This window comes from Paraburkholderia sp. GAS41, from assembly GCF_050436545.1.
Classification (GTDB): Bacteria; Pseudomonadota; Gammaproteobacteria; order Burkholderiales; family Burkholderiaceae; genus Paraburkholderia.
On record NZ_JBNDMK010000036.1, the window covers coordinates 1 to 44,095 of the forward strand.

A 44,095-nucleotide genomic window follows, 5' to 3' on the forward strand; every position below is an offset into this window, starting at 1 on the left:
CCATTCGAGGTCTTCGCCGCGACCCTTGCTTCAGCAAGTCAACCTCAAGGCTCTAAACATTAAACCCGCTGTTGCGCTTCACCCTTGAAACCGCCATGCGTTCACATCGTCGGCCTGTATAAAAACTTTGAGCGGATAGTTCAGGTTACGCGTTGATGTGCGTCACGTATCATTGACTGACGGCAATTTGAGGCACCGCAGCGGCACGCATAGCGAGCCCGGATATCCTCGGTGATCTCGCCGTCGACCTCAAGTCCGTAATCGATAGACAATTCGTCGCCCGCATCAATAGCGACAAGTGTGTGGATGAAGACGCGATTACCCGTCTCGATTGCCTCGCAATTGGGTGTACATGCATGTTTCAGGAAGCGGGCGCTGTTCCCGCCGCGGCTGCCGTCGATTACGCGTCCGTCGGAAAGACCGAACACGAATGTATGGCCGGCTTCGGAGCGTTGCCGCGCAGCGGCGCGTCGCCAACTGGTTACTTCACCCTTGTATTCGAAAAGTCGCTCGCCTGCGGCAATGGGCTGCAGGGCAAACACGCCCGTTCCGTGGACCGGGGAACGTCGTGCTGTGATCCGTCGTAGCTGCATGGTGTGATGTCCTGCGTGACTTCTGTTGACGGTCGTCATTTGTATAAGACACGAAGCATATCGCTGCGAGCATGTGTCCTCAACGGGTTCTTTCACCGATCTACGCAACGGTCAGACTCGCGCGCTTACCTGCGCAGCTTCGCCAAACCCCTGTCGACAAAAAGGAATGGGCCTGAGGATGAATGCCGCTGTTCGTTCCCAGACGGCGTCGCGGTGTCACCCGCCTCGCATGGACATGGACTGCACCGACCGGGCCACCAGCGCACAACGCGATCAGAGACAGAACGGCATTGGTAGCGGCTGCCATTGCAGTCAATGCGACGTAAAGTCCGGTGAGCATCGACAAAACGAGTGAAGGTTTTCGGGAAGATCCCCGAGAGGCGCAAGGAAGATACGTCCGACACAATCGCCTGACTGATTGAATGTTACATCGAGACTTGCACCCCAAAGTGGAGTCCTATCTTCGGAGCGGTGAAAATCGGTAACAGGCTGTGCAAGATGGCTGCTGGCGGGGATAAGTTCGCACGCGAGCGCCATAAGCGCAGTCATCGCAAAGCCGATGCGGTGAGTTGAGAAAACTCCGTTGAATTTGGCTGGACCTTGCTGGTGTGGTGCTCAGCGGTCAGCCACCGATAGCTCATCGACGGGTTGATTGTCTGGGGACTCCACCGCGCCATCAATATCGCGAATCTCATCTTGTTGATATAATTTTGTCATTTGCTACAGCGATGGTTGCCGTCGCAAGAACGAAGCGTTTCCGTCGACGAATCACGGTCTCGTTAGGCGACAAGTGCCTTCAGGACGTCGTCAAGAGGAATCTGGCCGTTACGGTGCTCAACGCGGACACCACCCTCAAAGGCAATCCAGCCCTCGTTAAAGCCGTCGATCATGCGGATACGGGGCATGGGAAATTCCATTCCTTGAGACCAGAGGGCGTCCGCACTGACGAAGCGTCACTGTCGAACGTTCATTTCAATTGATGAACGTGGCCAGTTCGACGACGGTACGCTCGCATGATTCCCGAGGCCGACATTTGCGGCACAGAACTGCTAAGTAATCTACGTGGACGTCTCTCACAACAGACGTGCTCTCATGCATACCGTGGCTCTCAACGTAGGTGAGGTGCCTCTCTTCGATAACCACAGGCCCACGACACTTTGCACAGAGTTCAATGGGCTGGATCCCGGGGTGGCGTATTGGCACGCCCTTCGCCAGCATCACCAGGTGATGCCGGGTGTCTACGCCGGTTGTCTCGCGAACGGACCCGGAAGTGCTTCGGTGTTCAGGGAGGCGGAAAATCGAGTACAGAAGCAAGAGATAGCCGCTAAACGCCTCGTGATAACTTCCGCGGCGACTATGCTGCCACGACATTGAAGGTCAGCCAAGGTCCAGCGCCGATCCCGAAAATCGCGTCGCATTCAGAGAATGAATAGGCGGTTTGGCTGGCCAAAACAACTAAATTACGTAAATACCTGTCAGCGATCTTGCCATTAAAGGTGGCGGACCTTGGTTCGCCTGTCAGGCATCTTTTCCGAAGTTTCACTGAGGGACGTGATGAAATCGAGGAACGTTCGTACCTTCGCAGGAACGTGATGACGGGAGGGGTACAGTGCGTAAAGTGGAAACCGATCGTCAGGCCAGTCAGGGAATAGTTCCACGAGTCTACCGTCCGTGAGCAGTTGTTCGACCCCGAGTTCCATCACCTGCGCGATGGCGTGCCCAGCCACGCACAAGCTGTGCATCGTGCCGACATCGTTGACGGTGAGTCGTCCAGCCACTTCAACGACAAGTTGCTTGCGGCCGCGGAAGAATTCCCAATCGAATGGCCGCCCTGTTTCGGGATCGCGGAATCTTATGCACCGATGAGCGTCGCTTTCCAGGTCAAGGGGTTGTTGAGGGTGTCCCTTGCGCTTTAGGTAGGCTGGTGCTGCGACCGTCAGGATGCGTGTATCGAGTAGTTTTCGCGCCACAAGACTTGAAGATCGAGGCTCACCAAATCTGACTGCCACATCAAATCCGTCGGCGATCATGTCTCCGAGTTGATCTCTCGTAACTAATTCCAGCCGGAGCTCCGGATACTGATCCATAAACGATCCCAGCTTTGGAGCGAGGAGCAGCCGGGAAAAGAACGGATCGACATTCACCCTTAGCCGGCCGCGTACGGCTGTCGCTCCTTCAGCGGCGGATGTTGCGGCCTCTTCAAGTGCTGCAAGCAATGGCATCACCTGTTCAAAGAGGCGCCGGCCTTCATCCGTTAGCGTGACTGAGCGCGTCGTCTGATCCAGGAGGCGTACCCCGAGGCGCGCTTCGAGTCGCGCTATGCAGCGGCTGACGCCCGATTGGGACATGTCGAGCATGTCACCGGCACCGGCGAAACTACCGGTGTCGACTATCGCGGACAACACGCCCATACCGTTCAGAATCCGTTCGTCGAAGCCCGCCATCAATGCCTCCCCTGCATATATCTGATGACAATGATGTTATCGCGAAATGATGCCGCGGCACACAGAATTGCGCCATTGAATGTTGCGAGTCAGGGGATGCCGACGTTCTCGGTCGCCGGATTTACAGGGCAGGTAGTTGGAGTCGTTGCGCGCCTTTTGCTCGCAGCCGGGTTGAACGTGCGTGAAATCGTTCGCTATCCTATCAAAAGACAAAATCTGGGAGGATCAAGGTTGCGATCTGGTAGTAGCCGAAATGAGCGACCCGGTTGCCTTGGCGCGTTGCGTTTGAGGGGGCAGACGCTGTCTTTCTTCTGCTGCCGCCGAATCTCGATCGGCGTCCGGATTTGCAGAGGAGAAGGCCAGAACCGTTGCATTGAGCAAAGCCCTCACTGTATCGGTGCCTAAATGTGTTGTTTTCTTATCCACGATCGGCGCCCAGGTAAAACAGCCCAATCTGCTGCAGCAATCGGTAATAGCAGAACGGGCTTTCGGTGCGCTAACTATGTCGGTTACCTTATGCCATCGCTGTGATTGACTTTTCGATAACCGTATTTCTAAGGATTCGTTAAGCGAGGTGTGAATGCGCGTTGGAAGCGACAAACGCCTGCGTCCAGGTTTGACAGCCAGCGATCGGTCAAGTGCGTTTTTGACCGACCGCGCACCAGACTTCGCGTAACCCTGGTTCAGCCTGGAAATTTTTGTCAACTTGATCGCTCGAGCTTTACGCACCAACGCGAGGAGCGGTGTTAGCGACGCTACTTCTGTGCGGCGGCTGCTTCGAGGATGAGGTCGGCAACGTCAGCCGGATGCGAGATCAGCGATACATGGCTCGACCTGATTTCTATCGTGTGCGCATGCATGCGGTTCGCCATGAAGCGCTCCAGATCTGAGTTGATGGTACGGTCTTCGGTCGACACGGCGTACCAGGTCGGTTTGTCGTGCCACGCAGCAACCGTGGTCTTCGCCATGGTGATCTGCTTGCCGATGGGCTGCTGAACCGCGTAATACGTTTCTGCTTCTTCCTTCGGCAGATCGCCTGCGAAATCGTTGACGAAGGCTTGCTCGGAGAGTTTGCCGTAGCCGTCTGACGACCATTGCAGTCCGGCCGACGCGGGTGCAGGCGGGAATTTCTTCGTCAGTGCGGGATAGTCCTCACCGGCATCCGGAGCACGGGCGGCAATGTAGACAAGACCCGCAACCTTCGGGTCGTCACCAGCCTGGCTGATCACCATTCCACCGTACGAGTGCGCGACCAGCAGCGTCGGTCCGTCCTGTTGCGCGAGCGCGCGCTTGACGGCGTCCACGTCCGCGTCCAGCGAGGTGGTCGGATTCTGTACTGCGGTGACGTGATAGCCCTTTGCCTGCAATAGCGGGATCACTTTTGCCCAGCTCGAACCGTCTGCAAACAACCCATGAACCAGCACGATGTTCTTGACGGGGCCGACGGGTGCAATGCTGTCTTGCGCGTTCGACGTCGAAGCGCTTAGCAACGCAGCGCACGCAAGACCAGTCATGACAAACGAATTCAACTTCATGAAACTTCTCCGAGAGAGGCAAAAAGACAGGATTTGCCGATTTCATTGACTCGCTGTTGCGAGTCGACAGGTAAGCCGTACGTACCTGGTCGATCATCCAGTCAACGCGCTAGTCAGCACGCAAATGGTGGATTCTGGTGTACGAAAGGGCAAACACTCCTTCGGAGAAAACATTCCCACTGCAGCAAATTTTTTTGGGTGCAACCTCGACGCGGTAGCCACGATGATGGTGTACTAGAGTGTTCCGTTCTGTTGCCACTTAAGGTTTGCAGAACTCCTGGCGATGTGACGCTGCTGTGCGATTGTGTGAGCAGAGCCAATCAGGTGGGGAGCAGTATGATGACGCAACCTGGTCCTGGTCTGGATCGGTCAACGAAGCGCACGCGCAAGCGGGAATTTCTCGATGAGATGCGATTCGTTGTGCCACGGTTGAAGCTGATTGAGCTGATCGCGCCGTACTATCCCTCGGGCAAAACTGGCCGGCCGCCGTTCCCGGTTGCAACGATGCTGCGGATTCATTTCATGCATGTATGACCCGCCGCGTTCTTGCAAGCTTCTTTGCAGATCCACCTCGCGGTTCAGTGGCACAGTCTTTAGGCCGGAGAATCTGACGGTATTTCGTCCACCATTCGACCGCTTGCCATCTTCAGCTCAATGAGTAGATCCTTCGCCGCGACACGATCGCCTGACTGAACGTGTACCGCTGCGATCACGCAATCGCGTTCGGCCGCAATGTTCGTCTCCATCTTCATTGCCTCCATTGCGACCAGCATGCTGCCGGCCGCTACGCGCTGGCCCGGCTGAACACTGACGCTCACGATTGAGCCCGGCATGGGTGCACCGATGTGGAGCGGGTTTTCCGGGTCGGCGAACGCACGACCCTTTTTCACGTCCCCTGTCTCTCCGGTGCTGCGCCGCTCCACGATCGTTGTGCGCGACTGCCCGTTCAGATCGAAGTGCACCCTAACCATACCATCGCCGACATCGCCTTGCTGTCCCTGTAGCGAGACCAGCAGCGTCTTGCCCGGGTCCATTTCGACGGCGACTTCTTCCTGAGGCCGGATACCGTAAAAGAAGGCTTGCGTAGGCAGCACGGAGGTATCGCTATACGCACGCATATGCGCGTAGTAGTCGACTGTCTGCTGCGGATACATCAGATACGAAGCGAGCTGCCTGTCGTTCAGCGGGTGTTCGCAGGCGGTCTCACCTTGCTTGCGCACCGCCTCCAGATCGACGGCCGGAAGCTGATCGCCGGGGCGGTAAGGCGCGGGTGGTTCGGTGCGCAGGATTTTGCGAGAAAGGTCGGCCGGAAATCCATCGGGCGGAAATCCGAGCTCGCCCTTGAACAGCGACACGACCGATTCCGGAAACACGACGTCCTTCGACGGATCGCACACGTCTTCCGCGCGTAGATCGTTCGCTACCATCATAAGCGCCATGTCGCCCACCACCTTCGAAGTGGGTGTGACCTTGACGATATCGCCGAACATCTGGTTCACCTGGGCATACGCTCGCGACACTTCGGTCCAGCGATGCCCGATGCCGAGCGAGCGGGCCTGTTCGCGCAGATTTGTGTACTGGCCGCCTGGCATCTCGTGCCGATAGACGTCTGCCGTACCGGCCCGGATTTCCGACTCAAATGGCGCATAGTGGCGACGCACACCCTCCCAGTACATCGATGCTTCATGCAGCCGCTCAAGGCTGAGGCCCGGATCGCGTTCGCTGCCAGCCAGCGCGGCCGCAATGCTCGAGAGGTTCGGTTGCGACGTGAGGCCGCTCATGGCATCGAGCGCGCCGTCCACTGCATCGCATCCCGCATGGATTGCGGCGAGCGCCGAAGCCGCTGAAATACCGCTGGTATCGTGTGTATGGAAATGAACCGGAAGGCCGGTCTCCTCCTTGAGCGCCGTCACCAGCGCGGCAGCTGCCTGCGGGCGGCAGATGCCCGCCATGTCCTTGATGCCAAGGATATGCACGCCAGCCAGCTTGAGTTCGCGCCCGATGCCCACGTAGTATTTCAGGTCGTACTTTGAACGCCTCGCATCAAGCAGATCTCCCGTGTAGCAGATTGCGCCTTCGCACACCGCGCCGCTCTCGCCCACCGCGTCGATGGCCACACGCATGTTGCGCACCCAGTTGAGCGAATCAAATATACGGAATACGTCCACACCCGCGCTGGTGGCCTGTTGCACAAAGAAGCGCACGACATTGTCTGCGTAGTTCGTGTAACCCACCGCGTTTGAGCCGCGTAGCAGCATCTGGAAGAGAATGTTGGGCACGCGCTCTCGCAGCTGCGCGAGGCGCTGCCAGGGGTCTTCCTTAAGGAAGCGCAGCGCGACATCGAATGTCGCGCCGCCCCAGCATTCCATCGAAAACAGTTGCGAAAGCTCCCGCGCGTAGAACGGCGCGATCGGCAGCATGTCGGCAGTCCGCATACGCGTGGCGAACAGCGACTGGTGCGCGTCGCGCATCGTCGTGTCGGTCAGCAACACCTGCTTCTGCTGCAGCATCCACTGCGCGAATCCATCCGGGCCGAGTTCCTGGAGACGGTGGCGCGTACCAGTCGGTAAGGGCGCGGACGTATCTGTCACCGGCAGCAATGGTCTCGACATCGGCAAAGCCGGGAGCGTACGGCCGTTCATTTCCGGGTGACCGTTGACGCTTGTTTCGCCAAGATAACGCAGTAGCTTTGTCGCGCGATCGCGACGTTTGGTGAACGCCAGTAGCTCAGGCGTGCTGTCGATGAAGCGTGTTGTCACTGCGCCGCATCCGAAGGCCGGGTGGTTGATGACGTTTTCGAGAAATTGCAGATTCGATGCGACACCGCGAATGCGGAATTCGCGCAGCGCGCGATCCATTCGCCGGATCGACTCGACGGCGGTGGGTGCCCACGTGGTGACCTTCACGAGCAGGGAATCGTAATATGGCGTGATCTCCGCGCCGCCATATGCGGTTCCCGCGTCTAGCCGCACCCCGAAGCCAGACGCGCTGCGGAACGCCGTGAGCCTTCCATAGTCGGGCAGGAAGCCATTGTCGGGATCCTCAGTCGTGATTCGGCATTGCAGTGCGTGCCCATTTAACGGAATGTCGGCCTGCGCCGGCACTCCCGTCGCGCGCTCCGTCACGCCTCCGCGCTCATCGACGGCATCTTCGATGAGGCCAATCCGGCCGCCTTCTGTGATCCGGATTTGCGCCTTGACGATGTCCACACCGGTGATCATCTCGGTCACCGTATGTTCGACCTGAATACGCGGATTCACCTCGATGAAATAAAACTGGCCGGAGTCCGAATCCATAAGGAATTCCACCGTGCCCGCATGGGTATAGCCTACCGCGCGCATCAGGCGCAATGCCGATTCGCAGAGTTCGGCACGACCCTCATGATCCAGATACGGCGCTGGCGCCCGCTCGACGACTTTCTGGTTGCGCCGCTGCACGGTGCAGTCGCGTTCGTGCAGATGCACGAGATTGCCGTGCGCGTCGCCAAGCACCTGTACCTCGACATGACGCGCATTGCGTACAAGCTTCTCGACATAGACTTCGTCATCGCCGAATGCCGCAAGCGCTTCGCGCCGCGCTGCGACAAGCGCCGTCTGGAGATCTGCCTCGCTTTCCAGCACGCGCATGCCTCGGCCACCACCGCCCCAGCTTGCCTTAAGCATCAAAGGGTAGCCAATGGCCGCTGCGAGGCTCTTGCATGCATCGATTTCGTGCGGCAGCGGACCGGTGGCCGGCATGACCGGCACACCAGCGGCGACCGCGGCATTACGCGCGGCCACCTTGTTGCCGAGCATGCGCATCACCTCGGGCGAAGGACCGATCCAGCGCATACCGGCGTCCATTACCGCTTGCGCGAATTCCGGATTCTCGGAGAGAAAGCCATAACCTGGATGGATCGCGTCGACGTTCGCCTGACGTGCGATGCGCAGCACGTCTTCGATGTCGAGGTACGCCGCGAGGGGTTTCTTGTCCTCACCGACCAGATAGCTCTCGTCGGCCTTGAAACGATGCAATGCGAGCCGGTCTTCTTTCGAATAGATGGCCACTGTGCGAATGTCCATCTCTGCTGCCGCGCGCATTACGCGGATCGCAATTTCAGAACGGTTGGCGATCAGTACGGATTGGATAGGTGCTTTGGTCATGATTTGCTGGGAACTTGCGCGAAGTGAGGGGCTTCACGCTATCGCGTGACCGGAACTGAAGACCACCGGCAAAAAAATTTCGAGAACGATGGCCGGCCTCGCAAAAATCCGGGCATAAGATACAAACCTCTATTGCCTGCGCTGATTGACCGATTCGCGACACACGCTGCGACCTCAAACTTTGAAACTGTCGTGATCTAGTATCCTAAATATCAGGCCATTTCGCTTGCAACCATGACTATCAGCGGGTGATCTTCCGTAGACCACGCGGTCACAGCGGCTTTCGCTCCATGAAAGATCTGCAATTCTCTGATATTAAAGAGATTGTCCGCGGGAACCACCAAAAAATACAAAGAAGCTTCACGTACTAAGTCCAGCCTGCTCGGCTACCGGATGGTTAGCCCGGCTCGCCGTCATGGCAGGCGTCGCACCGCCAGGCGACAGCCGGTTGAACCTCGTTCAGACGACTTTCGCGATCGGATCTGTCCCGGCCATTCTATGAGGATGCTCGATTACAGGCTTATCGCAGCATCCTATTGCGTATCCGGGAATCCAACTCTGTCATCAGTAAAGGTCTGAAGACGTCGTGGCATTCACATCGCAACGATCTGTCACGTGTTCCTTCCGCACAACATCAATTTAATTTTTACGCCCTCTTTATTTTCGACGGCATACGATCGCACCGTTCGTTTTCGAGAGCGTTCACGAGACGGGTCTTGAAAGCCGTGCTGTAGTTAGCATGCGAAATTTGCAACAGTGAAGTACGCGTGTCGCAATAATCAGCAACGACATCGCGTGTCCTCGCCAATCGGGGGGCCCTGGCGCGTGAACGCGCTGCCTGTTTGCTCACTGAACTGATTGCCACTCGACACGCTCGCCAGAAGTGTCGGTTCCTAAACACACAAAGCCGATTGCACCATCACCTCTAAATCATGGAGCCAACAAAGCATGAAAAAGTCTTTAGTCGTAGTCGCGCTTTCCGGCGCCTTTGCCATTTCGGCGCACGCGCAGAGTAGCGTAACGCTCTACGGTCTCATTGATACTGGCCTGGTCTACACGAACAACCAGTTGGGCCATAGCAACTGGCAGGAAGTCACGAGCTCGACCCAGAACACGGTCTTTGGTCTCAAGGGCTCGGAAGATCTTGGCGGTGGCCTGCACGCGGTCTTCAAGCTGGAACAGGGATTCCTTCTGAATAGCGGGGCAGAGGCGTTCTCAGGAGACGCCTTCGGCTCCCAGGCTTGGGTTGGTTTGCAGAGCGATCCATACGGGACCTTGTCGTTCGGTCGCCAGTTCGACGTGATGAACGACCTTGTTGGACCGCTTACGGCAGGGTCGAACACGTGGGGCGGCAACATGGCCGCGCATCCGTTCGAAAACGACAACCTTGCTGCGGATTCGGTCGTTGTCAACAATACGGTCAAGTACGCGAGCCCGACTTACCACGGTGTCACCTTCGAAACGATGTATGCCTTCAGCAACAAGGCAGGCAGCTTCGCGAACAACCGCTCCTATGGCTTCGCCACTTCGTATGCGGCAGGGCCTGTCAATCTTGCGGCCGGATACCTGCAATTCAGCAACGCGGGAAGCGGAGGCGGTGCCGTTACAACGGGCGATACTAGCGCGAACTTCCTTGCAGAGCGTCAACGTATCTGGTCGCTTGGTGGTAACTATACGTTTGGACCGGCCACGGTTGGCCTCGTCTGGAGCCACACGCAGCTTGACAACGCTTCGGGAGTCTTCTCCTTCGGAACCGGTACGTACCTTGGCGCAAATGATTCTTCTGCCGGAACCCTGAATGGCTCGCTCCGCATGGACAACTTCGAGGCGAACGTAAAATACGCGCTCACCCCTGCATTGAGCGTATCGGGTGCGTACACGTACACCCATGGCGCCTATAACGGTTCGTCGCCGGGATGGAATACGGCGATGCTCCAAACGGACTATTCGATCAGCAAGCGCACTGACTTCTATCTTGAAGGCGTATATCAGAACGTACACGGTGCACCCGCAGACTCCGTGCTCTCGCATGCCATGATTAACACGCTCTCGCCGTCGTCGTCGAACTCGCAGGTGGCGGTTACCATCGGGATGCGTCACGCATTCTGATCAACCTCGGGTGAGGTGGCTGGCAATGACGACGTTCGCATGCAACTTGTCAGGCCTGCGTCGTAGCTCGCGCGCTTGCGGGTGGCTAATCGGTGTATCCGACCACCACCCGCATCCAGGAATACCGACGGATACATCCAGTGCAGTGTCATCTTGCAATGGGAAGAAAGAAAGGCCCCGCGGTTACCTACCGAAGCGCGGCAAGGTAGCGATCGATCTGAGCCAACAAGGTGGAATGATGTTATTCCGTTAAAGCGCGGTCGTTGCAAAGGGAGATCAAGTCTTCGATACCTTTCGCGAAAGGACTCAGAAACCTCGATTCGTGTCGCGTCTGGCAGGTGCGCCAGCGGGGCGGCCAGTAATTCTCTAGTCACCGCGACGTGCGCACCGCATTGAACGACGGCGATGCCGGTTGTACCGGAACGTATCGCACGATTCAAGCGACTCCTCATCGTTCATAACCTCAGTAAGGATCTACGCGCCCACCTCCGATGGGGCGGCCGAGGTCACCGGAAGCAAAATTCTGGCATTGTCGATTTCCGTTTGGAAACGCCCAAACACGGTGTGCCCGCCAATCAGAAGGTATCCAAATTTCCTTTCGCTTCATCCTCTTTAACGGGGCGATCGGGAACGCCAGCGAGGGCCGTCCTCGACCGCGCTGGCTCAGCACGGAGGTGGGACCGCAGCCTAGGCAGCGGCCCGCGCACGTGGCATGTTTTGAGGAGCCACCGTAGGCACCCCGGATCCACCTGCGTCTGCGACCCGAAATACAGAAACGGCGTCTTTCAGTATGCCGGCCTGTTCTTCAAGCGATTGCGCGGCGGCTGCGGCCTGCTCAACAAGCGCGGCATTCTGTTGGGTCACTTGGTCCATCTGGCCGATCGCCTGGTTCACCTGCTCGATCCCGCGGCTTTGCTCCTCGGATGCTGCGGCAATTTCACTGACGATATCAAAAACCTGCCTGATGGCCTGCTTGACCTGACCCATAGTCATGCTAACGTCTGTTGCTTGCTTCGCGCCATCCTGGATCATGTCCACGGACGAACTGATCAGCTCTTTGATCTCCTTAGCCGCTGCAGCGCTACGCTGGGCCAGACTGCGAACTTCACTGGCAACGACAGCAAAGCCCCGGCCCTGCTCGCCTGCTCGAGCAGCTTCTACCGCTGCGTTTAAGGCGAGAATATTGGTCTGAAAAGCGATCCCTTCGATCACGCTGGTGATTTCAGAAATTTTGCTTGAGCTATCGCTGATCTGACCTATGGTTCTGACCATGGCCTGGACCGAGTCATTACCAGCATCAGCCATGTCCGTAGCCCTGGTGGCGAGGGTGTTCGCCTGTCGGGCGTTGTCAGCGTTTTGCTTTACCGTGTGGGTCAACTGCGTCATGCTGGCCGCAGTTTCCTCGAGTGATGCCGCCTGCTCTTCCGTTCGGGCGGACAGGTCCATGTTGCCACCTGCGATTTCGCTCGACGCGACGGTGACCGACTCGGTGGTCGTTTTGATCCTGCGGACCGTATCGCTGAGTTGCTGGTCCATCTTCCGGAGTGCTTCGAGAAGCTGGCCGAACTCGCCCGTCGAGTCAACGGTGAGGTGATTCTCTAACCTGCCGGCCGCAATGCGGTTCGCTATGTCAACAGCCTTGTTGAGGGGCCTCGAGATGGTACGCAAGAGGTAAGACGACGCGCCTAGCGCGACAAGTACGCCCGCGACCAGAAGGGAAATTGCTATCCACAGGATTGTCCTGAAGGTTTTCTCGCTGTCGTCGACAAACTGTCTGGCCTCCTCCAGATTGATGATGGAATCCTGATTCAACGCTTCTTTCACGATGCTGCCAGACGCCAATGCCTCATCAAGCGGTGGTGTAGCCGCGTCGTAGTTGCCTGCACCAAGCGCAACGACCGCTTCGTCTGTTTCGCTCTTGATTTTGGATAACAAATTATTGATCTTGTCCGCGACCACGCGCTCCTGGTCACTGGTGACTTCGCCCGGATAGTAGTTGCTCCACGCTTTATTGATGCGTTCCTCGTCACTGCGAATTGCCGCGACGGAGGCGGCAGTTTTCCCCTGATCATGCGCCGCGAGCAACGTGCTTAGCTGAAGACTGATATCCACAGCAGACTCGCGTACGTCGGAGATATCGGCGATCGGGACGGTACTGCCTGTGTACGCGTCGGTGATGTTCGAATTGAGTCTGGATAGTCCCAACGTCCCGAATAGACCAACCGTTGCTATGACCACGGTGCATGCACAAAAGGCGACGATAATCTTGAATCTGATCGTCCGTATAAAGCTGCTCATTCGCTCTCCCTCGAAGCCGTTGGTTACATGTTGTAGTGCGGAAAAAGCCTGAAAATTCGCCAGACGAAATGTCGATGTGCACGAGGCTTACATGTCGCTCTCATGCTCGCTGATAGACTGGCTAGACCTGTTTTCGACACAGAGTGCACCTGACTTAACTGCTGGATTCGGAAGCAACCTTTTTAAATTCGCAACAGTGGAATTAACCGTCCGACTGTCGTTGCTTTTTTCAAACCTACTTTTTAGTGTGAAGCCTGGGGGCGACAACTATTGTGACGCGGGGGGAGGTAGGCAGGCGTGAGTATGTGGTACCTCGAACGTCTCGATTTATCTTAAAGTCCAGCTTTTTTTAGCACGTAAGTGAAAACTTCAGGTACGTGGCGACGACCTGAGTATTGCCGAGACCTGTGCTGCGAGTCCTATGTGAATCACAAGGGACTTAGGGAAAGACCTGGGAAATGTGCTAGACGATCCGATAAGTATTGGGCCGGACACAGTCCTAGTATTGCTTTACACGATGAACCGGTGAAATCTGTCCGAACAGATCCTAAAACACAGGCGACGCTTCCTTGTTCGAATAGACGAAAACAGGAGACAGCGTGATGTCCATTTCAAATGCGATCGCTATACAACTCGAAGGTGTCGGTTCGGACTTGAAGGGGAGCGAGCAGCCGAAGGTGCAGTTTTTGCAGAACATCCGGTGCTTTGCCGCGTGGTCTGCAGGACACTGCGGACGTCTTGCGAGAGCCTCTTGAGTGGCTCATCATTGAACAGCCGGTTGTATTGTGAGCACCGTGATAACCTTCCTGTCCGGCCGGTGCGTGCCCGGATGTGAGATAGAAGCACGCCCGCTCATCCCAACAGATGTCCAGCCAGTAATCGACCAGGTTCGACCTCTTGCGGATACTGACTCCGTCAAGCGCCACCCAGTGGCACCACGTCTTCGTGCCATTTCGCAACTGTTGTCGCAACGACGATGCCATGACGCAGGAGCGGCAAAGCTTATCCTGGAGGCTTTCGCGACGGAGAGCGAACCCATGATCGCAAGCGTTCAGAGGAATATGGGCGGACGCGCGGGAAGAAATGGAACCGGTGTTGCTGACTTGTGACACAGGTGCTATGCGGGGCAGCAGGACACGCGAGAAACCTCTGGATCTCGAGGCGAATGGTCGGTTCTAACGGAGCGTCGTGAAGGAATGAGCCGTGGATTGAGTTAGAAGTTGCGGTCAAGGAGCACGCGGCGAATGGTGCTGTGCGTCTTGATCTGGCGGACGTGAAGGGAACTGCGCAGGTTCACGGCAGGCGCACACGTCAATGCTGAGGTCACACATGGGAGGACAATATTCGCTCTCCAACAGTCCACGCGAGCGCCCCTACGACAATATGCGCGGCATCGAACCGGGCATTCCGAGCGGGACCGCATGAGATCCAGTCTACCCCTCACGGCAAGCTGTCGTCTGGGATCTGCTCGAGCAAACAAAAGGGTAACTCTGCAAACATTCCGGTTACCGGCATCCACGAACCTTCGTCTATAACTACGCTGAATGAAAGCAGATCGAAGGTGAATCCGAATACCGGAGGACCTTCAACCGTGTTGTAGCGGTCGGCCATAGTGCAGCGGAAACCGGTATCTATGATGCAGAGGTGTTCTGCGTAGCCGATCGCGAAATCATCGATAGGGCACCGAAGGTGCAAGCGGATTTACAACTACATATATCGGAGATGAGCAAATGTATCCCCTCAAGAAAGACATGAATTTCCCGAGGAATCAATGGTACGTTGCGGCCTGGTCTGACCAGGTTGGCCCGGAGTTGCTGGCCCGCACGATATTGGGCATCCCGGTAGTTCTCTACCGTACCCGAGAGGGAAATCCCGTAGCACTGGCCGATCGGTGCCCACACAGAAGGTTTCCCCTCTCCAAGGGAAAGCTCATCAACGATCAGATTGAATGCGGTTACCACGGATTCACATTCGATTGCAGTGGAAAGTGCGTTCGCATTCCTTCTCAAACGGACATCCCAGCGAGCTATGGCGTCACCCGATATGCTCTGGTGCAGCGCTGGGAGTGGCTATGGATCTGGATGGGTGACCCATCGGTTGCGGACGAGAGTCTGATTCCCGATCACGGGCCCCTTCGTGTGTCGGATGAAGGTTGGCAACCAACGGTCGGCGGCCACGAACGGGTCGAGTCGCGATACATCTTTCTGCATGACAATTTGCTCGACCTGTCGCATCTGAGCTACCTGCACGGCAGCACAATTGGCGGTCCCGGAATCGCCCAAACCGAAGCGGAGATGAAGCAGGATGAGCGTCAGTTTATCGTCTCCCGCTTTATCAAGAGTGATCAGGTCGAACACCTTCCGCTAGCAAAGACGCTGAATATGACCGGACTGGTCGACCGTACCATGATCCAGTACTTCTTCCCGCCGGGGTTGCACTCCACGGGCTCCAGTTTCCATAGTGCGGCAAATGGTGGCGCGGAGCCCGGAAAACCATACGGCGCGCTTAGGGTAAATCATGCGATTACGCCCGAGACAGAGAATACGACCCACTACTTCTGGGCGTTCAGTCGAAATTTCGGACTCGGCAATCAACAACTTACCGACTCACTGAAAGCAGATATCGCCGCTGCGCTTGATGAGGACGTGGTGGGAGTGAAGTACTGCGAGGCCATGGTAAGTCTTGGCGGGATTGGCCCAGAAATCCATGCGAGGTCCGATGCGCCTGGCCTGCGCGGACGGCGACTGCTCGAGCAGCAGATTGAGCTGGAGATGAACATCCGTACTGGCTTAAGCAAATAAGCTATCCGGATAATAAAGTTCGATTCCACTCTCCGTGAAAAGCGGCGTATGTCGAGCTCGCACGATCGCGCTCGCTGACGACCGTGGCTAAGAACTGGCACACAGTGTAACTAACCGGTGTGCTTATGAGGTGAACCCGCGCAGTCGGAAGATTCACGTGGTGGACCACGGCCATATCGCCCTGAGCCACCGCGTGGCAACGCATCGCCTTATACCGGTTGCGGCGAACGGTCACCTCGCTGTCGTGTTGCAGAATTCATGAAACAGTAGTCCGGTGTTTGCCTGAACCCCAACGCCGCCTGAGCTGGCGGTGCATACGGTAACGTTGATATGGCTGGCTGAATCCCGAACTGTCATTCACTGCCCGCCTGCGGAGCTTCTTCTGGAGAACGTGAATGTCCGCTATCTCTTCGAATTCAAGCGCTGATCAGACCACGGCGCTCTACAACAGGTTGAACTGGCGTCTCCTGCCATTTCTGGTCACCTGCTATCTGTTCGCTTGCCTCGACCGCCTCAACATCGGCTTCGCAAAGTTGCAGATGCAAAGCGACCTCGGCTTTTCTGACGCCGTTTACGGCGTCGGTGCGGGAATTTTTTTCCTGGGATACGTGTTGTTCGAAGTCCCCAGTAATCTCTTGCTGCCCACATTGGGCGCTCGCAAAACAATTAGCCGTATCCTGGTGCTTTGGGGGCTAACATCTGCATCGATGCTGTTTGTGCACAACGTGCAAATGTTCTACGGGCTGCGTTTTCTGCTTGGCGTGTTCGAGGCCGGCTTCGCACCTGGGATGCTCTTTTACCTCACCTATTGGTATGGTGAGGTGCGCATGGCGCGCGCCATTGCCATCGTCATGATAGGTCAGCCGCTCGCGGGCGTGGTGGGCGGCCCGCTTTCAGCGTGGACTATGACTTATTTTGCGGGGGCCTTCGGTCTTGCTGGCTGGCAATGGATGTTTCTGGTGGAAGGTTTGCCCTGCATCATCCTGGGTGTCGTCGCATGGTTTTTCCTCGCCGACCGCCCGGCCTCAGCAACGTGGTTGTCGGCGCAAGAAAAGCGAACGCTCGAAATGGGTCTCACTGCTCCCACCGTGGTTCATCACTCGTTCAGGCAGGTGGTGCGCGATCCCCGGGTGTATCTGATGGCGATGGCATATTTCTGCGTAATCTGCGGCATTTACACCGTCAATTTCTGGCTACCGACGATCCTCAAGGCCAATGGCGTGAAAGACACGCTGCAGATCGGGTTTTACTCGTCGATTCCTTACATTGCCGCGGTAATCGCCATGTACCTTGGTAGCCTCAGCTCAGATCGGCGGCGCGAGCGGCGCTGGCATAGCGCGGTGTCGGCGCTGATTGGTGCGCTTGCCCTGGCCGCTGCGACGCGGGCGAGCGGACAACTCGCGATCTCGCTGATTTTCATGACCGTCGCCACCGCCATGATGTCGATCGCCTATACGGTCTTCTGGGCGATACCCTCCGATTATCTGAAAGGCGACGCAGCTGCAGGAGGAATTGCGTTGATCAATACGATCGGTTTGCTAGGCGGCTTTATGAGTCCAACGATCATCGGCTGGACCAAGACCGCAACCGGCAGCATGCAAGCCGGTCTGTATGTGATGGTCGGGCTGCTGGTACTCGGTGCGATTCTGTTAGTGGTGAACCGCTTGCCTGTCCGCCAACAGGCAACAGCCACGCCACCCACGCAACCTGCTCAGGCCTAGGAGCCGGCTCCAATACCAGCCGCGTCGTCCCCTGAAAATTCGCACGCAGTCTAGCGAAAGATAAGTTGAGGTTGTGCCATTCTTGTACCCATGCAGTCCATGGAGCTACTGCGCATGAAGAATGTGCCGCCTATTCCGGCAACACACTGTGCGTTTTTTCAGACTGCACGGGCTTCCTGAATTCAAATTTCACAGCGACTCGAGGGTGAGGTTTCTCGTCCGGTAGGACATCGGTGTTTCACCAGTGTGCCTGGTAAAGAATCGGGTGAAATGGCCAGGCATACTAAAGTCCAAAATATCGCTGATCGTCGCAATGGAATCGTCGCTCTCCAGCAAAAGATGAAGCGCAGCCTTCATCCGGACGGCGTTAATCAGCAGCTGTGGCGAAAAGCCAAAGTGAGCACAGAACCGGCTGGAAAAGTGGCTTCTGGAAAGTCCGTATTCTTTTGCCAGATGATCGACATCTGTTCGCCCATTACATTGCTGGATATTGTGGGCCGCGTCCAGAATCCGCTTGTCCCAATAGCCTTTCAGACGCCCTGGGTTGAGAACCGGGGCGGATGTGCCCATTGAGCCCACGCCATCGATAAGCGCGTCGACGAGCGCCGTCAACTGCTCTGGCGCGTCCAACCCAGGATATGTCAACGACAATCGCAAACGTGCCAGGATCTCTGCGAGGGAGCGAGGCACAGCAAAGACTTCCACGCCTCCGCTGAAGTTATAGCCGGCTTTATCATGTGCACGAAGCCATGCAGGCGAAATCGCTATCACAATCAGATATGTTGGTACGGTGGGGTCGACATCGCGGGAATGCTTCACCCAAGAGGGAATGGTCGCACCTTGACCGGGATTCACCACTACAAGCGTGTCATCGATCCTATAATTCAGCGGTCCGGCACCAAGATTGAACGTAATCTGGATCTCGTCATGGGCATGCAATCCAATGTTGCGATGCGTCCAACAGCCCATCACCCGTCCAAAATGACCTGTTGCGAGCAACGCTCCCTGTGTCCCTGAAGCTGCCGACACTCGCGTTGAACTGGGGTGCGCGGAGACGACTCTGGGCACGATGCTGCTGAGATCGCCTTCGACACGCGCTTCGCCAATAGACGATGGCGTAGCCCTGCTGCCCGAGAACTTCATATCGGTAGAAAGTTGCTGTTTCATGTTCCCGTCTCCGCCCAAAGTGGCTGTCCAGCACTAGACGCTGGAAGACCTTTTTCTTTAAGGCTAGCACGCTCAGGAAGCGTTGGGTAGTCGTCATGTACCTGGCGTGCTCGCCTGCTCTCTGAACAGGGTGAGACTCTGATACAAGGGAGCGCAGGAGAAATTGCGAGGTCATGCACAACGCCTCCGGGAAAGGCTCAATCTCGACACCAGACTCCCGGAGATTCGGCTGGTCGTTCCGGCACGTCTGGTCCCACAGCCCAATGTTCATATGATGAATAAGCCGCACGGCAACGAAAAGGGCGCGGACACGAAACTAGGCATGACGATTGGCTCTGGTGCACGGACGTTTCTGTGCGCCATAACTCGCGAGGGAGAGTGCACTGCCGCCCAGCGAGGGAAACCGGTCACGCAGATGCTCGACGCGATGTCAAGGCCTAGAATGTTGGATGTACTGATCGAATGCGAGATTTATAGCGTCCGCGCTCCATACGGATTCGACTCCATACGTGCTGGACAGATCTGGGTAACTGATGGGTCGAACATCGACCGGACTGCTGTACCCGGATACATCCGGCACAATCGAACATCCCATGCCCGCGGCGACGAACCCCAAAATGGTAGACGTATCAGCCACCATTTCTACCTGGCGCGGCACGAACTGCGCTCGCCGGTACCGACCAATCCAAAAATCGTAGTCGGATGATGCGTTTTCGCAGGCGAACCAGAAACAAGGTTCGTCTTTGAGTTCGGCAAGCGTAGCTGGTGGCGTAAGGGCAAGTTTGCTATGGCGCGGAAGCGTGAGCATCAGCTTGGCGCCAAATATGTGATGCCCCAAAAATGCTTTATCGCTTCGATCCCTGAGAGCGAGAAATCCACCATCGATAACGTGATCTAAAAAGGTTGGGATTCAAGAATCAGTCTACGGGGGTTAGCGCGAAATTCCGTAATAGTCTTTTCCGTATCGTGGCGTTTATCTAAAACTTTCGTAAATCTAAACTGCGAACGCCAATTTATGGACAGACCGGTTCGTGGCAGGTCAGGAAATATGGAGTCAAGTGATCGTGAATTCCCTCATGAAAGCCTTTGTCATTGCTGGTGCATTCGTTACTTCAGTCGCTTCGTTCGCTCAATCAAATGACCCGGCCACCCGTGCGCAGGTTCGCGCGGAATTGGTTGAGCTAGAACAGACTGGTTGGCGTCCAACGCAGGGTCACAACACCTATCCGGCTGACATGCAGGCGGCTGAAGCCAGGGTGGTCGAGAAAAACCGTGCGTCAGACGTCGGCCGCGATGCGTACGGTTCGTCGGATTCAGGGCATCCATTAGTGTCGAACTCCCACTAGACGTGTCATACCGTCACCCATAGCGTTTTGATTTCGGACGCACAGGGCGGATGTCAAAAGTGTTCGACCTGAGTATGCGGTTTCCTCGAAGTGCTTCTGCGCCGGTGATGTTGCTGTCGCGGTTGCTGCGCCGGCAGTGACCGCTGCGGCAATCCCAAGAAGGGAATATCCACCCGTATCCGCGATCCGCGAAAACAGCCCTACGCGATAGCATCTCTATCAGTCCGCCGAACAATACGCGCACTGTGCGATATATGCGTCCCCGAAACTGGCCGGCGCGATGCCCCCGTGTGGCCTGGATTAGCGGGCGTGATGGTGCGACAGAAACGTGTCCGCTGTGCCGACGCTGCTCGATGCTCAGAGCAAGACTCAAGCACGGAACTGGATTCCCAGATACGCGAAGAGACGCTTCGATAAGACTTAAATCGAACACACACCTACAATTGCTCTGCACGATTTGCTGGCCGAGAGTCCAGCGCCAAGGGGTAGATAGAAGACGCAGGCAAGTTCAGATCATCGGCCGCACGGCAATCCCGATTGTTTGTTAACCAGGCAATCCGAATCATATCTCCTTCGTTAGACAAAATTCCATTGTCAGTACGTCGTATATCTAACGCTCGATTTCTTTGACTGGAAACATGCGATCTTCGTCGGAAAAGATCGCGGTCCAGATCGATCAGGTAACCGGGTCGGGCGGATTAATCGATAAATTCGCAATCGTTCTTGATGATCGTTTTTTGCATGGATTCATCTAGAACGTTTTCGCGACATCCAGACGGATATTTACGTTCGCACCAGATGGCTCTAGAGGCGCAGGTGTACGTCGAGATCTCCGGGTAGGGATCCGTGCATCCATTTTTATTCTCAGTCATTGTCAGAGGTCACTCCATGCGCGTCGAATGGGTTCCATACCGCTTAATCAGTGTCGCGTCGATCGCCGTGTTTCTTGCTGCATGTGGACAAAGACAATCAGCACCTGCGCAGGTCGTGCCGGAAGTCGGCGTCATCACCATCCAGCAATCCGCTGTTCCGGTCGTCACTGAACTGCCGGGGCGCACCAATGCTTTCCTGGTCGCGCAAGTCCGCGCACGGGTCGACGGCATTGTGCTGTCGCGTGACTTTGTTGAAGGCAGCGAAGTGAAGGCCGGCCAGCGCCTGTACAAGATCGATCCCGCGCCCTATATCGCGGCGCTTAACAGCGCGAAGGCTGCGCTTGCGAAGGCTCAGGCCAACCTCGTGTCGATCTCAGCGCAGGCCAGCCGCTACAAGGTGCTGGTGGCCGCAAATGCCGTCAGTAAGCAGGACTACGACAACGCCGTGGCCGCACAAGGCCAGGCAGAGGCCGATGTCGCCGCCGGCCGCGCGCAGGTCGACACGGCGCAGATCAATCTCGGCTATACCGACGTCGTTGCACCGATCACCGGCCGTACCGGTGTTTCGCAAGTCACGCCGGGCGCGTATGTGCAGGCGAGCCAGGCGACGCTAATGGACACGATCCAGCAGATCGATCCGATCTATGTCGATCTCACGCAATCGAGCCTTGACGGCTTGAATTTGCGCCGCGACTTTCAGGAAGGGCGCCTGAAGACGAGCGGATCCGATGCCGCGAAAATCTCACTGGTCCTTGAAGACGGTCGTTCGTATCCGGAGCTCGGGCAACTGCAGTTCTCTGACGTGACAGTCGATCAGACCACTGGTTCGGTGACGGTCCGCGCGATTTTCCCGAACCCGAACCGCGTGCTGCTGCCGGGGATGTTCGTGCACGCGCGCATCGAAGAGGGCGTGAACGTGAATGCGATGCTCGTGCCGCAGATCGGCGTCACGCACAACGCCAAGGGCGATGCTGTCGCGCTTGTCGTCGGTGCGTACGACAAGGTGGAACAGCGTCAACTCGTCACATCGACTACCTCAGGTGCGAACTGGGTGGTCGAAAGCGGTCTGAAACCGGGCGACCGTGTGATTGTCCGGGGTATCGGCGATGCACGCCCGGGGCAGCAGGTCAAGGTTATCACAGCACAGCTTCCCGGCACTCCCGCCCCCGCCACGTCCGCCCAAGGTGGGTCGGCTGCCAATGGTGTACAGGAAGCGCAAGCTGCCTCCGCTGCATTGGCTGCGCAATAACAAGGATCCTGTTTCATGGCAAAGTTCTTTATCGACCGCCCGATTTTTGCATGGGTGATCGCCATTATTCTGATGCTTGCCGGAACGGCGTCTATATTCAACCTGCCGGTGGCGCGATATCCGGATGCCCTTGCGCCGCCGTCCGTGCAGATCAGTGCAAGCTATCCGGGTGCATCCGCGAAGACGGTGGAAAACACCGTGACGCAGGTGATCGAGCAGCAGATGAGCGGTCTCGACCACTTGCTGTATCTGTCGTCAACCTCCGATGACTCAGGTGCCGCTACCATCACGCTCACGTTTGCCGCCGGCACGAATCCCGACATCGCACAGGTGCAGGTGCAGAACAAGCTGACGCTGGCCACACCGCTTCTGCCGCAAGCGGTGCAGCAACTTGGTATCAACGTTACAAAGTCGAGCAATAACTGGTTGATGTGGCTTGCCTTCATTTCGCAGGATGGCAGCATGAACAAATACGACCTGACAAACTATGTCGCGTCGCGCGTTCAGGATCCACTCAGCCGGATTAACGGCGTGGGACAGGTGCTGCTGCTGGGTACGCAGTATTCGATGCGGATCTGGCTCGACGCGGGCAAGCTGAACAGCTACGGCTTGACGCCCGTCGACGTGAGAAACGCGATTTTGGCGCAGAACGTGCAGGTCGCAGGAGGCTCGCTCGGCGGCACGCCGGCCGCGCCGGGGCAGATGTTGCAGGCCACGATCACGGAAGCGACGCTGTTGACCACGCCCGAACAGTTTGGCGCCATCATGCTCAAGGTGAATCCGGATGGCTCGCAGGTCCGGATCAAGGATGTGGCGCGCGTGGACCTGGGCGGTGAAAACTACAACTTCGATACCAATGAGAATGGCGCGCCATGTGCCGGCTTCGGCATTCAACTGGCGCCCGGCGCGAATGCCCTCCAGACAGCGAAGGCGATACAGGCAGAGGTAGCCCAGCTATCGAAGTATTTCCCGTCTGGTCTCGTGGTGAAATACCCGTATGACACGACGCCGTTCGTACGCCTTTCTATCGAGGACGTGATCAAGACATTGCTCGAAGGTATCGTGCTCGTGTTCCTGGTCATGTACCTGTTCCTGCAGAACCTGCGTGCGACGTTGATCCCGACAATCGCGGTGCCGGTGGTGCTGCTCGGTACGTTTGCGGTCATGAGCGCGGTGGGGTTCTCGATCAACGTACTATCGATGTTCGGACTTGTGCTCGCCATCGGTCTGCTGGTGGACGATGCGATCGTGGTGGTGGAGAACGTCGAGCGGGTGATGGTCGAAGAAGGGCTGTCTCCACGTGATGCAACCCGCAAGGCGATGGGCCAGATTACCGGTGCTCTGGTGGGCGTGGCGCTCGTGCTGTCGGCGGTGTTCGTACCCGTGGCGTTTTCGGGCGGAGCGGTCGGTTCGATTTACAGGCAGTTCTCGCTGACGATCGTAGCGGCGATGGTGCTGTCGGTGCTGGTTGCGTTGATTCTGACGCCCGCGCTGTGCACGACGATTCTCAAGCCGATTCCGAAGGGGCACCACGAAGAGAAGACGGGCTTCTTCGGCTGGTTCAACCGTACGTTCAACCGGGGTCGCGACAAGTACCACGCGGGTGTTCATCACGTGATCAAACGTTCAGGCCGCTATCTCATCGTCTATCTCGCGGTGATCGCGGCGGTCGGCCTGATGTTCGTGAAACTGCCGAAGTCGTTTCTCCCGGACGAGGACGAGGCCAAGCTATTTGTGCTGGTACAAACGCCGTCAGGATCGACGCAGGAGTTTACCGCCAAGCCTCTGGCAGATGTGTCGAACTATCTGCTCACGGACGAGAAGGAGAATGTCGACCAGGTGTTCACCTTGAATGGGTACAGCTTTGCAGGCCGCGGACAGAATCTGGGTATCGCCTACGTTCGTCTAAAAGACTATTCACAACGGCGCCGTGGGAGCCAATCGGCCAAGGCGGTGATTCAACGTTTGCAGAAACATTTTGCGGGCTACGGCAGTGCGAAGATTATCGCGGTGAATCCGCCGTCGATCCCGGAACTTGGCACGGCATCGGGCTTCGACCTGGAACTGGAAGATCGATCCGGTGTGGGCCACGCGGCTTTGATGGCAGCCCGCGACCAGTTGCTGGGAATTGCAACAAGGGATCCTTCGCTTGCTCAGGTGCGCGCCAACGGCTTGAACGATACGCCGCAGTTCACGGTGGACATCGATCGGGAGAAGGCTCAGGCACTCGGCGTCTCCGCTGCAGCAATAGACCAGACTTTCTCGATAGCGTGGGCATCGACCTATGTGAACAACTATCTTGATACCGACAGTCGAATCAAGCGGGTATTCATGCAGGCGGATTCCGTGTTTCGCATGAACCCGACGGATCTCGATGCCTGGTATGTACGCAACAATTCGGGAGGGATGGTGCCATTCGGCTCCTTCGCGACCGGCAAATGGAGCTACGGCTCGCCGAAGCTCGAGCGTTACAACGGCATCTCCGCAGTCGAAATCCAGGGTGCGGCAGCGCCGGGCAAGAGTACCGGCCAGGCGATGACGACGATGGAAGTGCTCGCAGCCAAGCTGCCGGCCGGTATCGGCTACGAATGGACGGGGTTGTCGTTGCAGGAGCGCCAGTCCGGTTCGCAGGCGCCGATTCTTTATGGCATCTCGATACTTCTCGTGTTCCTCTGTCTTGCGGCGTTGTATGAAAGCTGGTCGATCCCGTTCTCGGTGGTGATGGTGGTGCCGCTTGGTGTACTGGGCGCACTGCTCGCCACGACACTGCGTGGCCTCGAGAATGACGTGTATTTCCAGGTGGGTCTGTTGACCACGGTGGGACTGTCTGCGAAGAACGCGATCCTGATCGTGGAATTCGCTCGCGAGCTGCAACAGGGGCACGGCATGGGGCCCGTCGAGGCTGCGCTGGAAGCTGCGCGTCTGCGGCTGCGTCCCATTCTGATGACCTCGCTTGCGTTCATTCTCGGTGTGATGCCGCTCGCTATCAGTGATGGCGCTGGCTCGGCGAGCCAGCACGCCATTGGTACTGGCGTGATTGGCGGGATGTTGACTGCCACTTTCCTCGCGGTTTTCATGATCCCGATGTTCTTCGTCGTGGTCCGTGCGAGGTTCGGCGGAGAGAAGGAAGACCCGGATGAAGCGCTCGAACACTATAAGGAACATGAAACCTCATGACCCACAGAGCGGCAGCGGTTCGGCTAAAGAAGGACATTGTGATGCAAAAACATGCTTTGATTGCAGTGGCGCTCGCCTGCCTCGCTGCGGCTTGCACGATGGAGCCGAAGTACGACCGGCCCGCAGCGCCCGTTTCCGGCGCCTTCCCGGCGAGCGGAGTCTATGCGACTCAACCGGGTCCGACGAACAGGGGCGTGCGCAGTGCCAACGGCCTGGCCCCGGTCGACATCGGCTGGCGCGATTTCTTCGCCGACGCGCGTCTGCAGCGACTGATTGAACTTGCGCTGAAAAACAACCGGGATCTGCGCGTGTCGGTGCTGAATATCCAGCAGGCCCAGGCGCAGTATCGTGTGGCGCGGGCGGCCCTGTTCCCGACCATCAATGCAGCGGGTTTGGAAAACCGTGCGCGTACGCCGGCGGACCTCGCGCTGCCGGGTGAGGAGCTCAGTACCGAGTATTCGGTTGGGCTCAACGCGTCGTGGGAGCTCGATTTCTTTGGGCGGATTCGCAGCCTGAAGGACCAGGCCCTGGACCAGTACCTGTCCACGGCCCAAGCCCGCAAGGCGGCGGAAATCGCGCTGGTGTCGTCGGTGGCGGACCAGTATCTGACGTTGCTCTCGGATGACGACCAGCTGAAAGTCACCCAGGATACGTTGAACACGGCGCAGGCTTCCTGCAGCATCACGAAGCTGCAGTTCGAGACTGGTACGGGTTCCGAACTCGATCTGCGTCAGGCTGAGACGGTGGTCCAGCAGGCGCTGGCCAATCAGCAGACACAAGCGCGCCTGCGCGCCCAGGCGGTAAACGCCCTCGTGCTCCTGGTGGGCGAGCCGTTGCCGGAAGATTTGCCGCAGGGCAAGCAGATCGGCGACCAGGACCTCCTCTCGGACGTCCCGGCCGGTTTGCCGTCCGATCTGCTGACGCGTCGTCCGGACATCGTCGAGGCCGAAGAGAATCTGCTGGCAGCCAACGCGAGCATCGGCGCGGCGCGTGCGGCGTTCTTTCCGAAGGTCTCGCTGACTGGCAACTTCGGTACGCTGAGCCCGTCGTTGGGCAACCTGTTTATGCCAGGCTCCGCGGCGTGGTCGTTTGCGCCGACTATTACCTTGCCGATCTTCGCTGGAGGCGAGAACAAGGCTAATCTCGATCTCGCCAACGTCCAGAAGAACATCCAGATCGCGCAGTATGAAAAGGCGATCCAGACGGCCTTTCGGGAAGTGGCGGACGATCTAGCGGCACGCGGCACGTACGATCAGCAGATCCAGGCACTCGAGCGCAACACGTTTGCCGAACAGCGTGCGCTCACGCTGTCGGAAATGCGATATCGCCACGGCATAGACAGTTACCTGTCCGTGCTGACGGCGCAGACCAACCTGTATTCGGCGCAGCAGTCGCTAATCGCAGCACGTCTGAACCGTCTCACGAATCTGGTCGATCTCTACAAGGACCTGGGCGGTGGTTGGATTGAGCGCAATGGCGACCGGCCGCGTCCGGCCGATGCATAGGGGCGATCTTGTCAGTTGGCGAGACTGCGGCAAAACTGGCGGCAGCGGTAGGGCGTCAAGCGTGGTTGTCGTGCGCCGTTGATATGCCGCGGTGGCGAATCGCTGAAGGCCGGCCCTCCAGATCCGCCCCTGTATATGCAAAGGCGCTCGCCTGGGCAAGAGACGGTCAGCGTCCTTCGTTCGGTGGTTAGGCATCGATAATACGGTCGATTGACGGGCCATGTACAGGCGGTCTGTGGCCGCCTGACGCTTATAACTTGAAAGTTGGCGAGTCTTCAGGTCGCCTCTTGCGGCGATCGTATAACCGGGTAGTCGCAATGGTCGCGTGCCCAAGCCATTCCTGCACCTTCGCAATGTCGGCTTCGTGTCCCAGCGCGTTGGTGGCGGCCGTTGCGTGCAGGCTATGCACGCCGAAACCGTCGACCCCGATGTTTGCCGGCTTTGCATATGCGAAGAGTTTGCCACCTGCCTGAAGCAGTTCAAGCGCCACAATCGATTATTTCTGCAACCTGGATTTCCCCGACTTGTCTGCAGAGCTCGAACTGCGCCGACCGGCAACTGCCCGGTCGTGCGCTGCGCCAAATACAATATGGCATCCGCTGTTCGCGCGTAACGGTTACCGATCCAGTGCGGCGATGATAGTATTGGTGAGTTTGAGCATGGTCGAATGATATTCGGTGGGCAACGGCACATCGTCCATCAGCGCCTCTTCAATGCGCTGTCGGAACGAACGGGTGACCTCGATGCGTTGCAAAGCCGTTAGTTGGGGAAGCGTAGCGTCCAGAAACTTCCCCTGCACCATCGCACGGGCGCCAAGCATGCTCATAGCCTTGGTATTGATGGTCGTGAGCCCATTTATCTTTCCCAGCGCTTCTTCAATATGATCCAATTTTTGCCTCCGTTCAGAATGTCTGCCAGTCGGCAGTACCGGTTGCGTCCGCAATTACCCTGTCCCTGTTGGGGGTCATGACTGGCGACGCCTTTCTCGATGTCGTATGTGGAAGTGTGTCGACTGGAGGGGCGGGGCGAAGCAGTTCGATCTGGGGGAGCACCACGTGGGGTGCCGATAGTCCGGCATCTGTAATCCTAAAGACGGCCACCGCCCCACTCAGCTCCCCGGCCTGCGGTGCCATCGACTGCGCCGCTGCGGATGCTTCTTCGACCAGCGCCGCGTTATGCTGGGTGACCTGATCCAACTGGCTGAGGGCTGTATTAACCTGCTCGACGCCGGTGCTTTTGCTCTTCCGACGCAGACGAGATCTCGCCTGCAATATCGGTCACGCGCTTCACAGACGCGACGATCTCATTGATGGTGCTACCGGCTTCCTCGACGAGCTTCGAGCCAGCATTCACCCGATTTACCGAGTCGCTGATCAGGTCTTTGATTTCCTTGGCGGCGGTGGCGCTGCGTTGGGCGAGCGTGCGGACCTCGCCCGCGACAACCGCAAATCTACGGCCCTGTTCGCCAGCTCGGGCCGCCTCAACCGCTGCATTGAGCGCCAAAATATTTGTCTGAAAGGCGATACCCTCGATCACGCTGATGATCTCGGACATTTTGGTTGAACCGTCGGCTATCCCGCGCATTGTCTCGACCACGCGGCCGACCACTTCGCCGCCGCGACGCGCGATTTCCGATGCAGTACTGGATAGCGTACTTGCTTGCCGCGCGTTATCCGCGTTATGACGGACCGTGCTGGTCAGCTCTTCCATGCTAGCGGCAGTTTCTTCCAGCGACGCTGCCTGCTCTTCCGTGCGTTGGGATAGATCGGTGTTGCCTTGCGCGATTTGACCGGCAGCGGCCGAGATCGACTCGCTGGACGCCTTTATGCCTCGCACAATTGTTGTCAGTTGGTCTTTCATGACACCCAGCGAGAACATCAGGCTGCTGCGATCACCGGCCTTCAATCTCACCACCGCTCGCAGGTTGCCTTCCGCGATGTCGCTGGCCAGCGCCGCCGCGTCGCGTGGCTCACCACCGAGCTGCTTTGCCAAACCGCTCGCAATGATCAGCGCCAACGCCAATGCAATTGCCGTGGCGACGACGATCAGTGCAACCACTAGGGCAACAGCATGCGAATACGCCCGATCGGCTTCCGCACCCTCTCGGACCGATCCCTCCACACTGCCGTCAACGACGGTATTGATGTCTGTTTCAACCGCGTTCCGTAGCGAGGCAGCCTGATTTTTCAACAGCGCCATTGCTTGCTGGCTGTTGCCCTCGCTCATCAGCGCACGGATCTGCTGATCGGCCTGAAGGTATTTTGGCATCAGCTCCTGAATGTCCGCGAACGCCAATTTCTCTCTCGGCTCCGAAATGTGCTTCTCATGCGTCTCGTACTCGGTGGCCGAGCGACCGTAGTTCGCAATACTGCCTTCTATCTTTGTGTCGACATCCTGAGTTTCGACGGGTGTCTCAGCAGTGACCCGACGGTATTCGAGCAGGCGAATGTCTTGCAGGGCTCCCTGCATCTGCAGACTACTACGCACGAGAGGCAACCAGCTGTCGCGAAGCGCTGAGACGTGATTGTTTTCAGTGTTCACCTCAAGGAGGCTAAACGTACCTAGTGCGATCAGTAGAACGATCACAGAAGAAAAACCCAGCATCAGTTGGGTCAAGACCCTCAGGTTTTTGAGAAATTGCATGAAAGATTACCCCGTACTTCTTTTTTGTAATGAACAACAGCAGGCAGCGCCCAAGGCTTGCCACCAGGTTCATGCTATTGAATTGATCGTGGTTTCTTCGGTTGACTCAATAAAAGAGCAGGCTGGAGTCAACGACTGGGACCATTGGCGAATTACGGCCAGGTTGCACACGATCGGACGCTGTGTGTGTGAGCGTGCGTTACTAACCAGGCATTGAACGCTGGGAAGATAGTCCTGTTTTCGAAACGGAGTGCACCTGACTTTATTGCTCGATTCGGAAATAACTCTTCTATAGTCGCAACAATGGCAGTAACTGCCCGACTGTCGTTGCTTTTTTTAAATTAACTTTTAGTGTGATGCCTGGTATTCAGGCGTACCCGGAATCACGGGCGCGAGCGAGACGGCCGGCGGCCGTCAGGCAGACCCGGTCGTGGTTCGATGGGGAGTTCCATGGAAGCGACCTTCAGAGGATACCAGGCTGATTGGCGCTTTGCAGAGGTCTGACACTGGGTCTGGCTCGGAGAAGTTCTGAACGAGAAAGCGTTCCAAGAGGCGCTAGCTGGAAAACACGCGCCTGTCTGCCCCGCTGCCGGGCGAGTCTCGTTGCGTCAACGAATGGTTGGCGCATGAGTCTTGAAGCCCTGCCGTTCAGAGGATCACGACGTTGACCGGAGCGTCGACTAACGTGCTAATCAGGGTGGCTGAGGCGGTGACCGTGAAATTGACTTCTACAATTTCCGGGCATAAACTGAGCGCTCAGTCACATTGGTTTGTCAGCTGGAGCAGGGCGTTCGCACGTAAGGCCGCGGTGCTGTGAGTGGGTATTCTTCGGATACGGGAGAAAGAATGAAGATCATCGACGTACATTCACACTGGCCTACGAGGCGCGGATTTCCGTTAAGAACCGAACAGGAGTTGGCCCAGCAGCGCAAGACGTGGAATTCTGAACCGCGTTACATGTCCGAATGGGAAATGGCCGAGTACTTTACGAAGAACAATGCGCGCGCAATCCTTGACTTTGGATTTGCAAAATTTCTGCCACTCGAAGAGATGCAGGAATTGCACGACTACGCCTTCGCGACACAGTGCGAAATCGGATCGTCTGTTGTCGGACACTGGATTCACATCGATCCGCACAAAAGTGGAACGGCCGGTGTGAAGGAACTCAGACGCTGTATCGACGAGGCTCCCGGTTTCGTTGGCTTTGCTGTTTCTTCGTCCGGTACGGCCCCGGCGAGCGACGAGGCATTTGACCCGTACTACAGACTGTGTATCGAGGCCGGAATTCCAGCCCTGATTTTTGTCGGCACTACCGGTCTGGGAGCGGGGCTGCCTGGCGGTGGTGGCATCATTCTTGATAACTGCCATCCGAGGCATCTTGATTTTGTCGCGGCCACCTATCCCGACCTGAAAATCGTTGCAGCAAGGCCGGGCTGGCCATGGCAAGCCGAGACGATTGCAGTGCTCATGCACAAACGCAATATCTGGTATGAACTGCACGGGTGGTCGCCCAAGTACTTCACGCATGAACTAAAGCACGACATTTCGAGGCGCCTGCAGGACCGTGTGATGTTTGGTGCGGACATTCCGCTTTACACGTATGAGCGGCTCATCAGTGACTGGAAAGCGGAGGGATATTCCGAGGAAATACTGGAGAAGGTCTTCTGGCGCAATGCGAGCAATTTTCTCGCTGAAGGAGACAACTGATGGACTTGCACCTGAAGGAGAAGATCGCAATTGTGGGAGGGGCCAGCCAGGGCATCGGCTATAGCATCGCACACACGCTGGCAATGGAAGGGGCGACCGTGGTCATCACGGCAAGACGCAAGGAGCCGCTCCTTGCGAGCGCTCGCCGGATCGCAGAGGAGACCGGGGCCTGGGTGATTCCAGTAGCGGCAGATCTTCGAACGGAGTCCGCTTGCCAGGAAATCGTTGGTAAGACCCTCGACGAATGCGGTGGCGTCGATATCCTTGTGAACAATGCAGGTGCACCCCCATTGGGCCCCGTTCTTTCTTTTGACGATGCGGCGTGGCAGAGGGCGCTCGAGCAGAATTTGCTTAGCGTCATCCGCATGATCCGTCAGGTCGTTCCGTCCATGGAGCAGAGAGGAGGGGGCAGCATTCTGAACATAACCGCGATCTCCGCGATCCAGCCAATTCCGCAATTTGGTCTGTCGGTTGCAACCTGGTCGGCGGTAATCGGATTGGCAAAGACATTGGCACTTGAACTGGCGGCCAAGCAGATCAAGATCAATACAATCTGTCCGGGATATATCAACACGCCGCGGCTGCAGAAGGTGTTCGCAGCTGGTGATGAGCCGGCAGATGACGTACAGGCCAAGCTCTGCGCGGAAGTCCCACTGGGCAGGATCGGTACCCCGCAGGACATTGCGAATCTGGTCGCGTTACTTGTCTCACCGCGGGGCTCGTACATTACGGGCACGACGACGCAGGTCGACGGCGGGCTTTTCCGGGCTACTCGTTGAGGTGCATCATGATTGAGGCTACACAGTTTCCCTGCGCGGAGCGCGTTCGACAATATCGTGCGTCTGGATATTGGGCTGACCAGTCCTTTCACGATGTCCTGTTTGATGCCGCGAAGCGTTACGGCGGCAAGGAAGTGTTCGCTGACAGCAATCGGCGCCTTAGCTACGCAGAGTTAGCGGATGAGGTGACCCGTTGTGCGACGTTCTTCAGAAGCGTTGGTATCCGTTCGGGCGACGTCGTGACGTTACAGCTGCCGAACCGGGTAGAATTTCCGGTTGCCTTTTTCGCGCTTGAACTCATCGGGGCGATCGCCAATCAGATCAGTCCGGATTTTCGCGCTTCGGAACTCGAATACATCATGAAGTTCTCGCAGTCCGTCGCCTATGTCTGCGCGAGAAACATGCGCGGATTCGAATACTTGCCAATGGCACGGGACGTTAGAACACGCAGCCAGGATTTCACAATTATCTGCGTCGACGATGTTTCCGACGCCGACGTCTTGTCGATGGCCAATCTTGCACGGTACGAGTCACTAGCGTCCGCGCAATGGGTGAACGTGTCCCCCGACAGGATCATTCGGATGGCATTCACCTCTGGGACAACGGGAAATCCAAAGGCGGTGCTTCATAGCACCAACACGACGCTCTATGCGGCAATGATCCTCAGCAAGGACATGGCTGTATGCGAGTCGGATGTCCTCCTGGCGTATTTGCCCGTTGGGCTGAACTGGGGTTACCTGACACTTCTGCAGACAATCATGACGGGCGCGAGGGCGTACCTGATGGAGCGATTTTCGTCGGGAGAGGCACTCGGGTTGATTGAGCGTGAAAAGGTAACCTATATTCCGACAGCACCCGCATCAATTATGGCGATGCTCGGGCATGATGAGATAGACAGCCGGAAACTCGATTCGCTGCGCGTGATTGTTACGGGTGGTGCTTCCGCTCCGGTAGAGACGATTCGGATGGTCCAGCGAAGGCTTCCAGAAACCGCGCTGGTCGAACTGTACGGCATGCTGGAAACGGGTTTTCACACCTACACGCGGATAGGTGACGATCCGCTGGCAGTGAACGGGACCGTCGGCCGGGTCGTGGAAGGTCTGGAACTCGAGATATTCAGGCCGGATGGAACGCGTGCAGATCTGTTCGAGGAAGGTGAAATTGCAGCTCGCGGTCCTTCGATTCACCTTGGCTACCTGAATAATGCAGACGAAAACAGAAAGAGCTTCCCAGGTGACGACTGGTTTCTAACAGGTGACCTTGGCAGGTTCATCGATGATGCACACAACGTGGCAATCGTGGGGCGTCGTAAGGAAATCATCAACCGCGGTGGCAAGAAGTATTTCCCACGCGAGGTCGAGGAGATTCTCTATGAATATCCAGCGTTCCTGCAACTCGCCGTCGTAGGTGTTCCTGATGAGCGCGTTGGCGAGAAAGCCTACCTTTTTGCAGCGTTGCGCCCCGGCCATGAAGTAACATTGGAGCAGGTGGTTGCGCTCCTGCGAGGCAAGGTGGCCGATTACAAACTCCCGGAGCAGCTGGTTGTTGTCAACGAGTTTCCGATGACACCGACGGGCAAGATCAAGCGTGCCGACCTTGTTGCCAGCGTATCTTGATATCCAAACGGTGATTTAACCTGTTGAGACTACCGCCACCGTTTCGATTCGCTTCTATTGCAGTGCGGTATCGACGATGTTCAGTGCGAGAGAAGTAGTGGACGCAATTTCGGACTGTCGCTGGCTCGTGTCAGAAGCCGAGCCCGCGCGCCATAAAGTTGCTGAGTTCCTCGATCACCTCTGCAGGTTTTGCCCGCTCACGGAGTGACCAGCGGCGCAGCGCAATCATGGTGGGCAGAAAGGTGACAATATTGGCGGCGATGCGAGGGTTGCGCACGGTGATCTTTGCTTGGGATGACGCCTGTGTCACGATGTCCTCGAACATCTGGATGAACTCCTTGACGCGCGCGAGGATGACCTTGCGTGAGCGCTTGTCGAGCAGGTGGCTGTTTTGGTAGATCAACAGGATTTCGTTCTCGTGGTTGTGAACGATCTCGGTTGTGGCGCGCAGTGCTGCCTTGATACGCGCTGCGGGATCATCGACTTCATCGATAGCACGTTTGACCTTCAGTTGATATTCCGTGACGATTCTGTCGCAAACCAGATAAAGGATATCGTCCTTCGACTTCACATAGTTGTAGATCGTCCCCTGCGTCATGTTGGCCGCTTTGCCGATGTCGCGGACGGTTGCCTCGTGAAAACCTTTCTCAATGAAGACAGCAATTGCGGCCTTGATCAGATGATCGCGTCGTTGCTGTACGAGGGACTCGTCCCGCGTATTTGATTTGATGACGCGCCTGTGCGTAACGGCCGCTTTCTCGGGCATTGCTTTTTCGGATGTATCTGCAGTCTTCATGGAAACCCGCGCGGGACAAGGTCTGTTGCGTTAATTGCAAATCATAGCATCATCGATTACGTGCTTACCTGTCCTTGAGGCGGAGTGGGCGGATAGTGTGCTGCATTGCCGATACGATTGTTTCTTGGAACGGGCACACCCGTGATTCTCTTTGAAAGAGCAGCGAAACCCGGTTTACCGGCGGCCAAAGGACTTTTCATCTTCGTCCCCCGGGGCGTGCCGTGACCGCACAGGAGAAACATCGCCGCTAATGGTTCGGAACACGCGGGATACCGGTCTCCATCGTCCAAAGCGCCCGGGCGCTCAATGGTCGGCGATAGCGAAGAGGAGTCTGCCGACGCAGGAGGCAGGGTGTCGCTAATGGGTGTCCGACTTCGCGCGCCGTTTGGTGCGGCCTGTGTTGCGCGAAGCAGTACGAGCGGAATCTCGCGATCGCGATGCGCGGCGAGCGTACTTGCCGTATACGGACGTGCCGCATTGCCCACGTGAGTATCAAACAGGCTCATGCTTACGGCACCAGTGATTTGCCCTCCCAGTCCTGCCACGAACAAAACCGAATGTCCCCGCGCTGAGGTGAGTTGTGCGAGCGTTTTGAGCAAAATCATTGGACCAGGCACTGCCCGATGCAGGCGATTCGTCCTGATCCGATAGTCCAACGTGTTTAGAGGCCTGCGCGAGCACTCCGGGCAAATGACCAATACCTGGCGCCACGTACGTGAACCAGCCTCTCGAAATCCAAGATCTTGCAGCGCATACGATTCGACAACCTCCGTTGCGGGAGGCAGCAAAATGAAACTGGGAGGACAGCAACACGAAGTGGCTGCTATGTCTTTGCAATTCCAGCAACACGATTTCCACCGTGGCGTTTCAACGCTTAAGGCTCAACGGATTGTTCAGTGACCGGATTGAACGTAGCTGCGGCTCGCTCTTCATCGTGCCTGGGTAATGCCTTGAGGCTGGTTTAGATCAAACAAAAGGGTAACTCTGCAAGCATTCTGGTTACCGGCTTCCCCGGACCTTCGTCTATAACTCGATCTTACAGAACGAGGCGAAACGATCTCACAGGAGGCACGGATGCAAATCGTAGTCGGTACTGCAACGATGACGGCATGGGCAAGCGCTGACGAAGGCGTGAGTTGGAGAAGAATGACAAAGGGTATTCATTACCCGGTGACTCCCGCTTGGGCGTTGAGCTCGCATCCTGCCCGGCCAGGCGAACTTTTGGCAGGTACCGATAATGGAATTATGCGTTGGCGTACTGTAGACGAGGAGTGGGTTCCGCTGTTCAATGAGTTCAGCAGGACGCCCGTTTGGGCGATCGCCCAAGCGCCCTCGGACCCAGACTTCATCCTCGCCGGGACACGACACCCCGCTGCTTTCTATCGCTCAAGTGACGGTGGCAGGACCTGGACGTGGCTTTCCGCACGACTGGCGCAGAGCTGCCCCGCAGTGGTCTATCCCCGCGTTACAAAGTTTGTGTTTGATCCAAAGGACGAGAACACGATCTGGGGTAGCGTTGAGATCGATTATATCTGGCGCTCCGGCGATCGTGGCGAGACGTGGAAGCAGACGACGTGCGGCCTGATATCCGGGGACATTCACGGCCTCGCCGTGTCGCCGGTCAGGGAGCGTGTTTTTGCCGCGACGGACAAAGGTCTGCATATGACCGATAACCAGGGCGAGACGTGGTCTCACATTCCTCTGGATACATCTGATCAGTACACACGCTCTGTGATTGTTTTGCCTCATGCTCCGCAAACGATTTTCGTCACGAATGGGAACGGGCCGCCGGGCTCCTGGGGCAATCTGTTCCGCAGCGACAATCACGGTGACACGTGGCGCAAGGTTCCGATGCGGTTCGAGCTCAACAGCACGCTCTGGAAGTTTGCACCTCATCCAGAGGATCCCGATCTGATCTTCTGCAGCAGCAAACTCGGGCAGGTTTTCCGTTCTAATGACGGAGGCGTCACGTGGACAAAAGTGAAGCAGGAGTTCGGTGATATTCGCAGCCTGGAATGGGCATGGATATGACCACTCTACCGCAATCACCAGTTTCCATTGGATCACCGCAGGCATAACGTCGGTTGGCGTTGTGGATTCTGTCAGATACCACCCGAACTGTACGCAAGTCGTCAATAGCTGAAGTCAAATGGAGCGATAACGTGCGAAGCCGAGTCCAGTTGTGTGCGAAAGACGGTTTTGAATTGTCGGGCTATATGGCGGGTCCCGAGGACGCTGCCTGCGGGTTGGTCATCGTGCAGGAGATCTTCGGACTCAATACGCACATCCGCGATGTTGCGGATCGCTTCGCGGCGGAGGGCTACAAGGTCGTAGCTCCCGCCATGTTCGACCGTATCGAGCGTGGTATAGAGATGGGATATTCGGAGGAGGAACGGCTCAGGGGTCGTGAATACCGCAGCCGGATGAAGGATTCCGAAACGGTCGCGGATATCGAAGCGGCTGCCGTCGCACTTGGGACATCCCGATGCGGCATCGTCGGCTATTCCCTCGGTGCCTATGTCGCGTGGCTTGGCGCGACCCGGACGCGGGTCTTTCAGGCCGCGTGTGGCTGGTACGGCAGTGGAATAGCAGCCCTGCGTGAAGAAGAGCCAAACTGTCCCGTACTGCTGCACTTTGGCGACCAGGATGCATCCATACCGATGACGGATGTAGAGACTCTTCGGCAGGTCCGGCCGGAGGTCGAAATCTGCGTCTATCCGGGCGCAAGGCATGGCTTCGGCTGCGATGTTCGTGCGCCGTTCAGCCAGGCTAACTACGACCTCGCGCAAATGCGCACACTTGCTTTCCTGGACAATTATCTCCAGTGAGGATGGCAACTTCGTCCAGGAGGCCCGTTGTCGTTTTACGAGACGTACGAACAAATCCGGGGACACTCACATCCGCGGAGCGCTTTGGAGCAAGGATATGAGATCGCGGGACCCGTCCGTGGTGTTCGAAATACTGTCTGCTTCGCCAGGCAAACTTATTAAGCCGTTCAACCGGCATCACCAAGAGTACTAACATGACAGACATTACTTTGGCGCAAGCTACTCGGATTATTGACGCTGCATTGTCCGAGGCGCGCAAACTGAATCTGCACCCGATAACAGTCGCAGTACTGGATCGTGGCGGCCACCTGACCGCGTTAAAGCGCGAAGAAAATTCTGGCAACATGCGAGCCGAAATCGCGACCGCCAAGGCGCGTGGCGCGCTGGGACTTGGACAGTCGACCCGCGTAATGTCTGAACGGGTCGGCCAGGTGCCGCACTTCTTCGCGGCAATTGCGGCACTCACTGACGGCAACGTCGTGCCGGTTCCGGGTGGTGTACTCATTCTCGACGCTGTCGAACGCGTACTTGGTGCCGTCGGAATCAGCGGAGACACTGCTGACAATGATGAAAAATGCGCACTGGCCGCGCTCGCCACCATCAACCTTGGGGAGTGACATAGAGAGAGAACCGCGCTGGCCGTCGCCCAGGAAAATCAATGAATTGGAGAATTGATGCGAGAGCTTGGTATCAAAAGTGCCGGTGCGGCACGCGGTTTGATCGGGTCGGTGTGCGATGAGTTCTTCGCTAGTCATAGAGTCAAATTGTCTTCGGATTTTGCCGCGGTGGGGACGACCTTCGACCGCGTGAGCGAAGCTATGCGGACGAACGAGGATTGCGGTCTGACGATTCTGACTTCCGCATTTTTTCAGCGCCTCCAGCAGGCGTTTCCGCAACGCGTGGCACCGGGTGGCTCACTCGGCTCGACGACGACTTGTTTCGCATGTGGTGGCGATGCGGGCGCGTTCCAGGTTTCCACCGTCGATGCGCTGCGACGGACCTTGAGTGAAGTGGATGCCGTCTACACCGGCGATACGCAACAGTCGACGGTAGGGCGTCATCTCATATACGTGCTTGAGGCGCTTGATCTCCGAGGTGAGCTGCGTCCTGACATTGTCGAGTTTCCGGGTGGAGCACAGGCGGTCGCGGCTCTTGCTGGCGTCGAAGGCAAACGGGTCCTTGCCTTCGCTCAGCGTAGCGAAGTTCTGCAAATCCCCGAGGTATTGTTTGTTGGCCCATTGCCGGAAGCGTTCCGTCTTGCGACGGAATATGTACTGGGGGTCATCGACAATGCACCGGCTGCCAAGGACTTTGCGGCGTTCCTGACAGCCGGGGTTCTGGAGAGCACGCGGCGGGAAAGCGGCTTCGATCCGCTCTGACACGCGGCTTCTGCGATTGCGCTTTCCGGAGAGCACCAAAAAACCCGCCCAAACGGGCGGGGTAAATAGTACCTTGAGCGGTCGCGTCAACGCCGGTTTCCGAAGAGTTCTGCTCCGCGTGTATTGGGTCTCGCCCACCGGTTCGCCTGGGTCTACGATGATAGTCCAGACAGGTCCGGAGTCGAACTTGTCGGATTGGGGAATCAGAACATTGTCCGGAGTCCGATTGCTGCGCCAACGTTGTTGGTACGGCCAATCTTGTCGACATCACCAGTGTTCGTGTTGGTTGTGCCCGGATAGTCGGCAGCAAACGCTCCGTTACCACGTGCGAAGTCCACGGTAGCGTAAACCTCCGTGCGCTTCGTGAACGAGTATTCGGCAAGAACAGTCGCGGAGTAGTTGATACCAGATCCGAGCGCGCCGTCGAGCAATTCAGCATTTCGGGCGTGACCATAGTAGCCAGCGAACGTGAACAGCAGGGGGCGTGTAGCCTGCCAGTTAGCACCGACGTAAAGCGTATCGTCGATGCGGTTCGGGCTCGCGCCCGGAAGTGTCGGTGCGCCAGCCTGCTGCATGTTTGCGTCGGTCGTGCCACTCTGATCTTGCGCGTGCAACCAGCCGGCGAGCAAGCGTATCGCAGGCGTTACCTGGTACGCGCCGCTCACGTGTACCATATTAATCTTTGCACCGGTGGTCAGGCTGCCTTCCGCAGTTGATACGGAAGTTTGCTGGAAGCCTGTGTCGAGCGATGCCGGGCCGACTGCATACGTAAGCTCCACGCCATATGTGCTGCCCAGACCGACTGAGCCGGCATTGTTGCCGAAGCCGTAGATAGCATCAATAGTCAGGCCATTGAACGTCGCCTTGTACTTGACCGAGTTGTTCACTTCCAGATACGGGCCGATGCCATTCCACATCCAGCTGTCTTGCCAGTAGTCGCCCACGGTCAATGGGTCAAACACATCACCCATTGTGTCGTAGAGCGGCGAGTATTGGCGACCGAACGTTACCGAGCCGGCCTTGTCGCTCGACAGACCAACATACGCCTGTCGACCGAACAGCTCATTTGGTGAACTCAGTTTCCCGTTGAACGCGTCGAACTGGCTTTCAAGGTGGAACACTGCGGAAAGGCCACCACCCAGATCTTCGGTACCCTTCAAGCCCCAACGGCTATTTGTCTCCGGGCCGACCGTCATGCCGATCAGGTCTTTTCCATTAGGGGCAGCGTTCGTCTGATACCGGATTGCCGTATCAACGAGACCATATAGTGTGACCGAGCTTTGTGCGAATGCCGGCGACACTGCAACAGCGAGAAGGGCTGCTACGGAACTGCAACTTACAATTTTCTTCATCGGATTGATTTTCTAGGAGGACTATGTAATTGGCTCAATTGTCCAAAAAAATTTGATAGAACAAACTGCCGCCCGAAGCATAGTCCGGATTTTGTTCTTGGATAGATTTGTTGCCCGCGTTGCAGGTTAATTCGTTGGAATTACGCGACAGTAGCTAGCCGTAGATTAAGTGGTTGGATGAAAAATCAGCCATACGTCCCGGAACATACGATTAACGCATGAGCATTGTTACGTCACTTGAATAATGATTTTACTGATTTTAGAAAAATATCCGATAGCATCCTGATCTAATTGTGATGGTAGTGTTCTGACTGCTGACATCCATTAACGAACAAGATGGATGCAAGAGCGGGCGCGCGAGCGAACCCGGCTCAAGAAGGAGATCGAGGCGCTGGGCATGTCACGAATATGTTTTTGCGCTGGCGTTGACGTCATGCACCAAGAGCAGCGTACAGCGTCTTCGACGCGATCGTCGCTAACCAGGTACACTCTGTCGCGGTCGCGATAGAGCGTCGATTTAATTGAGGCAGTTGGTGCTGCCTTATGCGTGACGTTATCGTGTGGACTTTCTCAACCTTCGACGAGGAGTTGATGTCGAAGGAAGCGGCAAGCACGTGGATGACTTCATTCACTGACGCGAGGCCCTACCGACGGTTTGTGGCTAGCGAGGCAGGTAGGCTGCCTGTATTCGCTGGAAGACACCACTATCGGAATCATCCTGCCTTCCGCAAAACGGTCGAAACGAGCATTTACGTTGCCCCCGAAGCGGTAGATCGCGGCGTGGGGGCGGCGCTGTATAGACATTTCTTCGAGCAAATCTCGGGAGAGGATCTGCATTGCGCTGTTGTGGGAGTCGCTCTGCCAAACGAAGCGCCTGTACGCCTCCACCGAAAAATGGGGTTCAAGGGGCCTGATACGCTTTCCGACTACGCGATCAAGAACGGTCATTACGTGAGTTCGGTCTTGTCGCAGCGCGCGCTCTGACGAATTCGGCTAAGAGCGGACCGTTGGCCACCGGGCGAACATTGCAAAAAACCTGTGCCCATATGGCTGATCCAAATCAACACCCGAATTCGCCACGCATACAGAAAGTTACGTGGCTCAACGGACCGGTGGAGCCATCATTCAAGTTCTCGACGGAACCGCCTCAACTCTCGGATTTCAACGAAATGTGCATTTTTCACCAGACCTCTGACCGGTCCCATTTTACGAGGAAGGAGGTCTGTCCGCGCGCTTCATCAACCCGGCGTACTACACGGCGGCACCCAACTGATCGAGACCGACGATGGGTCGCCTAGCGTCGTGGACCTCGCGTCGATCGAAGAAAGACAGCGCGCACTCATCAAACGTTTTGGAATCGTTCTGTGAAAATAGTTCGCGCTTGGTGGCAGTCTGCGGACCAACTCTTTCTTGGCCGAGCCGGCCTGGCTGTTGCGGCTCGACTGGGGGCAACGACGGAGATGCTTGATCTTCGATTACTTGATCTCCCTCTATATGTTCCGGACCTGCCAGTCGATTCGCTGGAGTGTGCCGCACAAGACGCCGTTGGAAAACTGATCGAAAGCTGCCGCAGTGCGGACGTGATGATTTGGGCGTCTCCGACGTATCACGGTGCGATGAGTGGGGCACTGAAGAATGCAATCGACTATATGCAGTATCTCGCGGGCGATCCTGCTCCATACCTGCAAGGAAAGGCAGTCGGCATCATCTCGATCGCGGACCCTGCGCCATTGGCAAACATGGCCGGATGCGTTCATGAGCTCCGGGCGTGGCTCGCGCCCACGCGCTTGACGTTAAATTCACAACATTTCTCGCCATCACTCGAGCTGACTGATGAAAGGGCAACGCGTCGCGTTACGCGTTTGGTAAAACAGTTATTGAAGTTTAAACGGTAACGTGATTGATTTGTTGGGCCGCCACTAGCAGATTAGACGGGCTCGCAACTCATGCGCGCCTGCTGTTCGGAAAATTGACTTTCTGATCCGACGAGAAACATGTTGATCACATGAGACGCTGTTCGTTCAGGTTTGTTTAATGCCTGCCGACATGCGAGGTGACATGCGCATCCCTGCAGCCGATGGCAGGTATCGGATAAATCCAAACACGCTTCGATGGTAATGTCTACTCGTATGTCTTGATCACCCCTCGCTCAAATAGCAGTTCCTCGACGTCGCGCAAGCTCAACTGAAAGCGGAAGGCAGCGCACAGCGCAACTGATGACTTCGGTCGGAAAGCGGTGGCGGTTATAGGGCGATTTCGATTTCTTCGTCATGTCATCTTACGTGACTGGCCCGAAAACCGACAATGCCTCTGGGGGATATGTTGAGCGACATCAGCGCATGATGTCGGGAAGCTTTGCGCTTCCCGGAAAATCACGCGGATGCTACAGGCTACGATTTCTTCACGTCCTTAGACACTGGCTTGGCCGCAGGGGCTGGCTTTGCCTGAGCCGCTACGTGAGGAGCAGGTGCGGCGCCTAGTACCGGATGTCCCGGTATTCCAGGCCCGCGCGCCGCAATTGCGTGGTCGGGAAGATGCCCGCCATGGCTCATCATGACGTGGTGCAGTTCATCTCTTCGATGTAACACATCTGCTCGATGATCACCGTGCGCATAGAAATGTCTGTGCCGAAGTCCGTCCGGACCCACCACCCATATGTACGTGTCGCCGCCAAAGATAACGACGTCGCGATCAGCAACGGCCGAAATATAAACATCGTTGGGCATCGGCTGATAGGCTTCTTCGACAATAAGAGTCGCGGGCGGTGGGGGAGGCGGCGGTGGACTGAGTGCCGCGACCACTGCATTTACCTGGTTTGGATCTACAACTAGCTGGCCTTGATCGTTGGTCACACATCCTGTAACGAATGCGGCGCATGCAGCCGATACAAAGGTGATTTTCAGTATTGGTTTCAATTTTTACCCCGTTAAACAATTCTTTTTTGTTGCATCCCTTTATTACGGTCGGGCTCAGTTATTCTTAACGTTGAAGACAATGAATTCCAAGGTAGAAGATTACGAACTATTACGTAAACCCGACGCGCATAGCCACAAGAAATAATTTGAATTTTGAGGCATGGAACCACCAGTGTGCGCGGCATGCTGATCCCGTCCGTCGACCTTGAACCGAGTCTCGTCCCCTGTGACCTGGGTACAAGGACTTTCAGACTTTGAGCGGTAAGCGGTATCTTTGGGGCAGTTGACGACGCATGGCGCCGGATTACGACGGTAGTCGGTGCGTCCGCGTTCGTCTGAGCTGTATCTGGTCGACCTCGCTGACCCGTTCATCGGCATGCTCATCGTCGCGAAGTGCGAAACTGGAAGACCTGTGGAAAGGGAACCTGAGGACAGTTTCTCTGAGGAGGCTAGCTATGCCATGTCGTCATTGTAGACATGACATGATGGCAGTCCTAATGTGATGAGGGAACAAGCAAAATGCTGTCGCACAATGCTTGTGCGGCATCAGATAGAGGTTCCCCTATTGAGAGATGGCCGTTATGGCAGTTGGAAGAGATGTAATTTCCTTCTACGAAGCGTCTGAAGCAAGCGTGTTATTTTTTATGCGAGCCGTAGCCGTCAACCTAACAGGGACTCGCTACGACACAAGGAGACTGCTGACAATTGGCCGTTCTTTAAGAACGAAGTAACGCAGTTCGTTTTCGAAGATGTGACCCAGGCGTATGTTTTGGAGTAGCTTGTGCATTGGCTTATTTGGCGTGACGATCAGAAGTCCGTTCGTTAGACGTTCAGGGTGTAACGCCAGAATCTTCCGAGTCGAAATCGCTTCCGACTACTGCGCCGAACACAGGTCTAATGATCAATCAAAAGCGTAGCGCATCTTATCAGCGAGTCTCGCCATTTTCGGAAGAGAAGGCAGTTGCATCCTAATCCTCTGACACCCTTTATCAAGGCATTCTCTTTATGCTAATCGGAATTCCGAGTGAGACGCGAGCGCACGAATCACGCGTTGCCGCCACCCCCGAGACGGTCAAGAAATACGTATCGCAGGGCCACCGGGTCACGATCCAGAGCGGTGC

At 56.7% G+C, this 44,095-nt stretch carries 30 protein-coding genes and 4 pseudogenes; 19 read left to right on the plus strand and 15 right to left on the minus strand.

What is annotated here, in order from left to right:
- Nucleotides 1-140: 140 nt before the first annotated feature.
- From P3T43_RS32475 to P3T43_RS32490, 4 genes are all read right to left on the minus strand, one after another.
- Complete coding sequence (locus tag P3T43_RS32475; protein WP_429285127.1) at nucleotides 141-593, minus strand: SET domain-containing protein; 453 nt, start codon at nucleotides 591-593, stop codon at nucleotides 141-143.
- A gap of 779 nt (nucleotides 594-1,372) precedes the next feature.
- Nucleotides 1,373-1,498 (minus strand): hypothetical protein, encoded by a 126-nt coding sequence (locus P3T43_RS32480; RefSeq protein WP_429285099.1) that lies wholly within the window; start codon nucleotides 1,496-1,498, stop codon nucleotides 1,373-1,375.
- Between the two features lie 585 nt (nucleotides 1,499-2,083).
- A complete protein-coding gene (locus P3T43_RS32485; protein ID WP_429285100.1) occupies nucleotides 2,084-3,037 on the minus strand; it encodes a LysR family transcriptional regulator in 954 nt (317 codons plus the stop codon).
- Between the two features lie 755 nt (nucleotides 3,038-3,792).
- Nucleotides 3,793-4,572, minus strand: a complete 780-nt coding sequence (locus tag P3T43_RS32490; protein ID WP_429285101.1) for an alpha/beta hydrolase — start codon at nucleotides 4,570-4,572, stop codon at nucleotides 3,793-3,795.
- A gap of 339 nt (nucleotides 4,573-4,911) precedes the next feature.
- Here P3T43_RS32490 and P3T43_RS32495 point away from each other — a divergent pair.
- A pseudogene (locus tag P3T43_RS32495) lies at nucleotides 4,912-5,097 on the plus strand (IS5/IS1182 family transposase); the annotation flags it as partial.
- A 68-nt stretch (nucleotides 5,098-5,165) separates the two neighbouring features.
- Here the strand turns inward: P3T43_RS32495 and P3T43_RS32500 are convergent.
- Nucleotides 5,166-8,714 carry a pyruvate carboxylase gene (locus tag P3T43_RS32500; protein WP_429285102.1) on the minus strand — a complete coding sequence of 1,183 codons (3,549 nt, stop codon included), beginning with the start codon at nucleotides 8,712-8,714 and terminating at the stop codon, nucleotides 5,166-5,168.
- A 948-nt stretch (nucleotides 8,715-9,662) separates the two neighbouring features.
- On the opposite strand from P3T43_RS32500, the gene P3T43_RS32505 reads away from it, so the two are divergent.
- On the plus strand, nucleotides 9,663-10,823 hold the full coding sequence (locus P3T43_RS32505; RefSeq protein ID WP_429285103.1) for a porin: 1,161 nt from the start codon (nucleotides 9,663-9,665) through the stop codon (nucleotides 10,821-10,823).
- 687 nt (nucleotides 10,824-11,510) lie between these two features.
- Here the strand turns inward: P3T43_RS32505 and P3T43_RS32510 are convergent.
- Complete coding sequence (locus P3T43_RS32510; protein WP_429285104.1) at nucleotides 11,511-13,121, minus strand: methyl-accepting chemotaxis protein; 1,611 nt, start codon at nucleotides 13,119-13,121, stop codon at nucleotides 11,511-11,513.
- Nucleotides 13,122-14,851: 1,730 nt separating this feature from the next.
- On the opposite strand from P3T43_RS32510, the gene P3T43_RS32515 reads away from it, so the two are divergent.
- Together P3T43_RS32515 and P3T43_RS32520 are read left to right on the plus strand one after the other, a co-directional pair.
- Nucleotides 14,852-15,922: a Rieske 2Fe-2S domain-containing protein gene (locus tag P3T43_RS32515; RefSeq protein ID WP_429285105.1), complete on the plus strand. Its 1,071-nt coding sequence runs from the start codon at nucleotides 14,852-14,854 to the stop codon at nucleotides 15,920-15,922.
- 395 nt (nucleotides 15,923-16,317) lie between these two features.
- Nucleotides 16,318-17,643, plus strand: a complete 1,326-nt coding sequence (locus P3T43_RS32520) for an MFS transporter (protein WP_429285106.1) — start codon at nucleotides 16,318-16,320, stop codon at nucleotides 17,641-17,643.
- A 189-nt stretch (nucleotides 17,644-17,832) separates the two neighbouring features.
- Here P3T43_RS32520 and P3T43_RS32525 read toward each other — a convergent pair whose 3' ends face one another.
- Both P3T43_RS32525 and P3T43_RS32530 read right to left on the minus strand, forming a co-directional pair.
- Nucleotides 17,833-18,810 carry a helix-turn-helix domain-containing protein gene (locus P3T43_RS32525; protein WP_429285107.1) on the minus strand — a complete coding sequence of 326 codons (978 nt, stop codon included), beginning with the start codon at nucleotides 18,808-18,810 and terminating at the stop codon, nucleotides 17,833-17,835.
- Nucleotides 18,811-19,240: 430 nt separating this feature from the next.
- Nucleotides 19,241-19,720 (minus strand): LysR substrate-binding domain-containing protein, encoded by a 480-nt coding sequence (locus P3T43_RS32530; RefSeq protein ID WP_429285128.1) that lies wholly within the window; start codon nucleotides 19,718-19,720, stop codon nucleotides 19,241-19,243.
- Nucleotides 19,721-19,874: 154 nt separating this feature from the next.
- Here P3T43_RS32530 and P3T43_RS32535 point away from each other — a divergent pair, with 154 nt between their 5' ends.
- The 4 genes from P3T43_RS32535 to P3T43_RS32550 all read left to right on the plus strand — a co-directional run bounded on the left by P3T43_RS32535 (nucleotide 19,875) and on the right by P3T43_RS32550 (nucleotide 26,959).
- Complete coding sequence (locus tag P3T43_RS32535) at nucleotides 19,875-20,156, plus strand: DUF4148 domain-containing protein (protein ID WP_429285108.1); 282 nt, start codon at nucleotides 19,875-19,877, stop codon at nucleotides 20,154-20,156.
- 888 nt (nucleotides 20,157-21,044) lie between these two features.
- The gene (locus tag P3T43_RS32540; RefSeq protein ID WP_429285109.1) at nucleotides 21,045-22,277 is read left to right on the plus strand and encodes an efflux RND transporter periplasmic adaptor subunit; all 1,233 of its coding nucleotides are present in this window, start codon (nucleotides 21,045-21,047) and stop codon (nucleotides 22,275-22,277) included.
- A gap of 15 nt (nucleotides 22,278-22,292) precedes the next feature.
- Nucleotides 22,293-25,454: an efflux RND transporter permease subunit gene (locus tag P3T43_RS32545; RefSeq protein WP_429285110.1), complete on the plus strand. Its 3,162-nt coding sequence runs from the start codon at nucleotides 22,293-22,295 to the stop codon at nucleotides 25,452-25,454.
- Between the two features lie 41 nt (nucleotides 25,455-25,495).
- Entirely contained in the window at nucleotides 25,496-26,959 is a 1,464-nt protein-coding gene (locus tag P3T43_RS32550) for an efflux transporter outer membrane subunit (protein ID WP_429285111.1), read from the plus strand.
- 250 nt (nucleotides 26,960-27,209) lie between these two features.
- Here the strand turns inward: P3T43_RS32550 and P3T43_RS32555 are convergent, their stop codons facing one another.
- From P3T43_RS32555 to P3T43_RS32565, 3 genes and pseudogenes are all read right to left on the minus strand, one after another.
- A complete protein-coding gene (locus P3T43_RS32555; protein ID WP_429285112.1) occupies nucleotides 27,210-27,449 on the minus strand; it encodes a tyrosine-type recombinase/integrase in 240 nt (79 codons plus the stop codon).
- Nucleotides 27,450-27,575: 126 nt separating this feature from the next.
- The gene (locus tag P3T43_RS32560) at nucleotides 27,576-27,848 is read right to left on the minus strand and encodes a hypothetical protein (protein WP_429285113.1); all 273 of its coding nucleotides are present in this window, start codon (nucleotides 27,846-27,848) and stop codon (nucleotides 27,576-27,578) included.
- Nucleotides 27,849-27,861: 13 nt separating this feature from the next.
- A pseudogene (locus tag P3T43_RS32565) lies at nucleotides 27,862-29,602 on the minus strand (methyl-accepting chemotaxis protein).
- A gap of 846 nt (nucleotides 29,603-30,448) precedes the next feature.
- Here P3T43_RS32565 and P3T43_RS32570 point away from each other — a divergent pair.
- Genes P3T43_RS32570 through P3T43_RS32580 form a run of 3 tightly spaced genes read left to right on the plus strand, consistent with a single transcriptional unit; the run spans nucleotide 30,449 to nucleotide 33,704 of the window.
- A complete protein-coding gene (locus tag P3T43_RS32570) occupies nucleotides 30,449-31,309 on the plus strand; it encodes an amidohydrolase family protein (RefSeq protein WP_429285114.1) in 861 nt (286 codons plus the stop codon).
- Nucleotides 31,309-32,088 (plus strand): SDR family NAD(P)-dependent oxidoreductase, encoded by a 780-nt coding sequence (locus P3T43_RS32575; RefSeq protein ID WP_429285115.1) that lies wholly within the window; start codon nucleotides 31,309-31,311, stop codon nucleotides 32,086-32,088. The genes P3T43_RS32570 and P3T43_RS32575 overlap by 1 nt, the downstream gene beginning before the upstream one ends.
- A gap of 8 nt (nucleotides 32,089-32,096) precedes the next feature.
- Complete coding sequence (locus P3T43_RS32580) at nucleotides 32,097-33,704, plus strand: class I adenylate-forming enzyme family protein (RefSeq protein ID WP_429285116.1); 1,608 nt, start codon at nucleotides 32,097-32,099, stop codon at nucleotides 33,702-33,704.
- 130 nt (nucleotides 33,705-33,834) lie between these two features.
- Here P3T43_RS32580 and P3T43_RS32585 read toward each other — a convergent pair whose 3' ends face one another.
- On the minus strand, nucleotides 33,835-34,500 hold the full coding sequence (locus P3T43_RS32585; RefSeq protein ID WP_429285117.1) for a TetR/AcrR family transcriptional regulator: 666 nt from the start codon (nucleotides 34,498-34,500) through the stop codon (nucleotides 33,835-33,837).
- 1,074 nt (nucleotides 34,501-35,574) lie between these two features.
- On the opposite strand from P3T43_RS32585, the gene P3T43_RS32590 reads away from it, so the two are divergent.
- From P3T43_RS32590 to P3T43_RS32605, 4 genes are all read left to right on the plus strand, one after another.
- Complete coding sequence (locus P3T43_RS32590) at nucleotides 35,575-36,531, plus strand: WD40/YVTN/BNR-like repeat-containing protein (protein ID WP_429285118.1); 957 nt, start codon at nucleotides 35,575-35,577, stop codon at nucleotides 36,529-36,531.
- 131 nt (nucleotides 36,532-36,662) lie between these two features.
- Nucleotides 36,663-37,328: a dienelactone hydrolase family protein gene (locus P3T43_RS32595; protein ID WP_429285119.1), complete on the plus strand. Its 666-nt coding sequence runs from the start codon at nucleotides 36,663-36,665 to the stop codon at nucleotides 37,326-37,328.
- A gap of 194 nt (nucleotides 37,329-37,522) precedes the next feature.
- Nucleotides 37,523-37,945, plus strand: a complete 423-nt coding sequence (locus P3T43_RS32600) for a GlcG/HbpS family heme-binding protein (protein WP_429285120.1) — start codon at nucleotides 37,523-37,525, stop codon at nucleotides 37,943-37,945.
- Nucleotides 37,946-38,002: 57 nt separating this feature from the next.
- The gene (locus P3T43_RS32605) at nucleotides 38,003-38,707 is read left to right on the plus strand and encodes a molybdate ABC transporter substrate-binding protein (RefSeq protein WP_429285121.1); all 705 of its coding nucleotides are present in this window, start codon (nucleotides 38,003-38,005) and stop codon (nucleotides 38,705-38,707) included.
- 203 nt (nucleotides 38,708-38,910) lie between these two features.
- Here P3T43_RS32605 and P3T43_RS32610 read toward each other — a convergent pair whose 3' ends face one another.
- Nucleotides 38,911-40,059 carry a porin gene (locus P3T43_RS32610; protein WP_429285122.1) on the minus strand — a complete coding sequence of 383 codons (1,149 nt, stop codon included), beginning with the start codon at nucleotides 40,057-40,059 and terminating at the stop codon, nucleotides 38,911-38,913.
- Between the two features lie 543 nt (nucleotides 40,060-40,602).
- Between P3T43_RS32610 and P3T43_RS32615 the strand changes: the two genes are divergently transcribed.
- The 3 genes from P3T43_RS32615 to P3T43_RS32625 all read left to right on the plus strand — a co-directional run bounded on the left by P3T43_RS32615 (nucleotide 40,603) and on the right by P3T43_RS32625 (nucleotide 41,954).
- Nucleotides 40,603-41,043 (plus strand): N-acetyltransferase family protein, encoded by a 441-nt coding sequence (locus P3T43_RS32615; protein WP_429285123.1) that lies wholly within the window; start codon nucleotides 40,603-40,605, stop codon nucleotides 41,041-41,043.
- 62 nt (nucleotides 41,044-41,105) lie between these two features.
- Complete coding sequence (locus P3T43_RS32620) at nucleotides 41,106-41,357, plus strand: arylamine N-acetyltransferase (RefSeq protein WP_429285124.1); 252 nt, start codon at nucleotides 41,106-41,108, stop codon at nucleotides 41,355-41,357.
- A 66-nt stretch (nucleotides 41,358-41,423) separates the two neighbouring features.
- Nucleotides 41,424-41,954, plus strand: a complete 531-nt coding sequence (locus P3T43_RS32625) for an NADPH-dependent FMN reductase (protein ID WP_429285125.1) — start codon at nucleotides 41,424-41,426, stop codon at nucleotides 41,952-41,954.
- Between the two features lie 229 nt (nucleotides 41,955-42,183).
- Here the strand turns inward: P3T43_RS32625 and P3T43_RS32630 are convergent.
- Both P3T43_RS32630 and P3T43_RS32635 read right to left on the minus strand, forming a co-directional pair.
- A pseudogene (locus tag P3T43_RS32630) lies at nucleotides 42,184-42,331 on the minus strand (IS6 family transposase); the annotation flags it as partial.
- A gap of 118 nt (nucleotides 42,332-42,449) precedes the next feature.
- Nucleotides 42,450-42,974, minus strand: coding sequence for a hypothetical protein (locus P3T43_RS32635; protein ID WP_429285126.1), 525 nt, complete (start codon nucleotides 42,972-42,974; stop codon nucleotides 42,450-42,452).
- A gap of 1,005 nt (nucleotides 42,975-43,979) precedes the next feature.
- Between P3T43_RS32635 and P3T43_RS32640 the strand changes: the two are divergent.
- Nucleotides 43,980-44,095 (plus strand): annotated as a pseudogene (locus tag P3T43_RS32640) (NAD(P)(+) transhydrogenase (Re/Si-specific) subunit alpha); the annotation flags it as partial.

Bases quoted from the DNA above. Each gene is read 5' to 3' on its own strand.
- P3T43_RS32540 (WP_429285109.1), top strand. From the start codon at position 21,045: ATGCGCGTCGAATGGGTTCCATACCGCTTAATCAGTGTCGCGTCGATC.
- P3T43_RS32510 (WP_429285104.1), bottom strand. From the start codon at position 13,121: ATGAGCAGCTTTATACGGACGATCAGATTCAAGATTATCGTCGCCTTT.
- P3T43_RS32545 (WP_429285110.1), top strand. From the start codon at position 22,293: ATGGCAAAGTTCTTTATCGACCGCCCGATTTTTGCATGGGTGATCGCC.
- P3T43_RS32550 (WP_429285111.1), top strand. From the start codon at position 25,496: ATGCAAAAACATGCTTTGATTGCAGTGGCGCTCGCCTGCCTCGCTGCG.
- P3T43_RS32575 (WP_429285115.1), top strand. From the start codon at position 31,309: ATGGACTTGCACCTGAAGGAGAAGATCGCAATTGTGGGAGGGGCCAGC.
- P3T43_RS32475 (WP_429285127.1), bottom strand. From the start codon at position 593: ATGCAGCTACGACGGATCACAGCACGACGTTCCCCGGTCCACGGAACG.
- P3T43_RS32610 (WP_429285122.1), bottom strand. From the start codon at position 40,059: ATGAAGAAAATTGTAAGTTGCAGTTCCGTAGCAGCCCTTCTCGCTGTT.
- P3T43_RS32485 (WP_429285100.1), bottom strand. From the start codon at position 3,037: ATGGCGGGCTTCGACGAACGGATTCTGAACGGTATGGGCGTGTTGTCC.
- P3T43_RS32605 (WP_429285121.1), top strand. From the start codon at position 38,003: ATGCGAGAGCTTGGTATCAAAAGTGCCGGTGCGGCACGCGGTTTGATC.
- P3T43_RS32505 (WP_429285103.1), top strand. From the start codon at position 9,663: ATGAAAAAGTCTTTAGTCGTAGTCGCGCTTTCCGGCGCCTTTGCCATT.
- P3T43_RS32580 (WP_429285116.1), top strand. From the start codon at position 32,097: ATGATTGAGGCTACACAGTTTCCCTGCGCGGAGCGCGTTCGACAATAT.
- P3T43_RS32500 (WP_429285102.1), bottom strand. From the start codon at position 8,714: ATGACCAAAGCACCTATCCAATCCGTACTGATCGCCAACCGTTCTGAA.
- P3T43_RS32525 (WP_429285107.1), bottom strand. From the start codon at position 18,810: ATGAAACAGCAACTTTCTACCGATATGAAGTTCTCGGGCAGCAGGGCT.
- P3T43_RS32585 (WP_429285117.1), bottom strand. From the start codon at position 34,500: ATGAAGACTGCAGATACATCCGAAAAAGCAATGCCCGAGAAAGCGGCC.
- P3T43_RS32515 (WP_429285105.1), top strand. From the start codon at position 14,852: ATGTATCCCCTCAAGAAAGACATGAATTTCCCGAGGAATCAATGGTAC.
- P3T43_RS32570 (WP_429285114.1), top strand. From the start codon at position 30,449: ATGAAGATCATCGACGTACATTCACACTGGCCTACGAGGCGCGGATTT.
- P3T43_RS32520 (WP_429285106.1), top strand. From the start codon at position 16,318: ATGTCCGCTATCTCTTCGAATTCAAGCGCTGATCAGACCACGGCGCTC.
- P3T43_RS32490 (WP_429285101.1), bottom strand. From the start codon at position 4,572: ATGAAGTTGAATTCGTTTGTCATGACTGGTCTTGCGTGCGCTGCGTTG.
- P3T43_RS32620 (WP_429285124.1), top strand. From the start codon at position 41,106: ATGGCTGATCCAAATCAACACCCGAATTCGCCACGCATACAGAAAGTT.
- P3T43_RS32590 (WP_429285118.1), top strand. From the start codon at position 35,575: ATGCAAATCGTAGTCGGTACTGCAACGATGACGGCATGGGCAAGCGCT.
- P3T43_RS32615 (WP_429285123.1), top strand. From the start codon at position 40,603: ATGCGTGACGTTATCGTGTGGACTTTCTCAACCTTCGACGAGGAGTTG.
- P3T43_RS32600 (WP_429285120.1), top strand. From the start codon at position 37,523: ATGACAGACATTACTTTGGCGCAAGCTACTCGGATTATTGACGCTGCA.
- P3T43_RS32480 (WP_429285099.1), bottom strand. From the start codon at position 1,498: ATGCCCCGTATCCGCATGATCGACGGCTTTAACGAGGGCTGGATTGCC.